The organism is Streptomyces sp. NPDC028305, assembly GCF_055569495.1.
The window spans coordinates 227,793-285,463 of sequence record NZ_JBVHTN010000008.1 but is presented as its reverse complement, the minus strand read 5'-3'; the positions used below and the strand labels follow the sequence as shown (position 1 = coordinate 285,463).

At 70.0% G+C, this 57,671-nt stretch carries 43 protein-coding genes and 3 pseudogenes (2 of these 46 cut by a window edge); 18 read left to right on the top strand and 28 right to left on the bottom strand.

From position 1 onward, the window contains the following. The 3 genes from ACZ4WQ_RS34620 to ACZ4WQ_RS34610 all read left to right on the top strand — a co-directional run. Positions 1-2,242 carry the final stretch of a putative T7SS-secreted protein gene (locus tag ACZ4WQ_RS34620; protein ID WP_468022691.1) on the top strand. Its footprint begins 2,486 nt before the window's first position, so 2,242 of the gene's 4,728 nt are visible here — the last part of the coding sequence; the start codon falls outside the window, past its left edge; it ends in the stop codon at positions 2,240-2,242. Positions 2,243-2,392: 150 nt separating this feature from the next. Next, positions 2,393-7,114 carry a putative T7SS-secreted protein gene (locus tag ACZ4WQ_RS34615; protein WP_398375617.1) on the top strand — a complete coding sequence of 1,574 codons (4,722 nt, stop codon included), beginning with the start codon at positions 2,393-2,395 and terminating at the stop codon, positions 7,112-7,114. Between the two features lie 19 nt (positions 7,115-7,133). Continuing rightward, complete coding sequence (locus ACZ4WQ_RS34610; protein ID WP_385345846.1) at positions 7,134-7,556, top strand: DUF7919 family protein; 423 nt, start codon at positions 7,134-7,136, stop codon at positions 7,554-7,556. 43 nt (positions 7,557-7,599) lie between these two features. Here the strand turns inward: ACZ4WQ_RS34610 and dacB are convergent, their stop codons facing one another. From dacB to ACZ4WQ_RS34595, 3 genes are all read right to left on the bottom strand, one after another. Then, the gene (gene dacB / locus ACZ4WQ_RS34605) at positions 7,600-9,201 is read right to left on the bottom strand and encodes a D-alanyl-D-alanine carboxypeptidase/D-alanyl-D-alanine endopeptidase (RefSeq protein ID WP_385345848.1); all 1,602 of its coding nucleotides are present in this window, start codon (positions 9,199-9,201) and stop codon (positions 7,600-7,602) included. A 78-nt stretch (positions 9,202-9,279) separates the two neighbouring features. Next, on the bottom strand, positions 9,280-10,299 hold the full coding sequence (locus ACZ4WQ_RS34600) for an extracellular catalytic domain type 1 short-chain-length polyhydroxyalkanoate depolymerase (protein ID WP_385345850.1): 1,020 nt from the start codon (positions 10,297-10,299) through the stop codon (positions 9,280-9,282). Between the two features lie 103 nt (positions 10,300-10,402). Continuing rightward, positions 10,403-11,233: a helix-turn-helix domain-containing protein gene (locus tag ACZ4WQ_RS34595; protein WP_385345852.1), complete on the bottom strand. Its 831-nt coding sequence runs from the start codon at positions 11,231-11,233 to the stop codon at positions 10,403-10,405. A 203-nt stretch (positions 11,234-11,436) separates the two neighbouring features. Between ACZ4WQ_RS34595 and ACZ4WQ_RS34590 the strand changes: the two genes are divergently transcribed. Continuing rightward, positions 11,437-12,279 (top strand): AraC family transcriptional regulator, encoded by an 843-nt coding sequence (locus ACZ4WQ_RS34590; RefSeq protein ID WP_385345854.1) that lies wholly within the window; start codon positions 11,437-11,439, stop codon positions 12,277-12,279. A gap of 205 nt (positions 12,280-12,484) precedes the next feature. Here the strand turns inward: ACZ4WQ_RS34590 and ACZ4WQ_RS34585 are convergent, their stop codons facing one another. From ACZ4WQ_RS34585 to ACZ4WQ_RS34570, 4 genes are all read right to left on the bottom strand, one after another. After that, complete coding sequence (locus tag ACZ4WQ_RS34585; RefSeq protein ID WP_398375614.1) at positions 12,485-13,708, bottom strand: cytochrome P450; 1,224 nt, start codon at positions 13,706-13,708, stop codon at positions 12,485-12,487. A 28-nt stretch (positions 13,709-13,736) separates the two neighbouring features. Beyond that, the gene (locus ACZ4WQ_RS34580; RefSeq protein WP_311730489.1) at positions 13,737-13,937 is read right to left on the bottom strand and encodes a ferredoxin; all 201 of its coding nucleotides are present in this window, start codon (positions 13,935-13,937) and stop codon (positions 13,737-13,739) included. Positions 13,938-13,995: 58 nt separating this feature from the next. Then, positions 13,996-15,210, bottom strand: coding sequence for a cytochrome P450 (locus ACZ4WQ_RS34575; protein ID WP_398375612.1), 1,215 nt, complete (start codon positions 15,208-15,210; stop codon positions 13,996-13,998). 121 nt (positions 15,211-15,331) lie between these two features. Continuing rightward, on the bottom strand, positions 15,332-16,228 hold the full coding sequence (locus ACZ4WQ_RS34570) for an MBL fold metallo-hydrolase (protein WP_398375611.1): 897 nt from the start codon (positions 16,226-16,228) through the stop codon (positions 15,332-15,334). 101 nt (positions 16,229-16,329) lie between these two features. On the opposite strand from ACZ4WQ_RS34570, the gene ACZ4WQ_RS34565 reads away from it, so the two are divergent. Continuing rightward, complete coding sequence (locus ACZ4WQ_RS34565; protein ID WP_398375609.1) at positions 16,330-17,235, top strand: LysR family transcriptional regulator; 906 nt, start codon at positions 16,330-16,332, stop codon at positions 17,233-17,235. On the opposite strand, the pseudogene ACZ4WQ_RS34560 reads toward ACZ4WQ_RS34565, so the two are convergent. The 7 genes and pseudogenes from ACZ4WQ_RS34560 to ACZ4WQ_RS34530 form a co-directional block, all read right to left on the bottom strand. Then, positions 17,213-17,395, bottom strand: a pseudogene (locus ACZ4WQ_RS34560) (amine oxidase); the annotation flags it as partial. The gene ACZ4WQ_RS34565 and the pseudogene ACZ4WQ_RS34560 sit on opposite strands and share 23 nt — an antisense overlap. Before the next feature lie 33 nt (positions 17,396-17,428). Continuing rightward, positions 17,429-18,699, bottom strand: a pseudogene (locus tag ACZ4WQ_RS34555) (RNA-guided endonuclease InsQ/TnpB family protein). Between the two features lie 317 nt (positions 18,700-19,016). Further along, positions 19,017-19,745, bottom strand: a complete 729-nt coding sequence (locus tag ACZ4WQ_RS34550; RefSeq protein WP_311730494.1) for a GntR family transcriptional regulator — start codon at positions 19,743-19,745, stop codon at positions 19,017-19,019. A 48-nt stretch (positions 19,746-19,793) separates the two neighbouring features. After that, entirely contained in the window at positions 19,794-20,795 is a 1,002-nt protein-coding gene (locus ACZ4WQ_RS34545) for a C-terminal binding protein (protein WP_398375608.1), read from the bottom strand. 8 nt (positions 20,796-20,803) lie between these two features. After that, entirely contained in the window at positions 20,804-21,664 is an 861-nt protein-coding gene (locus ACZ4WQ_RS34540) for an isocitrate lyase/PEP mutase family protein (RefSeq protein WP_311730496.1), read from the bottom strand. Positions 21,665-21,713: 49 nt separating this feature from the next. Next, on the bottom strand, positions 21,714-23,105 hold the full coding sequence (locus ACZ4WQ_RS34535) for an MFS transporter (protein ID WP_398375606.1): 1,392 nt from the start codon (positions 23,103-23,105) through the stop codon (positions 21,714-21,716). Between the two features lie 34 nt (positions 23,106-23,139). Continuing rightward, positions 23,140-23,949 carry an SDR family NAD(P)-dependent oxidoreductase gene (locus ACZ4WQ_RS34530; protein WP_398375605.1) on the bottom strand — a complete coding sequence of 270 codons (810 nt, stop codon included), beginning with the start codon at positions 23,947-23,949 and terminating at the stop codon, positions 23,140-23,142. A 365-nt stretch (positions 23,950-24,314) separates the two neighbouring features. On the opposite strand from ACZ4WQ_RS34530, the gene ACZ4WQ_RS34525 reads away from it, so the two are divergent. Continuing rightward, complete coding sequence (locus ACZ4WQ_RS34525; RefSeq protein WP_385345870.1) at positions 24,315-24,692, top strand: DUF2255 family protein; 378 nt, start codon at positions 24,315-24,317, stop codon at positions 24,690-24,692. A 21-nt stretch (positions 24,693-24,713) separates the two neighbouring features. On the opposite strand, the gene ACZ4WQ_RS34520 is transcribed toward ACZ4WQ_RS34525, so the two are convergent. Then, the gene (locus tag ACZ4WQ_RS34520; RefSeq protein ID WP_358847866.1) at positions 24,714-25,760 is read right to left on the bottom strand and encodes a LacI family DNA-binding transcriptional regulator; all 1,047 of its coding nucleotides are present in this window, start codon (positions 25,758-25,760) and stop codon (positions 24,714-24,716) included. 236 nt (positions 25,761-25,996) lie between these two features. Here ACZ4WQ_RS34520 and ACZ4WQ_RS34515 point away from each other — a divergent pair, with 236 nt between their 5' ends. After that, positions 25,997-26,212, top strand: a complete 216-nt coding sequence (locus ACZ4WQ_RS34515) for a hypothetical protein (RefSeq protein WP_385345872.1) — start codon at positions 25,997-25,999, stop codon at positions 26,210-26,212. A gap of 132 nt (positions 26,213-26,344) precedes the next feature. Beyond that, positions 26,345-29,143 (top strand): helix-turn-helix transcriptional regulator, encoded by a 2,799-nt coding sequence (locus tag ACZ4WQ_RS34510; RefSeq protein ID WP_398375602.1) that lies wholly within the window; start codon positions 26,345-26,347, stop codon positions 29,141-29,143. A 37-nt stretch (positions 29,144-29,180) separates the two neighbouring features. Here the strand turns inward: ACZ4WQ_RS34510 and ACZ4WQ_RS34505 are convergent, their stop codons facing one another. The 7 genes from ACZ4WQ_RS34505 to ACZ4WQ_RS34475 are packed head-to-tail and all read right to left on the bottom strand — an operon-like array spanning position 29,181 to position 41,439. Beyond that, positions 29,181-30,014: a class I SAM-dependent methyltransferase gene (locus ACZ4WQ_RS34505; RefSeq protein WP_385345876.1), complete on the bottom strand. Its 834-nt coding sequence runs from the start codon at positions 30,012-30,014 to the stop codon at positions 29,181-29,183. After that, positions 30,007-31,377: a cytochrome P450 gene (locus ACZ4WQ_RS34500; RefSeq protein ID WP_398375600.1), complete on the bottom strand. Its 1,371-nt coding sequence runs from the start codon at positions 31,375-31,377 to the stop codon at positions 30,007-30,009. The genes ACZ4WQ_RS34505 and ACZ4WQ_RS34500 overlap by 8 nt, the downstream gene beginning before the upstream one ends. A 44-nt stretch (positions 31,378-31,421) precedes the next feature. Beyond that, a complete protein-coding gene (locus ACZ4WQ_RS34495; RefSeq protein ID WP_398375598.1) occupies positions 31,422-34,541 on the bottom strand; it encodes an NHLP bacteriocin export ABC transporter permease/ATPase subunit in 3,120 nt (1,039 codons plus the stop codon). A gap of 4 nt (positions 34,542-34,545) precedes the next feature. Continuing rightward, positions 34,546-36,846, bottom strand: a complete 2,301-nt coding sequence (locus ACZ4WQ_RS34490; protein WP_385345882.1) for an NHLP family bacteriocin export ABC transporter peptidase/permease/ATPase subunit — start codon at positions 36,844-36,846, stop codon at positions 34,546-34,548. After that, positions 36,843-37,658 carry a biotin/lipoyl-containing protein gene (locus ACZ4WQ_RS34485; protein WP_311730507.1) on the bottom strand — a complete coding sequence of 272 codons (816 nt, stop codon included), beginning with the start codon at positions 37,656-37,658 and terminating at the stop codon, positions 36,843-36,845. Before ACZ4WQ_RS34485 ends, ACZ4WQ_RS34490 begins: the two co-directional genes overlap by 4 nt. Further along, the gene (locus ACZ4WQ_RS34480; RefSeq protein ID WP_361192310.1) at positions 37,642-39,108 is read right to left on the bottom strand and encodes a SagB family peptide dehydrogenase; all 1,467 of its coding nucleotides are present in this window, start codon (positions 39,106-39,108) and stop codon (positions 37,642-37,644) included. The genes ACZ4WQ_RS34485 and ACZ4WQ_RS34480 overlap by 17 nt, the downstream gene beginning before the upstream one ends. Positions 39,109-39,165: 57 nt before the next feature. Further along, entirely contained in the window at positions 39,166-41,439 is a 2,274-nt protein-coding gene (locus ACZ4WQ_RS34475) for a TOMM precursor leader peptide-binding protein (RefSeq protein ID WP_398375595.1), read from the bottom strand. A gap of 360 nt (positions 41,440-41,799) precedes the next feature. Here ACZ4WQ_RS34475 and ACZ4WQ_RS34470 point away from each other — a divergent pair, with 360 nt between their 5' ends. The 7 genes from ACZ4WQ_RS34470 (at position 41,800) to ACZ4WQ_RS34440 (ending at position 48,607) form a co-directional block, all read left to right on the top strand. Further along, entirely contained in the window at positions 41,800-42,162 is a 363-nt protein-coding gene (locus ACZ4WQ_RS34470) for a hypothetical protein (protein ID WP_311730510.1), read from the top strand. Positions 42,163-42,231: 69 nt separating this feature from the next. Next, the gene (locus tag ACZ4WQ_RS34465; RefSeq protein WP_385345889.1) at positions 42,232-43,200 is read left to right on the top strand and encodes an ABC transporter ATP-binding protein; all 969 of its coding nucleotides are present in this window, start codon (positions 42,232-42,234) and stop codon (positions 43,198-43,200) included. Further along, positions 43,197-44,057, top strand: coding sequence for an ABC transporter permease (locus ACZ4WQ_RS34460; RefSeq protein WP_385345891.1), 861 nt, complete (start codon positions 43,197-43,199; stop codon positions 44,055-44,057). Before ACZ4WQ_RS34465 ends, ACZ4WQ_RS34460 begins: the two co-directional genes overlap by 4 nt. Before the next feature lie 55 nt (positions 44,058-44,112). Further along, the gene (locus ACZ4WQ_RS34455; protein ID WP_398375593.1) at positions 44,113-44,472 is read left to right on the top strand and encodes a hypothetical protein; all 360 of its coding nucleotides are present in this window, start codon (positions 44,113-44,115) and stop codon (positions 44,470-44,472) included. A gap of 115 nt (positions 44,473-44,587) precedes the next feature. After that, positions 44,588-46,651, top strand: a complete 2,064-nt coding sequence (locus ACZ4WQ_RS34450; RefSeq protein WP_398375592.1) for a radical SAM protein — start codon at positions 44,588-44,590, stop codon at positions 46,649-46,651. Between the two features lie 54 nt (positions 46,652-46,705). After that, positions 46,706-46,906, top strand: coding sequence for a hypothetical protein (locus tag ACZ4WQ_RS34445; RefSeq protein ID WP_311730515.1), 201 nt, complete (start codon positions 46,706-46,708; stop codon positions 46,904-46,906). 75 nt (positions 46,907-46,981) lie between these two features. Next, a complete protein-coding gene (locus ACZ4WQ_RS34440) occupies positions 46,982-48,607 on the top strand; it encodes a nucleotide-binding protein (RefSeq protein WP_385345896.1) in 1,626 nt (541 codons plus the stop codon). Between the two features lie 48 nt (positions 48,608-48,655). On the opposite strand, the gene ACZ4WQ_RS34435 is transcribed toward ACZ4WQ_RS34440, so the two are convergent. Next, a complete protein-coding gene (locus ACZ4WQ_RS34435; protein WP_311730517.1) occupies positions 48,656-49,768 on the bottom strand; it encodes a LacI family DNA-binding transcriptional regulator in 1,113 nt (370 codons plus the stop codon). 97 nt (positions 49,769-49,865) lie between these two features. On the opposite strand from ACZ4WQ_RS34435, the gene ACZ4WQ_RS34430 reads away from it, so the two are divergent. Continuing rightward, the gene (locus ACZ4WQ_RS34430) at positions 49,866-52,064 is read left to right on the top strand and encodes a glycoside hydrolase family 36 protein (protein WP_398375589.1); all 2,199 of its coding nucleotides are present in this window, start codon (positions 49,866-49,868) and stop codon (positions 52,062-52,064) included. A gap of 72 nt (positions 52,065-52,136) precedes the next feature. Here ACZ4WQ_RS34430 and ACZ4WQ_RS34425 read toward each other — a convergent pair. Continuing rightward, a pseudogene (locus ACZ4WQ_RS34425) lies at positions 52,137-53,072 on the bottom strand (beta-L-arabinofuranosidase domain-containing protein); the annotation flags it as partial. On the opposite strand from ACZ4WQ_RS34425, the gene ACZ4WQ_RS34420 reads away from it, so the two are divergent. Further along, positions 52,969-53,607 carry a beta-xylosidase family glycoside hydrolase gene (locus ACZ4WQ_RS34420; RefSeq protein ID WP_398375587.1) on the top strand — a complete coding sequence of 213 codons (639 nt, stop codon included), beginning with the start codon at positions 52,969-52,971 and terminating at the stop codon, positions 53,605-53,607. The pseudogene ACZ4WQ_RS34425 and the gene ACZ4WQ_RS34420 sit on opposite strands and share 104 nt — an antisense overlap. Before the next feature lie 102 nt (positions 53,608-53,709). Here ACZ4WQ_RS34420 and ACZ4WQ_RS34415 read toward each other — a convergent pair whose 3' ends face one another. The 4 genes from ACZ4WQ_RS34415 to ACZ4WQ_RS34400 form a co-directional block, all read right to left on the bottom strand. Beyond that, a complete protein-coding gene (locus ACZ4WQ_RS34415; RefSeq protein ID WP_398375585.1) occupies positions 53,710-55,098 on the bottom strand; it encodes a PTS ascorbate transporter subunit IIC in 1,389 nt (462 codons plus the stop codon). A gap of 244 nt (positions 55,099-55,342) precedes the next feature. Beyond that, positions 55,343-55,624: a PTS sugar transporter subunit IIB gene (locus ACZ4WQ_RS34410; protein ID WP_311730520.1), complete on the bottom strand. Its 282-nt coding sequence runs from the start codon at positions 55,622-55,624 to the stop codon at positions 55,343-55,345. Then, the gene (locus ACZ4WQ_RS34405; RefSeq protein ID WP_358848738.1) at positions 55,621-56,076 is read right to left on the bottom strand and encodes a PTS sugar transporter subunit IIA; all 456 of its coding nucleotides are present in this window, start codon (positions 56,074-56,076) and stop codon (positions 55,621-55,623) included. Before ACZ4WQ_RS34405 ends, ACZ4WQ_RS34410 begins: the two co-directional genes overlap by 4 nt. A gap of 39 nt (positions 56,077-56,115) precedes the next feature. After that, the gene (locus tag ACZ4WQ_RS34400; RefSeq protein WP_311730522.1) at positions 56,116-56,844 is read right to left on the bottom strand and encodes a GntR family transcriptional regulator; all 729 of its coding nucleotides are present in this window, start codon (positions 56,842-56,844) and stop codon (positions 56,116-56,118) included. 274 nt (positions 56,845-57,118) lie between these two features. On the opposite strand from ACZ4WQ_RS34400, the gene ACZ4WQ_RS34395 reads away from it, so the two are divergent. After that, positions 57,119-57,671, top strand: partial view of a transketolase family protein gene (locus ACZ4WQ_RS34395; protein WP_468022709.1) — the beginning only. It continues 1,529 nt past the right edge of the window; only the first 553 of its 2,082 coding nucleotides appear in the window; it begins with the start codon at positions 57,119-57,121; the stop codon falls past the right edge of the window.

Genomic DNA, 57,671 nt, shown 5'->3' with positions numbered 1-57,671 from the left:
CCGCGACGCCTTCGGCCGCCCCACCACCATCACCGACCCCCTCGGCGCCACCACCCACGTGGCGTGGACCGTCGAGGGCAAGCTGGCCCGGCGTATCGCCCCGGACGGCGCCGAGCAGCGTTGGACCTACGACGGCGAGGGCAACCTCACCGTGTACAGGGACGCGAGCGGCGGCGTGACCACGTACGAGTACACCGACTTCGACCTGCCGGCCGCCCGGACCGACCCGGACGGCACCCGCCACGAGTTCACGCACGACACCCAACTGCGTCTCACCGAGGTAACCAATCCACAGGGGCTGACCTGGAGTTACACCTATGACCCGGTCGGCCGACTGCTCGCCGAGACGGACTTCGACGGCCGCACCCTCACCTACGCCTACGACGCAGCGGGCCAACTGATCTCCCGCACCAACCCGCTGGGCCAGACCATCTCCCTCGAACGGGACGCTAGCGGCCGGGTCGTGCGCAAAGACGCCGACGGCCAGGTCACCACCTTCACCTACGACCTGGCCGGGCAGCTGACGGAGGCCGTTGGCCCCGAGGTGTCGGCGGTGTTCGGGCGGGACCGGATGGGCCGGGTGACGACCGAGATGGTCAACGGCCGGGTGCTGACCCATGCGTACGACGCCCTGGGCCGTACCGTGCGCCGGACCACCCCGTCCGGCGCCAAGTCCACGTTCTCGTATGACGCGGCGGGCCGCCGCACCGCGCTGACCACCTGCGGCCACACCCTCGACTTCACCTATGACGCGCTAGGCCGGGAAATCACCCGCCAACTTGGGCCCACCGCCACTCTCGAACAGATCTGGGACCCAGCCGGACGGCTGGCCGAACAGACCCTGACCACCGGACCGGCGGGCGACATCGCCCAGCGCCGCGCGTACACCTACCGCCCCGACGGCCACCTCACCGCCATCGCCGACCAGCTCCTCGGCCCCCGCTCCTTCGACCTCGACGACGCAGGCCGGGTCACCACCGTCCGCGCCGAAGGCTGGACCGAGACCTACGCCTACGACGAGGCGGGCAACCAGACCCACGCCACCTGGCCCACCGACCACCCGGCCACCACCGGTCCCCGCGCCTACACCGGCACCCGCATCACCCGCGCCGGACGGGTCCGCTACGAACACGACACCGCCGGCCGCCTCACCCTCCGCCAGAAAACCCGCCTGTCGAAGAAACCCGACACCTGGCGCTACACCTGGGACACCGAAAACCACCTCACCACCCTCACCACCCCCGACGGCACGATCTGGCGCTACCTCTACGACCCCCTCGGCCGCCGCACCACCAAACAACGCCTCGCCCACGACAGCGAAACCGTCCTCGAACAGGCCGACTTCACCTGGGACGGCCACACCCTCATCGAACAGACCACCACCACACCCGACCTCCCATACCCGACCACCCTCACCTGGCACCACGACGGCTTCCGCCCCCTGACCCAGACCGAACGCACCACCGTCGCCACGACCCAGCGCGAGATCGACCGCCGCTTCTACGCCGTCGTCACCGACCACATCGGCACCCCCGCCGAACTCATCGACGAAACCGGCGACATCGCCTGGCGCCCCCGCACCACCCTCTGGGGCACCACGACGGAAGAACGTACGGGGCAGACCCACACCCCCCTGCGCTTCCCGGGCCAGTACTTCGACCCCGAAAGCGGCCTCCACTACAACCACCACCGCTACTACGACCCCACCACCGCCCGCTACCTCACCCCCGACCCCCTCGGCCTCACCCCCGCCCCCAACCCCGTCGCCTACGTCCCCAACCCCCACCTCTTCATCGACCCGCTGGGGCTCTCCCCCTACGACGATTACGAAGGTATCGACTTTTACGCCGACGATGTGGGCCAGTCCGCATCGTTCTGGTACGTGAACGGCCGTCCGGACGGGGAGATGGTGTTCTTCGGCCATGGCAGCATCCGAGCGGGCGACACCAGCATGGTCACGGTCCCCGAAGGCACGAGCGTTGGCATCTACCACCTGCATGGTGAGCTGATCTACTCGGATGAAATGCATATGATTGCAAACAGCAACACCACTCCCCTGAACGTCATCGAGTCGGGCCAGCAGATGCCGGACTATTCGCTGTACCCACCCACTGGTCTGGGGACCCCCGCCGGGAAAAGCGTGGTCTCCGGGAGGACCGTGACCCAAGAGACCCGTCTCTCCCAACTGCTGCTGCCGAACATGGGCCGAGTGCACTGGGTCGCTTGCCGCGCGATCATCTGAGAACCAGGAGTCCACTGCGGTGACCCACTACACGTGACGCGCTGGTCCGTGCGGTGCGTCCCCGAAACCGGACGAGACGGAGCCCTCGCTGAGCAGGGTCGGTACGCTCATCCGGAATACGGTGGGGTCGCGGTACGGGGGTGAGGACGCGTGGGGATTGGTGACTTCATACCGGACGGCGTCGAGGACTGGGTCGATGACCGGGTCGAGGACGTCGGCGGGGCGATCGACGAGGCGGGGGACTGGACCGCGGACCGGCTGGATGACGTCGGCTGGCAGAGCGGTGCGGACTGGGTCCGGGACAAGTCGGATTCGGCGGCGAACGCCCTGGGCGCGGCCGTCGATGAGATGCAGCTCGGGGAGAGCGAGGATGCCAAGAAGCTGATCCACGGCAGCCCGTCCAAGCTGCGCTCAACGGCTGGCCATCTCACCGACTTCAAGACCGCGTTCAACAACGTGGGCAAGGGGCTGCGGGGGCTGAGCTCACAGTCGTTGAAGGGGAAGGCGGCGGATGCCTTCCGGGAGAGTGTGTCGGTCGAGCCGAAGAAGTGGTTCGCAGCGGCGGACGCGTGTGAGAAGGCGTCGGGGGCGCTGGACCGGTTCGCGGGGACGGTGGAGTGGGCACAGGGCCAGGCCGAGGAGGCGATCCGCCGCTACAAGAAGGGCAAGAAAGCATCCGACGACGCCCGCTCGGCGCACAACGACAAGGTGACCGCGTACAACAAGGCAGTGGACACCTACAACGGCCTGCCTGCGGACAAGCGGGATCCGTCGAGCCTGCCGGACAAGCCGGGTGCGTTCCACGACCCGGGGGCCGCTGACATCAAGGCCGCGCAGGAGTTGTTGGCGGAGGCGCGGCGGCAGCGCGATGAGGCGCATGGGGTGGCGAAGACAGCGGTGGAGGGCGCGCGGGACGCCGCGCCCAAGAAGCCCTCCTACGCCAAGCAGCTGGGCGACGGGCTGGAAGGGCTGAACCTGGACGCGAGCCATTTCCTGGGTGGCGTGGTCAAGGGGACGGCGGGGCTGCTGAACTTCGTGCGGCAGGTGAACCCGCTGGATCTGTACAACATCACTCACCCCGCCGAGTACGCGACGAACCTGAACAACACTGCCGCCGGCCTGCTGCGGATGGCCAATGACCCGGGCACGGCTCTCAAGGGCATGTGGGATGCGTTCCAGAAGGACCCGTCGGAGGGTCTTGGCCGGCTGGTGCCGGAGCTGATCGGAACCAAGGGCCTGGGCGGGGCGAAGGCGGCGGTGACGGCTGCGGAGCGGCTGCCGGGGACTGTGGCGCGGGCTGAGCGGTCGGGGTTGCAGACGCTGGCCAAGGACGGTCCGGCACCGCACGCCACGCCCGACGGGGCGCGGACCGCCGGGGGCACCGACCCGGTGGACCTGGCGTCGGGCCGGATGTATCTGCCGCAGCGGGACGTGGTGCTGCCGGGGGCGTTGCCGCTGGTGTTCGTGCGCCGGGCGGAGTCGGGGTACCGGGCGGGCCGGTGGTTCGGCCCGTCATGGTCGAGCACCGCCGATCAGCGGCTGGAAATCGGCGCACGGGGCGTGGCGTTCGTCGCCGAGGACGGACTGCTGCTCTCGTACCCCCACCCGGCCCCCGGCCTGCCGACCCTGCCCGAACTCGGCCCCAGGTGGCCGCTCGAGCGCACAGCAGAGGGCGACTACACACTCACCGACCCGGACACCGGCCACACCCGCTACTTCACCGGCCCGCAGGGCGGAGGCGACGGCGAGGCCCTGCTGGCGGAGATCAGCGACCGCAACGGCCACCGCCTGACCTTCGAATACGACACCGACGGCGCCCCGACCGGCATCGTCCACAGCGGCGGCTACCACCTCAACATCACCACCGAAGACGGCCGCATCACCGCCCTCCACCTCGCGGGCGCCGACCAGCAGCTCATCCGCTACGCCTACACAGACGGCAACCTCACCGAAGTCACCAACTCCTCCGGGCTGCCGCTGCGCTTCGAGTACGACGCCGAGCGCCGGATCATCGCGTGGATCGACACCAACGACCGCCGCTACGACTACGTCTACGACAACCGGGACCGCTGCATCGCCGAGGGCGGCACCGCGGGCCACATAGCGCTGCGCATCGACTACGGACGCACGGATGAACGGACCGGTCACCGGGTCACCACGGTCACCACCGCCGAGGGCCACGCGACCCGTTATCTGGTGAACGACCGCTGCCAGGTCATCGCCGTCACCGACCCCCTAGGCCACACCACCCGCACCCATCGCGACCGCCACGGCCGCATCCTGACCCACACCGATGCCCTCGGCCGGACCACCAGCTATCGCTACGACGCGGCCAACCGGCCGGTCTCGGTCACCGCCCCCGACGGTTCCGAACGGACCGCCTCGTACAACGACCTCGGCCTTCCGGTGGAAACCAACGAAGCCGACGGGACCACCTGGCGGTACGCGTATGACGACCGGGGCAACCCCACCGCCGCTGTCGACCCGTTGGGCAACGCCACCCAGTACACCTACGACGACCACGGCCACCTGGCGTCCGTCACCAACCCTCTCGGCGACACCACCCACATCCGCTGTGACCCGGCCGGACTCCCCGTCGAGATCACCGATCCCCTTGGCGCGGCCACCACCTACCACCGCGACGCCTTCGGCCGCCCCACCACCATCACCGACCCCCTCGGCGCACCCACCCACCTCGAATGGACCATCGAGGGCAAACTGTCCCGCCGCACCGCCCCCGACGGTACCCAGCAGACCTGGACCTACGACGGCGAAGGCAACCTCACCGCCCACACAGACGCCGGCGGCGGCCTGACCACCTACGAGTACACCCACTTCGACCTGCTGGCCGCCCAGACCGGCCCCGACGGCGTCCGCCACGAGTTCACACACGACACCCAGCTGCGTCTCACCCAGGTCACCAATCCCCAGGGCCTGACCTGGACCTACACCTACGACCCGACCGGCCGCACGCTCAGCGAGACGGACTTCGACGGCCGCACCCTCACCTACGCGTACGACCCGGCGGGTCAACTCATCTCCCGCACCAACCCCCTGGGCCAGACCGTCTCCTTCGACCGCGACGCCCGCGGCCGGATCGTACGCAAGGACGCCGACGGCCAGGTCACCACCTTCGTCTACGACCCGGCCGGGCGGCTGACGGGGGCCATCGGCCCGGACGCGGCGCTGACCTACCGCCGGGACCGGATCGGCCGGGTGACGGCCGAGATGGTCGACGGCCGGGTGACGACCCATGTCTACGACGTCCTGGGCCGCCCCGTGCGCCGCACCACCCCCTCCGGCGCGAGATCCACGTTCGCCTACGACGCGGCGGGCCACCGCACCACGCTCACCACCTGTGGCCACACCCTCGACTTCACGTATGACGCGCTAGGCCGGGAAACCACCCGCCGGCTTGGGCCTACCGCCACTCTCGCGCAGATCTGGGACCCGGCCGGCCGACTGGCCGAACAGACCCTGACCCACGCAGAAGGCTCAACCCTCCAACACCGCGCCTACACCTACCGCCCCGACGGCCACCTGACCGCCATCGACGACCAGCTGCGCGGCCCCCGCACCTTCGACCTGGACGACGCGGGCCGGGTCACCACCGTCCGCGCCGAAAGCTGGACCGAGACCTACGCCTACGACGAGGCGGGCAACCAGACCCACGCCACCTGGCCGGACAAGCACCCCGGGGCCGACACCACCGGCCCTCGCTCGTACACCGGCACCCGCATCACCCGCGCCGGACGCGTCCGCTACGAACACGACACCGCCGGCCGCCTCACCCTCCGCCAGAAAACCCGCCTCTCCCACAAGCCCGACACCTGGCACTACACCTGGGACGTGGAGAACCACCTCACCGCCCTCACCACCCCCGACGGCACGATCTGGCGCTACCTCTACGACCCTCTCGGCCGCCGCACCGCCAAACAACGCCTCGCCGACGACGGCGAAACCGTCGTGGAACGAGTGGACTTCACCTGGAGTGGCCGCACCCTCGTCGAGCAGACCACCATCGCACCTGACCTCCCTGATCCGGTGACCCTGACCTGGCACCACGACGGTGTACGGCCGGTGGCACAGACCGAGCGCATCGCCGAGGCCACCAGCCAGCGCGAGATCGACCGTCGCTTCTTCGCCATCGTCACCGACGTCGTGGGCACCCCCACCGAACTCATCGACGAGACCGGCGACATCGCCTGGCGCATCCGTACCACCCTCTGGGGCACCACCACGTGGAGCCGCGGCAGCACCACGTACACGCCGCTGCGCTTCCCCGGGCAGTACTACGACCCCGAAAGCGGCCTCCACTACAACCATTATCGCTACTACGACCCCGAAACCGCCCGCTACACCACCCCCGACCCCCTCGGCCTGGCCCCAGCCCCCAACCCCGCCGCCTACGTCCCCAACCCTCATCTCTTCATCGACCCGCTGGGGCTCTCTCCGTACAACTCCAGTTCCGGGTGGAATGACGTGAGTTCGGCTGACGACGTGGGCGATATCCCCCAGGACTTCAATGTCTTCGGCCGCCCCGACAACGAAACAGTCTTCGCCGGTCATGGCGGCATCCGAGAGGGCGACACCAGCATGGTCAAGGTCCCCGAAGGTACAGAGGTCGCCGTATACACCGAGCACGGTGGATATATCACGGGCCCCAAGGCGTACGATATTGAAGCAGCAAATCCCACGCCAACGACCACCTTCAAGCCGGGCCAGTACATCGAGGACTATTCGCTTTTCCCGCCGGACGGCATTTCTCCCTCCGGCAGTGCCATAGTGGTCGCCGAGGAGACCCGTCTCAGTGACCTGCTGAAACCCCACATGGGCCGGGTACACTGGGCCGCTTGTCGCTCGGTCCTCTGAGATCCAGGAGCGCACTGCGATGACCCACTACGCGGACCTTTCCCCCTACGCCTACACAACAGGATCGGTCCCCGACGGAACCCCGGCGGTCAATATCGGGTGGCTGGAACCAGGCGAGGAATTCCCCCGGGGCGCGGTTCCGGAGGAATTCGTCCAGGCTCTCGCGCTGTTGTGCCGCGACGACCGCCACATGGTGATGCGCGGATGGCACCGCTGCCGCCTCCCGCACCCAGGTGGAGAGGTCCCGTACCCGGCGGTCATTCACGTCGGCCAGGACCGCGTTTCCCTCGGCAGCGCCGAGGTCCGGGTGGTGGGCCGCGACGGCGGGTGGCTGGTCGCGCCCAATCTCGTCCACCACTACATCACCGCGCACTCCTACCTCCCGCCGGAGAGGTTCATCGAGGCGGTCATGGCACGGAGGACCGCCGTACCGCGGGCGTGACGCGCCGGGGCGGACAACGGCCCGCCCCGGCTCCCGGCGCGGTTCAGCAGCGCCGGGGCTTGGTCCAGGAGCATTCGAGTTCGGCCGCCCCGGCACGGCCCGGTACCGCGCTCGGGCGGACGGCGGTGGTGGCCCGATCCGCGCCGGACTTGGCGAGGGTCACCACGATCGCGTCCTCCACGCTCTTCACGGACGACGCGAGGTAGTTGTTGAGGACCACGCTGTAGGCCAGCTCCCGGCCGTCCGCGTCGGTGACATATCCGGAGAGCGCGGAGGCGCCGGTCAACGAGCCGGTCTTGCCGCGCGCGTTGCGCGCCGCCGGGGTGCCGCACATCCGCGAGCGCAGGGTGCCGCCCACGAACCGGTCCGGGGCGCAGGCCACGGGCAGCGAGGCGTACCAGTCGGCGTACCAGGGCTCGTCGCGGACCGACAGCAGCAGTTCGACGAGGCGGCCGGCCGCGATGTTGTCCACCCGGGACAGCCCGGAGCCGTCGACCTGGCGCACCGCGCCGACATCCACGCCCTGCTTCTTCAGCCAGTCGGAGATTACGGCGAGGCCCGCGCTCCAGGTGCCGCGGCCCGCCGTCTCGTAGCCGATGGTCTTGGTGAGCACCTCGGCGTGGATGTTGTTGGACAGCTTCATGAACGGGATCAGCAGTCGTTTGAGCGGCATCGACTGGTGTGAGGCGAGCTGCCGCGCGTCGGCCGGGGTGGCCCGGCCGAGGCGGGTGGCCCCGGCGACCTTGACGCCGTGGTCGGCGAGCGCGCCGGCGAACACCGAGGCGGCGTAGCCGGTGGGCTCCCAGACGCTGACCCACTCCTTGGCCGGGCCGCTTCCCGCGGGGATGGCGCCGCTGACGGTGATGGTGTTGGAGCCGTGCTGCCGTTCCACGGAGAGGGTGGAACCACTTCCGGTGGCGGCGGTGGTGGCGCGGTTGTCGATCCGGAGGTAACCGGTCTTCGGGTTGAGCGTGACCCTCGGGCGGTCTCCCGGCGCCGCGCCGGGGGTGGTCTCGACGATGACGCTGCCCGCGTCGTAGTCGGTGTCGGGGGCGAGGTTCAGCGGGGAGATCTGGGCCGCGTAGTAGGAGGACTCGTCGTCGGCGGCCCAGGAGCGGCCGACGCGCTGGGTGTCGAACCGGGTGTCGTCGGCGATCAGCCGCCCGGTGACCCGCTTGATGCCCGACTCGGCGAGCCGCGCGGCGAGTTGTTGGTAGTCCGCGGCGAGCATCGTCGGGTCGCCGGTGCCTCGCAGGTACAGGTCGCCCTTGAGCACCTGCCCCCGGCGGCTGCCGTCGGTCAGCACCTCGGTCCGGTAGGTGTAGTCGGGGCCGAGCAGCCCCATGGCGGCGGCCGAGGTGAGGAGCTTGGTGTTGGAGGCGGGCATCAGCCGGTCGTCCGGCCGGTGCCGGTAGAGGGTGGCGCCGGAGTCGGCGTCGGCGACCACCACCCCCGCCGCGCCGCCCTTCAGCAGGGGGTCGGCGAGGATGGTGTCGAGGGCGGTCCCGAGGTCGGCTCCCAGGTCGGCGCGGGAGGTGTCCGCGCCGGCCGGTGAGCTCCAGGTGAGGGTGGCGACGAGGCCGATGACGAGGGGCCGGATCCAGCCTCTCGTACGGCGGTTCAGGTGATCCGCGGGTCTGCTCATGCCACCGGAGCATCCCCTACGGCGGCGCGTCGCGACAGGGCGCGCGCACGGGACGCCGCCGCCGGGCGCGCCCGCGGTTCAGCCGAGTCCCCAGGCTCGTCCCATCCGGTAGGCGGCGCAGAGATCGACGTCCAGGACGTACGCGGCGGCCGTGCCGCACTGGGCGGCGCCGGTGCCGGGGTCGACCGGCTGGCCGTGGCCCATGCCGGTGATGCTGTACGTCTCGGCCACCGTCGCCCCGGAGGCGTCGGTGTACACCTGGTGCGGATAGCCGCCGACCGTGTCCTCGGCGTCGGGGGTCCGGTCGGTGCCTTGGACGTTCGTCCACTGCGCCACCAGGTCGGTCATGTTGACGGGCTTCACGGTGTAGTCGGCGGTGCCCTGGAACACGGTCAGCCGGGGCCACGGCCCGGCGTATCCGGCGGGCGCCGCCGCGCGCACCCGGTCGCCCCACTGCCCGGCGGTCTGGCTCGCGCCCACGTACATGCAGAGGTACGGCGATCCGGCGGCCTGCGCGCAGCCGTACGGCAGCCCGGCGACGACCCCGCCCGCGGCGAACCGGTCCGGGTAGCCGGCCATCATCACCGAGGTCATTCCGCCCCCGGCGGACAGCCCGGTGACGTACACCCGCGCGCGGTCGGCGCCGGTGTCGGCGAGCTGCCGGTCGACCATCTGCCTGATCGACTCGGCTTCTCCCTGGCCGCGGGTGATGTCCCCGGTCTGGAACCAGTTGAAGCAGGAGCTGATGTTGTTGGCGGTGGTCTGTCCGGGCAGCACGACGGAGAAGCCCCAGCGGTCGGCCAGTTCGGTCCAGCCGCTCTGCGTTCCGTAGCCGGGCGCGGTCTGCGTGCAGCCGTGCAGCGCGACGACCACGGGGCGCCCGGCGGGCAGCCCGTCCGGCACATAGCGGTACATCCTCAGCGCGCCCGGGTTGGATCCGAAGCCGGTGACCTCCTGGACGGCGGCCTGGACGGACCGGGCGGAGGCCGCCTGCGCGGCGGGGGCGGGCAGCAGGACGGCGGCGAGGGCGGCCAGAAGGGTCAGTAGCCTCAGTGGCGTTGCGGCCGTCACGGCCATGGCGACTCTTGTCTTGGTCATGTCAGCGGACGGTAGAAGCGGGGCCGCCACCCCGATATGGCGCGGGACCCCACAACGGCAATGGCCCCGCCGGTTCGCGACCCCAGGGCAGCCGGTTCCGGGCCTACCCGCCCGCGGCCCCGTCCAGGCGCCGCATGGCGGCCTCCAGGGCCGAGCCGGGCTCGACGATGTACGCCACGAGCAGCTGGTCCGGCTCCTCGGGCAGGCGTAACGCGCGGAAGTCCATGGAGAAGGGGCCGATGCTCTCGTGGTACAGGCGGTAGCCGCCGTGGGTCTTGTCCACCACGTCCTGGTCCTCCCATAACCGGCGGAAGTCGGGGCTCTCGTCCGACAGTTCGGTCACGAGCGCGGTCAGTTCCGTGTCGTCGGGACGCAGACCGATCTCCAGCCGCAGCCGCGCGATGACGTCGCGGGCCTTCGCCTCCCAGTCGCGGTACAGCCCGCGGGAGGCCGGGTCGAGGAAGACCAGCCGGGCCATGCTGCGGTCCCGTACCGGCACCGCTCCGAAGTCGCCGAACACCGAGGCGGCCAGCCGGTTCCACGCCAGCACGCGTGTCCTGCGGCCGACGACGTACGCCGGGGCCTGTGTCATGGAGTCCAGCAGCCGCTGGAGACCGGGCGCGGCCCGCTCGTCGCAGCGGTGTCCGTTGCGCCGGGCGGGGCGGGCGAGGTTGTGCAGATGGGCGCGTTCCACCTCGTCCAGGCGCAGCGCGCGGGCGATGGCGTCCAGGAGTTCGCCGGAGATCTTCTCATTGCGCCCCTGCTCCAGCCGTACGTAGTAGTCGACCCCGATGCCGGCGAGCCGCGCCAGTTCCTCGCGCCGCAGCCCGGGCACCCGGCGCCGGTCCCCGAAGGTCGGCAGGCCGACGTCCGAGGGGCGTATCCGCGCACGACGAGAACGGAGGAATGCCTTCAGCTCTGCCTGTCGGTCCACCTTCTCAGTGTCGGTCAAGGCGCCCTAGCACGGGAAGACGGCGACAACAAGGGGTCCACGGGCGTCCTCCCACCGGGGCGCCGCCGCGGGTGACGCTCACGTGGACCGCGACAAGAACGGGGGACACGGTGTTCAAGCCCGTATTCCGGAGTCGGCACACCACGGACTTCGCCTTGTACGAGCGTGCACTCAGGCTTGGATCCGTGCTGGTGAGGACGGTGGAGCTGCCGCCCCACCGGACGTGGCGGCTCCCCGGGAGGGAGGGCCTGCCGCGCCCCGACATGCACCAGTTGCTGGTGCCCCTGCGCGGGACGCGGCTGCGGGCGGCGTGGGACGGCTCGGCGAGCGTGTCGGTGGCGGGTGATCTGTATGTTCACGGCGTGTCGCCACCGCAGTCGGCCGCCTTCGAGGCGGTCGACGGGCGGGACCGGTGCGAGGCGGTGTCCGTCGCCTTCCCCGGCACCCTGCCACGGCTGCCCGTCGGCGGGATCGACCGGTTTCCGGGGCGGCGGATCGCGGGCGACAGGGGCGTCGGGCCACTGCTGACGGGGTTCCTCACCCAGGTCGTCGGGCATGCCGAGGAACTCCGGCCGTCCGATGCCCCCCGGCTGGGGAACGTACTGCTGGATCTGTTGTCGGCGTTCTTCGCGCAACTGCTGGAGTCCGAAGCGGCCCCCGAACCGGAGAGCGCCCGCCGATCCCTGACGCTGCGCATCGGCGCCTTCATCCAACAGCATCTGCACGACCCGGGCCTGAGCCCGGCCACCATCGCGGCCGGACACCACATCTCCGTCAGCCACCTGCACCGGCTCTTCCAGGAACACGGCTCCACGACCGTCTCCTCCTGGATCCGCCGGCAACGTCTGGAGGCCGCCCGCCGCGACCTCACCGACCCCCTGCTGCACACCACCCCCATCCATCGCATCGCCGCCCGCCGGGGATTCACCCATGCCGCCGTGTTCAGCCGCGCCTTCCGCGGCGCGTACGGGCTGCCGCCCAGGGACTACCGGCACCAGTCGCTCGCCGCGCCGGCCCCGGCGTCCTAGGCCCTGTCTCCCCGATCTCTGTGACGGTGACATCAGCGGCTGACGCCGCGGGGGCCGCGGCGTCAGGGGGCACCGCCCAGCGGTAGCTGGGAGGGGGCACCGCCCAGCGGTAGCTGGGAGGGGGCACCGCCCAGCGGTAGCTGGGGGAGCGTGCCAGGCGTCGCGGGCCCGCAGAGATCGGGGAGACAGGGCCTGGTCCCGGCAATTACCAGGTGACGGGCAGTTCGTGGACGCCGTAGATGAAGCCGTCGTGTTTGAAGGGGATGCGGTCCACGTCGGTCGCGAGCCGCAGGGTGGGGATGCGCCGGTAGAGGGTGCCGTAGACGACCTGGAGTTCGAGGCGGGCGAGCGGCTGGCCCAGGCAGTGGTGGACTCCGGTACCGAAGGCCACATGGCGCCGGGCGTCGCGGGCGATGTCCAGCTGGTCGGGGTCCGGGAAGACGGTGGCGTCGCGGTTGCCGAGATCGCTGGCGATGATCACGCCCTCGCCGGCCCGGATGACCTGGCCGCCGATCTCGATGTCGGCCAGCGCCACGCGCCGTCGGCCATTGTGCGCGATGGTGAGGTAGCGCAGCAGTTCCTCGACCGAGGAGGCGATCAGCTTGGGGTCGTCGGTCTCGCGGAGGCGTGCCAGCTGTTCGGGGTGCTGGAGCAGGGTGAAGGTGCCGAGGGCGATCATGTTGGCGGTGGTCTCGTGGCCACCGAGCAGCAGGAGCACGCCCATCAGGGCGGCGTCCTCGCGGGACAGCTCGCCCGCCTTGACGCGTGCGGCCACGGCGGACAGCAGGTCGTCCCCCGCGGATTCCATCTTCCTGCCCACCAGGTCGTCCAGATACCGGAAGAGCCTCTGGTGGGCCTCCAGGCGCTCATCGGGGGTGGCCGCCCGGCTGATCAGGGTCTTGCTGTTGGACTGGAAGAACGCGTGGTCCTCGTACGGCACGTCCAGCAGCTTGCAGATCACCAGGGAGGGCACCGGCAGCGCGAAGGCCTCGACCAGGTCGACGGGGTTGGGGCCGGCCAGCAGATCGTCGATGAAGCCGTCCACCATGTCCTGGACGAGGGGGCGCATCGCCTCGATTCGCTTGACGGTGAAGGCGCCGCTGACCATCCGGCGCAGCCGGGCGTGTTCGGGGTCGTCCATCGTGACGAAGCTGAGCTTGCCGCCCTTGCTCTCGGTGGCGTGCGGGAAGCCGGGGCTGTTCGGGTCGGCGCTGAGCCGGGGGTCGGTGGACAGCGCCTTCTGTTCGGCGTGGCGCGTCACCAGCCACGGTGTGCTGCCGTTCCACAGCCGCACCCTCGTCAGCGGGCCGTCGTCCTGGAGGGCGCGCAGCCCCTCCGGGGGGTCGAGGGGGCAGCGGGGCGGCCTGGCCATGGGGAACTCGGGGAGGTCGGCCGAGGCGTCTTGGGCCGTGTTCACCGGGGTGGACATGTCTCTCCGTCCTGAGAAGTCATCGTGTTCACTCGGTGTCGCTGAGCGAGATCGCGGCGGCGGGGCACACACTGGCCGCTTCCTTTACGGCGGTGTGCAGTTCGGCCGGGGGCTCCGCGTCGAGGAGGACGACGATGCCGTCCTCGTCGCGCTGGTCGAACACCTCCGGCGCGAGCAGCACGCACTGGCCCGCGCCGCAGCACTTCACATCGTCAACAGTGATCTTCATTGCCGTGTCTCCTCGGCCTGGCGGTGGTGGTGGGGGGATCAGAGGGCGGGCGGTCGCGTCACCAGCGCACCGGGACCTCGCGCAGCCGGCCGACGACCAGCCCCTCGACCCGGCGCAGCTCATCCGCGCCGGACGCCAGGTTGAGGGTGGGCAGGCGGCGCAGCAGTACGTCGAGCACGGCCTGGAGTTCGGTGCGGGCCAGGGGCTGCCCAAGGCAGGAGTGGGCGCCGGCGCCGAAGGCGAGGTGGGGGTTGGGGCTGCGGCCGGGGTCGAGCTCGCCGGCGCCCGCGAACGCGCTCTCGTCGCGGTTGGCCGCGGCCATGCTACAGATCACGGTGGTGCCGGAGGGGACCACTCCGCCGGCGATCTCGGCGTCCTCGTGGAGGTATCGGGGGATCCCGAAGCCGCCGTTGGGGTCGTAGCGGAGCACCTCCTCCACGGCCGTGCGGACCAGCGACCGGTCGGCGAGCAGCCGCTCCCAGTGGCGCCGGTCGGCCAGCAGCATGGCCACCATCTTCGCGATCATGCTTGCGGTGGTCTCGTGTCCGGCGACCAGCAGCGCCTGGGCGGTGGCCACGAGGGCGGCGTCGGACATCGGCGTGCCCTCGGCGTCGGTGGCGGCGATCAGCTCGCTGAGCAGGTCGTCACCGGGGTGTGCGCGCTTGCCGTCGACGAGCTGGGTGAGATACGCGGTGAACGCCGCCTGGGCGGCGTCGATCTCGGCCTCGGTGTACTCGGTGAGGCTGAGGGTGACATCGGACCAGTGGGCGAACGAGTCGCGCTCGCCCTCCGGGACGCCGAGCATGTCGCAGATCACCCACACCGGCAGCGGGAAGGCCAGGTGTGTGACGAGGTCCGCGGGTTGGCCGTGGGCCAGCATCTCGTCGATGAGCCGGTCGGCCATCGCCTCGATCGCGGGCCGCAGCGCGGCCATGCGCCTGGCGGTGAACCACTTGCCGACCGTCCGCCGCCACCGCTGGTGGCCCTCGGCGGCGAGGATGTTCGCCACCGGGCTGTTGAACAGCCCGCCCGACTCGGTGTCGATGATCCGGGCCGCGCCGGGCGCGTTCAGCTCCCGGGTGAACCTCGGGTCGGCCAGCACGCTTCTGACGTCCTCGTACCGCGTGACCAGCGAGGCCTCGTCCCCGCTTGGCAGGGTCACCGGCGCGACCGGGCACCGCTCCCGCAGCTCGGTCCACTCCGGGGGCGGCTCCAGGGCCGCGGGGGCGGGGATGGGGTAGTTCAGGGTCCGTTCGCCGCGCGCATCACTCACAACGGCCTCCTGCGTCAAGGGGCTTGGTGGCTCGGTACGTCCAGCCAACCGGAACGCCAACATTCAAGTCAAGCGCATGACTTAAAAACCGGCCGTCCCCGAGACCGCCCCGAACACACCGTCAGACGGCGGCGTGTTCGGAGCACAGGCAGCCGACGCCCTTGTCGATCCACTCCCGACCGGCCCACTCCGGGTGCCGCTCGATCATCAGCGCCCTGACCTCCTCGACGATCGTCTCCTCGCTCATGGCCGAGTCCCGGCGTACCCAGGTCTCGTCCCGCAGCAGTTCGAGGTAGTCGCGGACGTCGGCCAGCAGCCGCGGGCCGCCGATGTCACCATGGCCGGGAACCACCACCCGCGAGCCGGCGGCGGCCAGGCGTCGTATCACCTCGATCCAGTGGATGCCGGACACATCGGTGTCGTGAGGCGGGAACCAGGGGAAGATCGCGAACTGCCCGGTCTCCGCCAGGTCGCCGGTGAACATCACCTCCGCGTCCGGGACCGTGACCACCTGGTCGCCCTTGCTGTGCGCCCGGCCCGTGGCGCGCAGCCGGACCACCCGGCCGCCGAGATCGAGGTCGTACGAGGTGTCGTAGACGATGTCCGGGATGGCCAGTTCGACACCCTCCAGCTGCCGCGCCACCGGTTCACCGAGCCCCCGGAACATGCCGAGGTAGCCGGGGCCCTTGGTGGCCAGATCCTCGGCCTGCGCCTTGTTGACCAGGAATGTCGCCGCCCCGGTGAACGCCTGCGCGCCGAAGGCGTGCTCGGGGTGGAAGTGGGTCGTGGTCAGATACAGCGTGCGGCCGCCCGCGTAGTCGGCCGCGAATTTCAGCACGGTGCCGGCGTTGCCCGGGCCCATCCCGGTCTCGACGACCAGCACGGAGTGCGTACCGCCGATGACGCCGATGTTGGGCACCAGCTGTACGCCCCGGTTCGGGATCACCACCAGATCACGGGCGAGCTCCCGCGCGCCTTCGGTCTGCACCACGGGATCGGGCAGCGTGTATTCGGTCATGACACCGACTCCTTTCAGGTCCGTCCAGTCCAGCGCGGTGCGCCCGCGCGGTCCAAGACCCGTTCCGCACGCCCGATACCGTGCGGGTATCGTGGCCGGTGATGGACCTTCGCTCGCTGCGCTACTTCGTGGCCGTCGCCGAGGAACGCCACTTCGGGCGCGCCGCGGCCCGTCTGCACATGACCCAGCCGCCCCTGAGCCGGGCCGTCAAGCAGCTGGAGAGCGAGCTGGGCACACCGCTGCTGCACCGCTCCGCCACGGGGGTCACCCTCACCGCGGCCGGAAGCGCGCTCTACGACGAGGCGCGCACGCTGCTGGACCGGGCGGAGCAGGCGCGCGCCCGGGTCGCCGCCGCGGCGGGCGCCGCCACCATGACCATCGGCACGCTCGCCGACAGCGCCGAGCAGGCCGGAAACCGCTTGGTCGCGGCCTTCCGCCGGCGTCACCCCGATGTCCAGGTCGGCATCCGCGAAGCCGACTTCACCGACCCGACCACGGGCCTTCGGGCCGGTCTCGTCGATGTCGCGCTCACCCGGGCTCCGTTCGACGACACCGGGATCAGCACCCATGTGCTGCGCTCCGACCCGGTCGGGGTGGTGCTGCGCGCCGGGGACCCGCTCGCCCGCCACGCCACGGTGCGGCTGCGCGATCTCGCCGAGCGCCGGTGGTTCCGGCTGCCCGACGGCACCGATCCCCTCTGGTCCGCCTATTGGGCCGGCGCCACCTCCCCCGGTGAGCGCCGGGACGGGCCCGTGGTCCGCACGGCCCAGGAGTGTCTCCAGGCCGTCGCCTGGAACGGCACGGTCGGGGTGATGCCCCTCGGGCACACCCTGCCCGAGGGGCTCATCACCGTGCCGCTGGCCGACATGGCGCCCAGCCGTCTCGTGGTCGCCTGGAACACCGAGGGCGCCGATCCGCTCGTCCGCTCGTTCGTCCGCATCGCTGTGGCCCTCTACCGCTCGGCGGGCCCTACTGCCGGACGGTCTACGGCAGACGTATCGGCCTGAGCTCCTCGAAGCGGTCGCCCGGCCCCGGGTTGGCGGCGGTGGTCTTTCCGCCCAGCTGGCTCATCACGCCCCAGACGGCGTTCAGCCCGGTGGTCACCGCGCCGTCGGCCCAGCCGCCGGTCCAGAAGACATCGTCCCCGCACAGTTGAAGTGTTCTCCTCCCTTCGGCAAATCCCAGGAAGGAGATTCCCGCCTACCTTGCAGCGGCGGGCTTGACGCCGGGTGAGCGCCTGACGACTGCCCTCCCGGCAGCCGGGACGAGCGCGAGGCCCATCCGGTACAGGTGCAAGACGTTCCGGGCGGCGCTCCAGTCGGCGTTGCCCGACCAGCCGCAGCCGGGGTTCTTGCACACGAACACGGCCTGACTCTCCCGGCTGCCCGGCGTGAAGAAACCGCAGGCTGAGCAGCGCTGGGAGGTGCCAGGGGCGGGAACCTTGTGCAGGTGCCGCCGAAGCGGGCGGCCTTGTACGCCAGCATCGTCACCGTCCGGCCCCATGCCTCCTGGCTGATGGAGCGGTTCAGACCGGCCTTCTGCTTGACGTTCTTCCCCGGCTCCTCAATGGTGCCCCGGGCACTCTTGGTCATGTTCGCGATGTCCAGGTGTTCCACCACGATCACGCCGTACCTCCTGGCGATCTCGGTGGTGGTCCGGTGCTGCCAGTCGGTTGCCCGTCGCTTGGCTTTCGCTCGGAGCTTGCCGATCTGGTCGTATACCGCCCGCAGCCGGTTCGAGGACCGCTGTCCGGGCTCGCGGTGCTGCTTGAGACGGGCGGCCCACCGTTCCAGGCGGAGCAGCTTGACCTTCTCATCAGGGTTGAGCCACTTATCCCGGTCGGAGGTTCCGTCTGGAAGACGAGGCGGTCGCCCGTGGTCCTGGTGGTTGCCGTCCGAAAGGGCGAGGGGGATGTTCACCCCGGCATCAATGCCGACTTCCGGTCCCTGGTGGAAGGCGGGTGGGGACTCCCGAGTGGTGATACGGAAGGCGATGTGCCAGCCGAGCGCATCCTTCACGAGGCGGGCTCCGGTGATGCGGTTGTCGGTCTCCGCCTTCTTCCCTACGGGCAGGTCACGAGTCCAGCGGAAGCGGACACGGCCGACCTTGGGGATGTTGACCACGCCCCAGCGGCGGTGCACTCGGGTGATCTGCAAATCCCGCCCCTGCGGGATGTCCACGCTCATCACCGACCGGAAGCGGGCCTTGAAGTTCGGCTCCTGGGCTCGACCCTCCCAGCGGTTCTTCCATGCCTGGAAGTATGTCTTGAGTACCGCCTGCGCGGCCTGCGCAGGCAGGACACCGAGCCAGTCGATCTCCTTGCGAGCCTGCCGTATCGCCGCGTCGGCGGCGGCCAGTGTTCGCTTGTCCTTCGACAGCATGGTCCACCAGGCGTGCAGGCAGTTCCACATGGTGCGGGCCGCGTGCGCCTGGTCGTCGATGAGCCGGATCTCAGCAGAGCTAAGCACCAGCCGGGCACGGTGCCCGAACTGCCGTCTGTCCAGGCGGCGTTCCGAGGTCACGCAGTCACTATACCGTTCGACTTATGCCGTCATGTTGCGATGCAAATCCTGATATACACAAGCGCCGTCATGTTTGTCCCAGCTCGGCCGACACCGCCGCGCCGAACGCTCCCGCAACGGTCCCGTACAGCTGGCTGACGAACTTGCAAGCCACATCCAGGCAACGGGCCCTGACCTGAGGGCGCGCGGAGGGACCTTCCTGGTCGTTCGCCGATTCTCTGGCTCTTTCGGGACCACCCCGTCGCGCACTACCTGGCCGGAAAAGCTCAGGTGGACAGGCCCAGTTTGCGGCGCAGGCCCTGCGTCTTGGACTCGGCGCCGCGGGCGGCGCGGGCCCGCAGGGCCTTCAGATAGTTCTCGCGCGTCCGCATGATGTGTGACTTCAGGATCTCCTCGAGCTCGTCCGTCCGGCCCGCGGCGAAGATCTCGACGATCCGCTGGTGCTCGTCGAAGGAGCGCATGGGTTCCGTGGCGGCGAGAAAGGTGAGGTGGACGCGGAGGGCCGAGACACGGGCCAGGCTCATCTGGTAGGCGTCGCTCAGATAGCGGTTGCCGCACTGGGCGAAGAACGCCTCGTGGAAGGCCGTGTCGGCGGTGTTGTAGGCCTTGGTGTTGTTGTCCGCCAGGGCCTCGGTCATGGTGGCGACGGCCGTGCGCATGGTGGCGAGGGCGGCCCCGGGGTTGCGTTCGAGGGCCAGCTGGGCGGCGCGGACCTCCAGGGTGGTGCGGTATTCGCACAGCTCGAAGATCTCGTCCTCGGTGGGCTGGAAGACATACGTGCCCGACTTCGGCACGACCTCGACCAGCCCCTGGAGCTGGAGCATCCGCAGCGCCTCGCGCACCGGGGTGCGGCTCACTCCGAGGGCGGAGGCGAGTCCGTCCTCGGAGAGTGCCTCGCCCAGGTCGAAGTCGCCGTCCACGATCGCCGCGCGGAGACGCCGGGCCACGTCGGAGGCCAGCGACGAGGACTTTCTGCCGCTCGTCGTGTGTGCCATGCCCCTCCCAGCGCTCACCGCAACTCCGTCCCGCAGATCTCCCAAACGCTACCGTATCGCCGGATCCGGCCCGGCCAGTGGCGTGGCGGGGCTGACCTCGTGGTTGACGAGATAGGTGGGCAGCCGCCCCTGGGCGACGTCCACCACGTTGCGGGCCGTCTTCGTCCGGATCTCGATCTCGGAGTCCTCCGAGTACCAGGCGGTGTGCGGGGAGAGGACCACGTTCTCGCAGCGGGCCAACGGGTGGTCGGGGCCGATGGGTTCATCGGCGAACACGTCCAGCCCGGCGCCCGCGATCCGCCCGGTCTCCAGGACCTCGATGAGCGCGTCCTGGTCCACGACCGGTCCGCGTGCCGTGTTCACCAGGCAGGCGGTGGGCTTCATGGCGGCGAACTGCGCGCGCCCGATCATCCCTTCGGTCTCCGCGGTCAGTGGGGCGTGCACGGACACCACGTCGGACTCGCGGCAGAGGGTGTCCAGATCCACCAGCCGGACGCCGAGCGCCGCCGCGTGGGAGGGGTCGGCGAACGGGTCGTGGGCGAGGACCGCCATCCCGAAGCCGGCCAGCTTCTCGGCGAGCAGCCGCGGGATGCGGCCGAACCCGACCAGCCCGAGCGTGCGCCCGCGCAGCCGCCGCAGTGGCCCCGCCACGGTGTAGTCCCAGGTGCCCCGGCGGATCGCGGCGTCGTAGCGGTGCAGCCCCCGGGCGAGGGTGAGGATCTGGGCCGCGGCGTGGTCGGACACCTCCTCCAGGGAGCCGTCCGGCACATTGGCGACGGCGATGCCCGCCTTGGTGGCGGCCGGGACGTCGATGGTGTTGAGCCCGATGCCGTAGCGGGAGATCACCCGGCAGCGGGTGAGGCTCCTGATCACCTTGGCCGTGACGGGGGCGTACTGGTTGATGACGGCGTCGGCGTCGGCGCAGACCTCGATCAGCTCGTCCTCAGTGGTGGCCTGGGCCGGTACGAGGGTGAGCCCCGCCGCCTCCAGGACCTGCCGCTCGGGCTCGAGGTCGGCGAATTCGTAGTCGGTGACGACCACTGTGAACATGGCGGCGATCAGCTCCCGTAGCGATGGTCGAGGTCCTGGTGGAAGCCGAGATCGACGAGGTCGCTGAACTCGGCGTAGGTGTGCTGGGCCGGGCCGCCCGCGGGGGTCCCGGCCGCCCGCAGGTGGTCCAGGGCGTCGGCGACCGCGCGGGTGGCGGTGAACAGCGCCGTGACCGCGTAGAACACCATCGAGAAGCCCATGTCGGCCAGGTCGGAGGCGGTCAGCCGGGTGGTCTCGTTACCGTCCACGATGGACACCACCTTGGGGCCCTCGATGGCCTTGGCGACCGCCTCCACCTCCTCGATCCGCTTGATGCCGTCGACGAACACCAGGTCGGCGCCGGCGTCCTGGTAGCGGCGGGCGCGGCGTACCGCCTCCTCGACCCCGGCGGCGGGGAGCGCGTCGGTGCGTCCGATGACGAGCAGGTCGTCCGCGCCACGGGCATCGACGGCGCAGGCGAGCCGGGCGGCGCTCTCGTCCTCGGGCATCAGCCGGATGCCACTCATCTGGCCGCACCGCTTGGGGGCCACCTGGTCCTCGAGGTGGATGGCCGCCACCCCGGCCTGGATGTACTCCCGTACGGTGCGGTGGATGTTGGACGGGCCGCCGTATCCGGTGTCGGCGTCCGCGATGACCGGGATGGACACCGCGCGGGTCATGTTGCGGGCGTGTTCGGTCATCTCGGTCTGGCTGAGCAGCCCGATGTCGGGCGTGCCCAGGCGGCTGGCCGTGGCTCCGAAGCCCGTCATGTAGACGGCCGGGAACCCGGCGGCCTGGACGAGGCGGGCCGTGACGGAGTCGGGCGCGCCCGGGGCCAGGACGATGCCGGGGCCGTCCAGGAGGGACGCGAGCGACGTGGCGGCTGACAACGGTCGGCTCCTTGTGTTGCGGGACGTTGCGGGTGGGTGGCGGGGGGTGTCAGCGGGTGGTGGCGGGCGCTTCGGCCGCGGGCGCCGGCTCGGCTCCCGGTTCGGCTCCCGCCTCGGTTCCGGCGCCCGGCTGCCGGGCCGGGCTGCGCCACAGGAGGATTAGCACGGTCGAGACCACCAGGGACACGACGGGGATCAGCAGGCCCGCGGTGACGGTGGAGCCGTCGGTCTCCTTGCCGACGAGGTACGGGCCGATGAACCCGCCGAGGTTGCCGATGGAGTTGATGGTGGCGATGCCGACGGCGACATGGGTCTTGGAGATGCTGTCGGTGGTCAGCGACCAGAACGGCGGGAGCCAGGCGAAGGCCCCGACCCCGGTCACCGCGAGCGCGACCACCGCGGGCCCGGGGTGGTCGCGCAGCGCGATCACGCCGGCGAGGCCCACCGCCGCGAGGGCGAGCGGCACGGCGACCAGGTACTTGCGCTCGCGGACCCGCTTCGACAGCCGCGCGTTGATCAGCAGCGCGATCGCGGCGCAGATATAGGGGATGGCCGCGACGAAGCCGATGTTCGTGGCCGAGTAGTCGGGGTTGATCTGCTTGATGATCAGCGGCAGGAAGAGGTTGAACCCGTAGGTGCCGATGGCGAGCGCCAGATGGGTGGCGGCCAGGTGCAGCACCCGTCGGTTCTTCAGGGCGGTGAGCTGGGCCCGTACGCCCTCGTCGTGGCCGGTGCCCTGCTCGCTCTCCAGCGAGGTGTTCAGCCAGTCGCGGTCGGCGAGGTCGAGCCAGCGGGCGGTCGCCGGGGAGTTGGGGAGGAAGACGAAGGTCACGACGGCCATCAGGATCGCGGGCACGCCGGTCAGGATGAACAGCCAGCGCCAGCCGGGCAGCCCGAGCCAGCCGGTGTGGTCCAGGATCAGGCCGCCGAGGAGCCCGCCGAAGATGAACGAGATGGGCTGGGCCAGCACCAGCCAGCCGAGCGCGACGGCCCGGTCGCCGGAGCGGAACCAGGTGGTCAGGTAGACGATGATGCCGGGGAAGAAACCGGCCTCCGCGACGCCGAGCAGAAAGCGCATCACGTACAGCATCTGCACGTTGGTGGTGAACCCGGTGATCACCGTGATGATCCCCCAGGTCGCCATGATGCGGGCGAGCCAGGCGCGGGCGCCGAAGCGGCGCAGCAGCAGATTGCTGGGCACCTCGAAGAAGAAGTAGGCGATGAAGAAGATCGAGGCGGCGAAGCCGTATGCCGCGGCCTTGATGCCCAGATCCTCGCCCATGCCCAGCTGGGCGAAGCCGATGTTGGTGCGGTCGATGTACGCGATGACGTAGCCGACGGCGATGAGCGGAAGGATCCGCCACGAGATGCGCGAGACGGCTGCCCGTGCCCCGGCCTCGTCCAGCGTCGTGGTGGTGGTCCCGCTTGGTGCGTGTGTCATGTGCTTCCTCGATCTGGCGGGGATGAGGGGCGGCTCAGCTCATGATCAGGCCGCCGTCGATATTGACGGCCTGGCCGGTCATGTAGTCGGAATCGGGTGAGCAGAGGTAGAGGGCGAGGCCCGCGACGTCATCCGGCGTCTGCGGGCGGCCCAGGGGGACGGCGGCGGTACGGCGCTTCCACGCCTCGCCCTCGCTCCAGCCCTCGGCGGCGGCCCACTCCTGGTCGATCTGGCGCCACATGTCGGTCTCGACGAGGCCGGGGCAGATGGCGTTGACGGTGATGTCCGGGGCCAGCGCGTAGGCCGCGGTCTGGGTGAGGCTGATGACCGACGCCTTGCTGGCGCGGTAGTGGGGGGTGAGGGGGGCCATCGGGCCGGCGCCGTACCGTCCGGCGATCGACGACATGGTGATGATCTTGCCGCGGGGGCGGTTGGCGGCCAGGGGTTCCTGGGCGCGCATCCGTGCGGCGGCGGCCTGCATGGTCAGGAAGGTCCCCTTCACATTGACCGCGAAGGTGGCGTCCCAGTCCTCCTCGGTGATCTCCGGGAAGGGCTTGACCTGCACGATTCCCGCGTTGCAGACCATGACGTCGAGCCGCCCGAGCCCGCCGGCGGTGCGCCGGACCATCTCGGCGCAGTCGGCGGCGCGGGTCACATCGCCGGGTACGGCGAGCGCGGGCCGGCCGAGCGCGGCCACTTCGGCGCGTACGGCTTCGGCGCGGGCGGCGTCGCGGTCGATGACGGCCAGGTGCGCGCCCGCCGAGGCGAGCCGCAGTGCGATCGACCGTCCGATGCCGCGCCCGGCACCGGTGACCGCGATACAGAGACCACTGAGGTCTGCCACTCTCGTCCCTTTCGTCGAGGTGTCCGGCCGCGTCAGCCGGGCCGTTCGAGCTGGGACACTAGAGAAACGAGAACTGGGATACAAGACTTGTGTACTAGATAATTTCGGAGTCGTCCCCGGTCAGGCGGGGGGCCCAGCCGCCCATGGGGCGTCCGGAACGGCCCGGCGAAGGCTCAAACCCGTGGCACCGGGGGTGTTCTGACGTCCACTCAGCAAGCGGCGTCCGGGGCGGCCCGGCCCGATGAGCAACCCGGCGAGAAAGACACGACGAAAGAACGCATGATGGAACTGCCGAAGCAGCCGCCGACCACCACTGCCCGCCGCATCACTCGTACCGCGAAGCGCACCCCGAAGGAGACGAGCCGATGACGACATGGACGAACGACGAGCTCAGCAGGATCGAGACGTCGGACGAACTCCAGATGGCACCGCTCCGGGGCGACGGAACAGCGCGCCCGGCGGTGCCGATCTGGGTCGTCCGGGACGGTGACGACCTCTACGTCCGCTCCTACCGGGGCAGCGGCGGCACCTGGTACCGCGCTGCCCAGTCCAGCCACGCGGGCCACATCCGCTCCGGCGGCGTCGACAAGGACGTCACCCTCACCGAGGAGACCGACCCCGGCCTCAACGACCGGCTCGACGCCGCGTACCGCTCCAAGTACAGCCGCTACAGCGCCACCTATGTCACCCCCATGGTGGCGGACACGGCGCGCGCCACGACGCTCAAGCTCATGCCACGCTGATCACACCCCGCCGTCGGTGTGTCAGTGGCCGCGCGGCGCGGCGACGCTGTCGCGTACCACGATGTGGGTGCCGAGCAGATGGTGGGCGCCCGCGGCGTGTTCGGGGTCGCGCAGGGCGATGCGCACGGCGGCGCGGCCGAGTTCCTCGGCGGGGGTGCGGACGGTGGTCAGCGGGGGGTTGAAGTCCTCGGCGAGCGGGATGTCGTTGTAGCCGACGACGGAGATGTCGTCGGGGACCCGCAACCCCGCCTCGGCGATGGCGCGCAGCGCCCCTGCGGCCACCATGTCGTCCCCGGCGAACACGGCCGTGAACCCGGCCCCGTCGCGGAGGAGTTCGGCCATCGCGCGGTGCCCGGCGGCGCGGCCCAGGCCGCAGTCGACGACGTGTGCGGCCTCGGGCGGCAGCCCGTGCTGTGCGAGGGCGGCCCGGTAGCCGGCGACCCGTGCGTCGAGGGCCGTGTTGCCGGGCAGCCCGCCGAGGAACACGATCCGGCGGTGGCCCGCGGAGAGCAGATGTCCGGTGATGGCATGGGCGCCGGCCTCGTTGTCGAACTCCACGACGAGCGCGGGGATGTCCGGGCCGGGCGCGGGCCGCCCGCACAGCACCAGCCGGGCCCCCGCGGCGTCGAGGGCCTGCGCGTAGTGGGTCACCCGCTCGCGGTAGGCGTCGTCCTCGACCACCCCGCCCACCAGGATCACCAGCCGGGCGCCCTCCTCCCGCATCAGCTGGACGAACTCCAGCTCGCGCTCCGGGTCGCCGCCCGTGGTGCCCACCAGGCACAGCCACCCGCGCCCGGCCGCCTCCGCCTCCACGCCCTCGGCGACCTGTGCGTAGAAGGGGCTGGTGACCTGGCGCAGCACGACGGCCACCATCTTGCGGCCGCCGCCCACCAGGGCCCGGGCGTGGGCGTTGGCGACATAGTCCAGGGCCCGTGCCGCGCGCAGGACCCGGGTGCGGGTGGCCGGCGGGACCGGGTAGTTCCCGCTCAGCACGCGCGAGACCGTGGCCACGGACACGCCCGCCCGCTCCGCCACCTCGCGGATCGTGACCCGCCCCTTCGCCGCCATCCCGCTCCCCGCTCTCTTCGCCTCGTACGTGTCCGCGGCCATTCTGTCCCGCCGATCGGCCGGACGGCCCATCGGACGGCATCGGCCCAGGGTCCGGCTACGCATGGCGACGAGCCGGGGTGGACCGCCGGACACCGTCCTCCCACGAATCACTGGAAAAGACGACGATTACCCCATCCACCTCACAACCGAAATGGCCTATTTCGCGCTTCTTGACGTGAAGGGTCACCAATACGATGGCGCAGATCATCAATCGGGGGAGAAGTGTGTTGCGTGAGCGATCGCCATACCAGCTGCTCCATCCCGGTGAAACGACCGGTGATGATGAAGCCACCTGGAGCTGTTCTTCTGTTGCCCCGGGCACCCTGAACCGCTGGGCCACCTCGATCGGCCCCGGCCGGTGCAAGATCTATTCAGACCGGACCGTGACCGCGAATGGCTACCGCTGCTGAAGCGTGCCGCAGGAGACCGTGGTCAGGCAATTTCCCGCGACGTATGCGTGGGCTACCGGGCGGCCGTGGTGCGGGGCAAAGGCCGCGCCGGACATTTTCTTGACGTGAAAGGAACAGAGGCGAGGAGGGGGCGTGCAGCCTGAACGTGTGTCGGAACTCGCGGACCTGTTATCGCGCGCACGCAGTGCCAGAGCAGGCATGGGCAATGCCGTCCTGGTCCGGTCCGTCTCGGGAATGCACTGTTCCGCACTACTCGGCGAGGTGGCCGAACGCGTGCGGCGCTTGGGCAGCGTAATCCTGAGCCTGTCGTGTTCTCCTTCGGACGCTCACCGTCAGTTCGCCGTCGTCCGCCGGCTCAGGGCCGCCTCGCTCAAGGTCGCCGGCAGGGATGAAAGCATCGAGGGCGAGGAACCGCTCAACGGGATACCCGAAGGCACCGGCCCGTTCGACCATCAGCTCTTCGAAGCCCTGTGGGAAGGCTTCACGCAGGGCGCCCGCCGGCATCCGCTGGTCGTCATCGTCGATCACATCCAGTGGATGGACGAAACCTCGCTGCGCTGTTTCGGCTTTCTGATGCGCCACCTGAACAACCTGCCGGTCTTGCTGATCCTGGCTTACCGTACGGACGAAACCCCGGTCGACCGCACGCTGATCGACGACATGACCAAGTGCGACCGATGCCAGTCCCTCACCCTCAGCCCGCTCTCCTCGCACAGCGTGCGCGACGTGGTCGAGACCGCCTATTCCGGGCAGGGCTGCGATAACGAGTTCGTGCAGGCCTGTGCCGACGCCACCCACGGACATCCCTCCCGCCTGGAGAAGCTGCTGGCGTCCCTGACCGCCGAATTCGTGCCCCCTCGGGCGTCACAGGTCGAGCGGGTGCGGCGATGCGGTGAACGGCTCCAGGCCGAGGCCGCCGCCGACCGACTGCTGCGCCAGCCCGCCAACCTCCAAGAGGTCGCCGAGGTCGCCGCGGTGCTCGGCGAAGAAGGCGATTGCGCGGTGATCGCAGACATGCTCAACCTGTACGGGGACACGATCTGGGGACTCACCGCGGAGCTGACCCGGGTGGGGGTCTTTCGTGCGACGGGCACCCCCGAGCGGTACCGCTTCAGCAATGCCGAGCTCAGGAAGTTGATTCACCGGGACATGCCCGCCGATGCGCGGCGCGCGCTGCACATGCGGGCCGCCCGGCGGCTGAACGATCTGGGGGCGCCGCTGCCGCAGGTCGCCGAGCACCTGTTGCAGGCCGACGTAGCCGAGGACGCGTGGGCGTGCGGTGTCCTGAAGAATGCCGCGGATGACGCCCTGAAGGCAGGCGACCCCAAGACATGTGCCGAGTACGCGTGGCGTGTGCTCCGGGACTGGATTCCGGAGGAGGAACGCGCTGAGGTGCTCTGGCTGCTGGGCCGCGCCGAGGTGCTCTTCGCGCCCGCGGCCGCCGACCGCCATCTCGACGAAGCGGTCCGCCTCTTCTCCGATCCGGAGCGCCAGGCGGCGGCGATCGTGGAACGCGCCTACGCACGGGTCCTGCGGCAGGGCAGTGCCGAGTCGGCTCTGCGTCCTCCTCGCACCGTGCTCGCCCATGTCGACGAAAAGGCGTTCGCCGAGCTCGCCGATACGGAACTGAGTCTGAGCCTGCAGTCCCTGACCAGTACGGTCCCTGCCGAGGGAAGGGCGCCGGCCCTGGAGGCGCTCGACCGTCCCGCCCCGAGCCACACACTCGGCGTCACCCCCGGCGAGCGGGGGCTGCTGGCAGCCATCGCCGGCGATCTCGCCTGCAAGTCCGAGCCCCGCGACGTCCCGCTTGAGCTGGTGCAGCGGGCGCTGGCGGGCGAGCGGCCCGCTGACAGCGCTTCGATGGTGCTGCTGCTGCGATGTATCACCGTACTGACGTGGGCAGGGCATCTGCGTGAGGCCCAGCGCTGGGCCGATCACATGCTGACCAGAGCGCTGGACCAGGACGCCCTCTTCCCCCGGGTGATCGCTCATTGCCGGCGCGCCGAGATCGCGGTGCGGATGGGAGATCTGCCCCTGGCGCTCACCGAGGCCGAGTGGGCGCTGACCCTCACCACTGCCCATCATGAGGTGAAGAGCTGCCATGCCGTCGCGGTGACCGAGGTCGCCAGGGTGCGCGGGGCCATGGGGCACTACGAGGAGTCCGTCGGCCTCCTGCAAGGACTCCACGACCTGCCCGCAAGCGCCCTGGGCATTCGGGGTGTGTTCCGCCTGCACTCGGGTGACCTCCGGGGCGCACTCGCCGACCTGATGGAGTGCGGGCACCGGCTGGAGGCCCTGGAGATCGTCAACCCCGCTCTGAGCGCCTGGCGCAGCTTCGCCGCGCTGGCGTGGAAGCGGCTTGGAAACGACGCGGAGGCCCGTCGGCTTGCGGAGACGGAGGTTGAACTGGCCCGGCGCTGGGGCAATCCCGCGGTCATCGGCCAGTCGTTGCGCTCGCTGGGGGAAGTGAGCTCGGGGGCGGCGGCGGAGCGCGCGCTCACCGAGTCCGTGTGCCTGCTCGAGCAGACCGACGCCCGGCTCCAGCTGGCGCTTTCACTCGTCGCGGCGGGCCAGGCGCAGGGGCGCAACGGTTCTCTCGCACATGCCCGGCAAGCGCTGCACAGGGGAATGCTGCTCGCCGAGGAGTCGGGCGCGCAGTGGCTCACCGCCGAGGCGCACAAATCGCTGCTCGCCTCGGGGGGACGGCTTCGGCGCATCCCGGTGTCCGGGCTCCCGGCCCTCACCCCGGCCGAGCGTCGCATCGCCATACACGCTGCCCGGGGGAGAACCAACAAGAGCATCGCCGATCTGCTGCACATCACCCCGCGCACCGTTGAGGTCCATCTCACCCATATCTACAGCAAATTGTCCATACCTGGACGGGACGCCCTGCCCAACGCCCTGGGCGCGGTGTTGCGTCACGAGTGCTGAGGCCTGCACCCGGTCCTGACGGCATGCGGTTCCGGGCCTACCGGCGCCCCACCACGGCGAACCCCAGCAGCAGGACGAAGCCGTCACCGGCCACGAAGCTCTGCCAGGCGGTCATCGCCCGGAGATACGCCGTCATACTGACCGCGCCCCGCTCGACCAGCGGCAGCAGCCGCTCCGGGGACAATTGCGGCGCCAGGGCCGCAAGCCCCACTTCGTCGCTGGTGTAGGCGAACGGTCGCACGGTCACGTCCGCGTAGCCGGCGTCCCTGAGCACGCGGGGCAGTCGCCGGGCGATCAGCCGGTCCCCTCCGGCCGAGGACTGCGCCGCACCGAGTGCACGGTACGCCTCTTGGGACAAACCCGACAGGTCGGGCTCCGCCGCCCCCCACAACCCGGCATCGATGTCGATCACGGCAAGGTGCCCGCCCGGCCGCAGGACCCGGCGCAGCTCCCGTGCCGCGGCGACCGGCTCCCGCAGGTGCTGGAAGACGTACCGCGACAGCACCAGGTCGAACGTCGCATCCGCGAAAGGCGTGTCGCCGATGTCGCCCAGGAACAGCTCCGGTCCCGCTCCGGCTGCCCCGCGAGCGCGCGCCCGGTCCAGGAGTCCGGGGTGCACGTCAAGACCGACGACTCGGGATCCCGGCAGCGCGGCGCTCAGTTCGGCGGTCACCGCGCCGTTTCCGCAGCCTGCGTCCAGCACCGCCCCACCGCCGGGGGGCGCCAGGGGCTCGAGGATTCGCCACTCGTGATCCCAGGTCAGCGCGGCCTGGCGGTCCAAGCGCTCAACCTCCTGCTCGAATCCGCCCAGTTCCCTTTCGGGGCGGTAGCTGCGAGCGCCTGGCGTCACCGGCTGTCCCGCCTCACCCATGGCACCGCTCCACCTGCATCAGCAGACCGTCACGCGGACGCAAGGTGACCAGCGCCTCGGGGACGACCGTGGTGCCGGGTGCCCGGGTCAGCCGGAGCCGCTGCAGGACGACCGTGAGGACGAGCATCGCCTCCGTCGTGGCGAAGGCCTGCCCGATGCAGACCCGGGGGCCACCGCCGAATGGCAGGTACGAGTGGCCCGCTCGGCTGTGCCGGCGCTCGGGCCGGTACTCCTCGGGCGCCTCCCAGTACTCCGGATGCCGGTGCAGCGTCCAGGGGCTGATGCACACCAGCGTGCCGGCGGGGATTCGGAGCCCGCCGAGGAGGTCGTCGTGCACTGCGAGCCGGGAGATCAGCCACACCGGCGGGAACAGGCGGATGGCCTCGTCGAGACACTGCCTGGTGTAGACCAGATCGGGCAGGTCCGCGGCGGTCGGCAGCCGGGCACCCACGACCCGGTCGATCTCGGCACGAACCCGCCCTGCGTGCTCGGGGTAGCGGTCGAGCAGGTGGAGCGTCCAGCTGAGGGCCTTCGCGGTGGTCTCGTGACCCGCCATGACCATGGTCAGGACCTGGTCGTGCAACTCCTGGTCGGAGAGGGCGTCGCCGTGCTCGTCCCGGGCGCCCAGCATCGCGTCCAGCAGGTCCCCGGGGTGCCCATGGGGGCCGGTCAGCCGCCGGGCCCCGATCATGGTGCCGACCACCCTGTCCAGGAAGCTCTTCGCGCCCGAGTACGCCCGGAGCCGGGCCCGGAAGTCCTCGTCCTCGGGCGGGGTCCCGTCGAAGTGCCCGATGAACCGGTTGATGTCGTCGACCGCCTGCCCGAAACCGCGGCCGCCCGCCGTCAGTTCGGAGCCGAGCAGCGCGGAGGCCACCACCCGCAGGGTGAGTGCCGTGAAGTCGTGGTCCACCCGGACGGCATCGCCCCGGTCGGCCGCCCCGCCCCAGGCAGTGGCCAGGTCGAGAGCCGCCTCGACCATCAAGCCGTCGAACGACTCGACCGCCACGCGCCGGAAGGACGGCGCGCACAGCCGCCGCTGCCGTTCCCACTGCGCGCCGTTGCTGGTGAGCAGCCCCTTTCCGAGCAGAGGGGTCAGCATGAAGTCGTCCGGCGTCCCGGCCTTGGTGTAGTTGGTGTAGTTGTCCTTCAGGATGTGCCGGGCCAATTCCGGCGTATTGGCGAACCACACAGTCTGGCCGCGGGTGCGATGGCTACAGAGGTCGCCATATTCGTTGACCAGGTCCTGGAGAAAGGTGAGCGGATCCGCGCGTATGCCGGCCAGTTCCAGGTCCTCCGCCGGCCCTGGGGGGCGGTCGTCGGAGCCGGCCGTCGGGATGGCGTCGGACATGGAGGGGCGGGGCATGACGAGTCTCCTTCGGAACGGGCGGGCCGCGGGGCAGCAGTGGATCAGGACATCTGCCGCTGGACGAGGCGGTAGAACATGCCGCCCTTGTCCTTCAGCAGTTCGTCCGGGCTGCCGGCCTGCACGAGCCGGCCGGCGTCCAGAACCAGCACCCGGTCGGCCCGCATCACCGTCGACAGCCGGTGGGCGATCACGACGCGGCTCGCGTTCAGCCGCCGCATGCTCTGCGTGACGATCTCCTGGGTGCGGTTGTCCAGCGCGCTGGTGGCCTCGTCGAAGAAGAGGATGCGGGGCCGGCCGATCAGCGCCCGGGCGATCATGAGCCGCTGTCGCTGGCCGGCCGACAGCGTCGTCGCCCCTTCGGAAAGGACGGTATGCATGCCCATCGGCATCCGTCCGAGATCTTCGTCGAGTCCGGCCATCTCGGCGGCCTCCCACGCTTCGTCGAGCGAGTAGTTGCCCATGCCGCAGATGTTGGACAGGACGCTGCCGGCGAACAGGTTTCCGTTCTGGAGCACGACACCGCACTGTCGGCGGACGGCCGTCACGTCGAGCGACGACAGGTCCATGCCGTCGTACAGGACCGCTCCGGTGGTGGGCTCGTCGAAACCGATGAGCAGCCTGAGCAGCGTCGACTTCCCGCACCCCGTCGGACCCACGATGGCGACGAACTCTCCGGGCCGCGCCTGGAAGCTGACATCGTGCAGCACCGGCGGCTGGTCGTCGTGATAGCGGAAACTGACGTTGGTGACCTCGATCTCGCCGTACAGGTCGCCGGGCGACTCCTTGGCGGCCGACACCTCCGGCACCTCGGAGATCACCGGTTGCAGGCCGTCGAAGAGCGGTATCACGGCTGACGCCATGGTGACGCTCCCGGTGACCTGTACACAGGCCGCCAGCATCATGCCGTAGGCACTGTTGAACGTCAGGAAGTCGCTGACGGAGAGCTGGTGACTCGCCGGGCCGCCGACGAGCGCGAACAGCAGCAGCGAACACAAGAGCAGGTACCCGGAGTTGAAGACCGTGACCACGTTCTGCAAGCGGCGTGCGCGGGACGACAGCCTCCGGGACTGGGCGAATCCCAGGGCCCAGTGGGAGTACGCCCGGTCCTCCGCCACGGCGACGCGCAGCTTGGACAGACCGCCGAGCATCTGGAAGAGGGTTCCGGCCAGTTTGTGATCATGCTCGGTCAGCCGCTGCTGCCATTTGGTCTGTTTGATTCCCGCGGCCAGGCAGACCCCGCCGCCGGCGAGTGCCAGGGCCAGCGCCATCAAGGCCAGTGGGACGCTGTAGAAGAACAGCAGACTCAGGTTGGTGACGAACAGCAGGCAGCCCAGCACCACCTGGTTGGTGATGCCGGACAGCACATCCCGGATGGTGCTCACGCCCATCGCGGAATTGCTCAGCTCTCCGGTGGAGACCTTGGTGAAGAACGCGGTGGGAAGCCGCAGGAGCCGGTCCCACACCGCGGCTTGCGCCCGCCCCTCGAAGCGCCCTTCCAACCGCAGCAGCGACAGGTTCTGGACCGCCGACAAGACCGCCGAGAACAGGGCCGCGGTGAACAGAACCACGCACACCTGCGTCACGGGCCCCCGATCGGCACGGGGCACCAGGACGCCGAGCACTTTGCCGGTGAGCACCGGAACCAGCAGTCCCAGCAGTGCCGCGGCCAGCCCGAGTCCGACCATCACCCCCGCGTCCCGCGCGCTGCCGCGCAGACCGAAACGGACCAGGGCGCCCCGGCTCAGGGGTTCGTCCGGCAGCGGTGGGTAGAACATCCACGCGGTGTTCTCCAGCCGTGCGGCGTAGGCACGGCCGACCCTCACGCCATTGCCGCCGGGCTCCCGGGCCTCGTACCGGCCCCGCCGCCAGATCAGCGCCACCGGAGTGCGCTTGGTGACGGTGTCGTCCGACGGGCCCCCCGGTCCTTCGGTGGTATCCGGACCGAGGTGGGCGAACAGCGGCCCCAGGTCCGTTCGCCACCATCTGCCGTCCAGACGGATCTGCCGGGTTCGGAAACGTGAGGACACCGCGATCCGCTCCACGGGGCCCAGCCGCGCGTCGGATGCCTCCGAAGTGGAGGCGCGGGTGATTTCGACGCCCGAGGCCTGCCCGACGATGCGGGCCACCGCCAGATAGGCGTCCTGGTCGGACGGGTCGAAGTCGCCGTCCCCCGACGACCCGAACGGGTCGAGCACAGCTGCCAGAGCGCGTGAGGAGCGCTGCAGCGTATCGGCGTCCAGTTTCCGGCGCTGCCTCATCTCGTGGCGGGCCGTGGACCGCCGGCTGATCATCCGATCGGTCAGCCGTCGCATGAGAAGTCGCTGCTGGGACAGGACTTCGTGGGCGAAGCCCGGGTCGGCCATGACCTCCGCGGTGCGCAGTACGCCCACCACCGCGCCCTGCGGGGAGCGCACCCAGTCCGCCTCGGTGACCAGGAACCGTTTCGTGATGCCCCGGCCGGGCCAGCCCAATGTGGCGAACGGGTCGGAGGTGGACGGCGGGGACGGCGGGGATGGCACGGGCGGTGGGGGCGGTGGTGGCGGCGGTAGGGATGGCTTGGTGGAAGCGGGCCGGGAGCGTGCATCGGCCTCGTTGACGTCGGTCAGCGCCAGTCCGACGGAACCCTGGAGCACCTGGATCCAGACCGCGCCGTCGACCGAGCGTGCCATGGACCCGGCCGGCAGCCGGGTGCGGCGCGAAGGTCGGGACACTCCGTCGGCGCTGTCCGTTTCCAGCGGGACGAATTCCCGCGGCGGCAACTCGGTCCGCACGGCGTCGGCCAGTGCCACGAACCCGGCGTCCAGTCCGGCCGCCAGTTGCGCCGCCAGCCGGCTTCCCGGCCTGCGCGCGGCGGAGAGCGCGTCGACCAGCGTGCAGTCGCGCACGGCTCCGCCGGGCAGCGGTTTGCCGACCAGGATCGGCCCGTCCGACCGGCCGCCGCACAGTACGGTGCCGGTCCCGACGCGGCACAAGAAGGTCCAGCGTCCGCTGTCCTCCTCGCTGACGGCGAAGAGGTCCAGCATGCCCTCGGTGACGAACGACAGCCGCCCGGGGTCGTCCAGCGCGAAGACGCCTTCTCTCCGAGCACCGAGGATCCCGGCGAGCTCGGAGAAATCCATCGCTTCCGAGCCGGACCAGATCGGGAAGTGGGATGTGGTCACTGCCTCACTGCTCCCGGATCAAGTCGGCGTACAGTCCCTCTGCCCCGACAAGGGTGTGGTGTGTGCCGCGCTGTACGACCCGGCCGTGATCCAGTACGAGGATCTCGTCGCTGTCCCGGATCGTCGACAGCCGGTGGGCGATGATCACGCAAGCGCAGCCGAGCCGGCGGAGGTTGTCGTCGATGCGCTTCTCGGTCTCCGCGTCCAGGGCGCTCGTGGCCTCGTCGAGCACCATGACGCTGGGCCCGCGAACCAGCGCGCGGGCGATCTCCAGACGCTGCCGCTGGCCTCCCGAGAAGTTGGAGCCGCCCTCGGCGACGAAGCTGCCGAGGGTCCCCGGCCGGGAGGCCACGACGTCGTAGACGGCCGCGGCACGCAGAGCGGCGACGATCCTGTCGTCGGGGATGGAGGTGTCCCACAAGGTGACGTTCTCCCGGACCGTTCCCTCGAAGAGGAAGATGTCCTGGTCGACGAAGGACACCGCGCCGCCAAGGGTGTCGCGGGCGTAGTCCCGGCGTTCCCGGCCGTCGAAGAGGATCTGACCGGACCATGGCTCGTACAGGCCGGCGATGAGCCGGCTCACCGTGGACTTTCCGCTCCCCGAGCCGCCCACCAGCGCCACGCGCTGTCCGGGCCTCACGGTCAGGTCGAAGTCGCGCAGCAGCGGATCCCCCAACGGGCTGTATCCGAAGGTGACACCGCGCAGTTCCACGCTCGCCACGCTGGTGGGCCGACGTGAGGCCGGAGACGGCGGGTTGGGGGTGGGTGGCGCCGGGTCGCCGAAGGCGGTGGCCAGCGGGAACCGTTCGATGTCCTTGAGCCGGTTGATGTCGGCGGCCACGTCCTGCACCCGCGGCCCCAGGTTGGTCAACTGGGAGACCGGACGGGTGAAGTTCGTCACCAGCGTCTGGAAGGCGACCAGCAGACCGATGGAGATGGCCCCGTCGATCGCCTTGAGACCGCCGATCAGCAGAATGCAGCCGCTGTCCACCGCCGCCAGGAGCGGTGGTACGACGGCGAGCAGCGCGGTGGGAGCGCCGAGGACCTGCGATCCCGACACCACCTTGGCCTGGAAGCCCGCCCAGCGCCCGAAGTAGTCGTTCTCGGTACCTGACGCCTTCATCGTCTCGATGAGCTGGAGGCCGTTGAACGACGCCGCTGTCAGCCGCGCCCGGTCCGCCCGTAGTTTGGTCACCGCGTCGCTGCGGAGCCGTGACACCAGGCGCAGCACCACGATGTTCAGCAGGGCCACACCGACGCCGATCACGGTCAACTCGGGATCGTAGGTCCACAGCAGGATCGCGTAGAAGACCACGAGCAGCGCGCTGACCGCCGCGGTCGCCACGTCCCGGGAAAGGATCTCGGCGACTCTGTCGTTGGAGGTGACCCGCTGGGAGATCTCCGCCGGGTTGCGCTGGGTGAAGAAGACCACCGGCAGGCGCAGCAGGTGCCGGACGACGCGGGCCGAACTTCGGATCGCCGTCGACGACTCCACCCGTAGGAGATGTGCCTGCTGGAGCAGGGTCAGCACTAGGGTCAGCCCTGCGACCACGCCCATCGCCCCGAGCAGCGGTGTGATGAAGGAGTGATCGCCGTTGTTCAGTACCCGGTCGATGAAGGCCCGGGTGAACGCGGGAACCGCCACGCCGGGGACGATCAGCAGGATGCTGGCCAGGAGCGCGAGCAGCAGTGCCCCACCGTTGCTGCTGTAGCGGGCGTACAAGTCCGAGAGGACGCGCGGGGGGCGTCCGCCGCGCTCGAAGTCCGGCCCGCGCTCGAAGGTGAGTACGACGCCGGTGAAGCTGTTGTCGAACTCCTCCATGGTGACCGTGCGCTTCCCGGAGGCCGGGTCGTTGAGGTGGACCACCGGCCGTCCGAGCCGTGTGCCCATGCCCTCGTAGACCACGAAGTGGTTGAAGTTCCAGAACAGGATCGTCGGCGGCCGCAGCTTGCGGAGTTTTTCCACCTCCATCTGCCGTCCGCCGGCCAGCAGACCGTAACTTCTGGCCGCTCGCAGCAGGTTTGAGGCCTTGGCCCCGTCACGGGAGACGCCGCAGGCGGTCCGCAGCTCTTCCAGCGGGACGAAACGCCCGAAGTGACCCAGCACCATGCTCAGTGAGGCCGCGCCGCACTCGACCGCCTCCAGTTGGATCACGGTCGGGGTATTGACGCGCATCCGCTTTCTGGAGCGACCCTCGCGCCGGCGCCGGCCGCTTCGGTTCCCGCGGCGCGGCTGTCCGCTCGCCGCCTTCGGGTCGGCCTTCCGGCCCGGCGTGTGCGGTGGGGGAACGGATCGAGTCGTCATCGCGGCAGCAGCCAATCAATAGGACGCTCACCGGGCAGTCGGCCGATGCCTTTGACCTGGGTCCACGAGTTGATGCGGAACGGCGGTCCGGAATCTGTGGTCCAGCGGTAACCGCTGGGCCTGTGGGTGTCGCGATCCGGGTCGACGGTGATCCGGATGGGACCGCCTTGGTCCAGGAGTTGCGTGGCCAGCAGTTTGTTCCCACCCAGGAAGTCCTGCACCTGCTGCTCGGTCTGGGGAAACTGGTCCATGGCGGTGACCCGACCGCGCATCAGGCCGAACGCCTGCGCGGGAGCCGACGCCACGTCCATGTCCACCCTGTCGCCGATCTTCAGCATGCCCGCCTTGTCCGCGGGGGCGAACAGGACAGCCACCAGGCGGTCGTTCTCACCGTCGGTGCGCTCCACCGTCATGAACGTCGCGCCCGCGGTGACGTACTGCCCGTTGCCGACCAGCAAGGCGATCGCGCGGCCGGAGAAGGGGGCCCGGACGGTCTTGGTGGCTCCTTCGGCGTCGACCACGGTCAGCACCCGATCGCCCTTGGTCACCACCTTCCCGGTCTCGACGAGGACGTTCGACACCGTCCCGCTCTGCGGACTTTCGACCTTGGAAACCCCCAGAGGATGGGTGAGGATGCCCGGCACGTCTACGCTGCGGGCCAGTTCGCCCTGGAAAGACCACACCAGGCCGCCCGCGATGATCGCCCCCACGACTGCCAGCACCGCCCAGGCACGCGGCCGGGTCAGGCGCACGGGGCTGTCCAGGTCATCGGGTTGGCGCAGGTTCTCCAGTGCCTTACGCCGGAACTCCATCGCTGCCCTCCTTTCCACGGCTTCCGAGCAGGAACTCGCCGACGGTCGACTCGCTCTCCCAGGGCACCCCGGAGGCGACGGCGAAGGCGTCGGAGTCACCGCCGCCGAGCCCGCAGCCCGCGAGCCCCATTGCGGTGGCGACGCTGTACATCACCTGGTAGAGCACCCCCACGTGTTTGAGCACCAGGGCGTAACCCATCGAGGAGTACTTCCACATCACCCTCCCGAAGCGCGCCGTGATCAGCAGCGTCACCTGCGGCGGTGAGGACATCTGCGCGGTCGCGCGGGACATGTCGGCAAGGCGGGTCAGCGCCGGCCCGGGCTCGGCGACCAGTTCCAGCCGGTGTTCCTCGGGGTCGTAGTGGTAGAGGCCCGGTGCCACACCGTCCACCTGGTGGATCAGCGGATAGATCTCCAGTTCGTACGCCCGGCCGCCGGACGGGTAGGGCCGGTCGCCCAGTTCCTGCGATCCGTCGTCGTACGTGCCCCGGTTTCGTGCGCTCCGGTACAGGAACTCGCCCAGCTGCTCGGCCGTGAGCGGCGCCGAGCTGTCGTGCAGCCGGAGCGACTGCCGGTCCTCCAGTACCTCGGTGAGGGTCCGGTCGCTCGCGCGCAGCGCCTCCAGGTCCGCCCGGGGCAGCTCCACCGAGCGGCCGTCGAAGGGCGGCCGGACCGAGGGCAGCGGCTCGGCGAAGCCCTTGGCCCAGTACGTGCCGCCGTACGGCAGGTCATGGCGTCCGACGCGAGTACGGCTGTGGAACCACAGCTCGTGCGGCGACCACTGCGCGAAGCGGAAGCCTTCCTCGGCGGCGCCGGTCCGCGGAACCAGAAAGCCGTGCCGGGCCAGGGCGCTCAGCAGCGCGGGGACCGCAGGGTCACGGGGAGCCGGCCCCGGACCCTGCTGTGTGGGCAGCGAGGCCAGCAGGCCGACGAGCGCCGGATCGTGCAGTTCGGCGGCGACGTGCGCCAGCGGCGACTCCAGCACCATGCCCGTGCCGTCGGCGCGCAGCACGGCGAAGCGGGACATCCGCAGCTCGGCCGGGTCGCCGTCATGCCTGAGAACGGGCGGAACGGCGGGGCCGAGCGGACGGAAAGTCAGCACGGGCGATCCCGCGACCTCCAGGGTGGCGGAGAGCCAGCCGCCCGCCCTCAGCCTCCGCAGCAGCTTGGGTATCTTGAGCATGCCGAGCTCGCCCTCGTGGCTCTGGACGACGTCCAGCAGCTCGTCACTGCCGGCCTGTCCGGCGGCGAGCAGTTCCATGACCGCCGCCAGTCCGGGTGTCAGAGCACCCAGCGAGGTACCGCGCTGCCCGATGAAGATCTGGGTCGCGCCGCTGGGGACGGTGACGATCCGAGCGCCTGGGTGAAGCCGCAGGAGTTCACCGACACGCACCGGACCGGGAGCGGGTGGGGGGTTGCTGATGGCGCCGTAGGGATCGGGACCAGTCATGTCATCTCCTGGGAGACTGCGGTGGGGAAAGCCCTGTCACGGGGCAAGGGCGGACGATCAGAAGAAGACGCTTCGCGGGTTCATCCGGTCCTCGGCGGTTGCCGCGGACAGCCAGCCCAGTTCCACCGGTACGGCGTAGAGTCGGCCCGGACCCAGCCGGCGCCAGAAGTGGCGCATGCCCGGGACCATGACCTTGGCGACCTTCAGCTCCAGGTCGGGCAGGCTCTGGTCGAGGACGATCACTTCGAGGCCCGCCTTGCCCACCCGCTCGACACCGTTACGGATGTCCTTGGCCAGGTCACCGGAGAACAGGCCGGAGTAGCTGCCGGCCGAGGTGGTGGGGAGGTTCGCGGACGGAACGACCCAGGGGTCCTGGGCAACCGTCACCTGCTGTAGCCACGCGAGCGTGTCCGGGTCGTCCTCCCAGTAGTCGGTGGACCCGTCCGCCTTGCGGTTGATCACTGCCGGCAGGAACTGGTTGACCTCGGTCAGGGCCCGCAGGACGGCGATCCGCACGTCAAGGTGCGCCCCGAATCCCAGCAACACGTCCTCCACCGGGTGGTCGACCCGGCGCGAGACCGCGGCGAAGGTGGGGATGCCCAGGTCGGTGGTGATGTCCACCACCTCCAGGCTGCGGTTCATGCCGGCGTAGAACTCGCGAAGGGTGTCGATGTACGGCTCGTGCAGGCTGTCGAGATCGAAGCCGGGCCGGAGCGCGCGGTTGTACCACCACAGACCGACCGCGTCGCGCTCGCAGAGTTCACAGAACGCCTGGAGGATCGCCTCTTCGAGGGTGTTCCCGGCTGCGTTGCCGTTGCCGTCGCTGAAACAGTAGAAGTTGTCCTCCAGGTCGGGGTGGCCGAACCAGGCGTATGCCGCCGGCACCAGTCGCTCCCGGTCGTGCGTCAGCGACCACGCCGCCGTCCAGTCGATCTCGCGGCCACTGTCGAACGGATCCGGCACGATGTGCAGCCGGCCCGCGCCGTTGTGGTTCCATTCCTCCCGGCCGGCGTACTGGGCCTCGGAGTACAGCAGCAGCTCGTTGGCGTGAACCGCCAGGTCGGAACCGAGCGCGTCGAAGCTGGCCCGGCGGGTGGGGCGGTCGTTGCGCCATACTCCCGAGTACCGTTCGATGGCCTCGCACATTCCGCTGACCCGGGCCTGGATGTCGGTGCGGCCCTTGCCACCGCTCTGGCCGCGCAGGTTGCGGCGCAGCATGGCGAGATTGTCGCCGGGCATCGCGAAGTTGTGACCGGCCGAGTAGCTGTAGGTGACGCCGTTGTCGACGTCATTGAGCGGCCGCAGCGAGCTGACGGCGCCGGTCAGCCGGCTGACGTGCTTCTCCAGCCGCTTGTAGGTGTCGTCGGGGCGCATCGTCCGGTGCCCGCCGTCCGCGCTGAACCGCACGGCCTGCTCGGTCAGTTCGATCCGGGGGGCGACGTGCAGGACCGAGGGGTCTCCACAGCCGGGACACTGCGGCCGCCGGATCAGCTGGTGGCGTTCGGTCCGCATGGTCGGAACATGCACCGAGGTCAGGACTCCCCGGTAGTCGGCCGCCTCCGCCCCGATGATGCCGGCCACGGCACCGACGACCATCTGTGCCGAAAGCCCCCCCGACCAGGGGGATGCCGCCAGAGAGGTGAGGAGCGGAGCTTCGTCGCCCCGCTTGCGCTTGAGGTACGCCTCCACCTGCCGATTGCCTTCCAGCCGTTGGGCCAGGCACTGCCAGCATCCGGTGACGTCCGGCACCAGGTAGGGGCCGGTCCAGACATCGGCGCCGTTGGGCTTGGCCAGCAGCCAGGGAATGCCGGCACCGCGCAGGCGGGCGTCGACGGCGGCGAGTTCGGGGTTGCAGTAGTCGTCGGCGAGCACGACGGCCAGGGTCGGAGCGGAGGCACCGGCTGCGGCGGCGGTGACCGGCCGCACCTCGATGCCGGTCGTCCGCAGCGCGGCCACCACCTCCGCCTCGTCCACCGCACCCACCGAAGTGATCTCCACCTGGGCCTCGTCCAGCCGCCGGGTGGCCTCGGCGGCGTCCACGCCCTGGGCCTCCCAGAAGGCCACCGAGGCACGGTCGGTCCCGACAGGACCCTCGGCGAGGTGGTTGAAGCGCTGGAACTTGCTGATGGCGAAGACGACTTCACCCAGCGTGAACCGGTCGGAGAGCTTCTGGGCTATCTCGGCGATCGCGTGGGTCCCGTCCAGGAAGGGCACCACCTCGGCGACCGCCTTTCCCTGGACCAGATAGTGGCCTTCCTCCGACACCAGGAAGACCCGGTCCGGGCTGACGACCTGCGGGACAAGGTGTGCCTTGAAGCGAGGCAGATCCACTGCGCCCTCCGAAAACATCTCGACGTGGTCCGACACTTTATTACCCGCCGGGATAGGTAAAGCAAGGAATTCAGAGCCACCGTCGGCTATTCTTTCGGCGCTCCTCGACTGCACCTGCCGGGTGGCCTTCTTATCCATAAGGGGGCCTCCCCCTACCCCTACGGGCCACACACTTCCGACCGCCCTGAGCTGCAACAACGGCATGGGGATGCAGGTTCTGCGGATACGGGCGAGGTCCCAAAAAAGATGGGACCACAATCGAAAGGATCGCAGTTGACTTATAGGTGGTCGGCTCTGAATGATTTCCGCATCCACCCGAAGCCGACTTGACTCGGAATCGACAAGCAATAAGGGGGACCCATGGAGCCCAGGGAGAGGTCGGCATTCGTCAGCTCCTACACCAAGGTGCTGACGGCCGCCTGGTCGAACGATGACTACGTGACGCAGCTGGAGGGGAACCCGCGCGCCGCGCTGGCCGAGCAGGGCCTGGAACTGCCGGCGAACGCAACCGTGCGCATCATCCGGGACATCGGGGGCGACCCCGATCTGGAGGCTCAGGTGGCCCTCTGGGAAACCGGCAGGACGACCGGTGTCTACGAGCTGAGGGTGCCCAGCTCACCCCAGATCGAGGACCGTGAGCTGTCCGAGGCCGACCTGGAGGCCGTAGCAGGCGGCGACAACACCTACTGCTGCTGCTGTTCCCCCTGCTGCTGCTGCACCTGACGGGTATGGCGTCGCGGCGCCCCCCAGCCTTCAGCCATCGATCACGCTCAGGACCCCAAGGTGGTACAGATGCCCGGACCGGAAGTCATCGGGGTGTCCGGACTGCGCAAGTCCTACGGAGCCGTACCCGTGCTGCACGGGGTCGACCTCCATGTGCAACGCGGCGAGATCTTCGCTCTGCTCGGCCCGAACGGCGCGGGGAAGACCACCACGCAGGAGATCCTCACGGGCTTCAGCAGCCGCAGCGCCGGGTCGGTCAGCGTCTTCGGCCAGGACCCCGTCGGCGCCGGGCCCCAGTGGCGCGCCCGCATCGGCATCGTCCCTCAGGACATGGGGTCTTTCGACGAGCTCACGGTCAGGGAGGTCGTCTCCCACTTCGCCTCCCTGTACCCCGACCCCTTGCCCGTCGACAGCGTGATCGAGCGGACGGGGCTCGGCGAGAAGGCGAACGAACGCACTGTGCGGCTCTCCGGTGGCCAACAGCGCCGCCTGGACATCGCACTCGGCATCGTCGGACGCCCCGAACTGGTCTTTCTCGACGAACCCACCACGGGCCTCGATCCGCAGGCCCGGCGCGTCACCTGGGACCTGATTCGGGCGCTGGCTACGGACGGCACCACAGTGATGCTCACCACCCACTACCTCGACGAAGTCGAGGTGCTCTGCGACCGGGTCGCCATCCTGCTGCGCGGGAAGGTCGCCGCAGAGGGCGTGCCCAAGGACATCGGGGGGCGCGCCGACGGTGAGGCCGTCATCGAGTTCCACGCTGTCGGCGCGCTGCGCGGGGCGGAACTGCCGCCCGTCCAGCAGGCCGGGGCGCCTCCGCTCGGATGGGCGGATGGCCAGGTCCGGATCGGCACGAACGCACCGGCCGCGACGCTGCGCGTCCTGCTCGACTGGGCGGCCCGGCTCGGGAGCGGCGACCTCCCGGGACTGACCGTCACCAGACCCACGCTGGAGGACGTCTACCTCCGGATGATCGCATCGGCCGATGCCACGACCACGGCGCCCGAGTCCCGTCCGGAGGACGTCGCATGACTGGTGGCATGGAAACCACGGCCGTGGGGGATCAGTCCGGGCTCCGCCCGCGCAGACAGCAGATGCCCTCGATCGGCAGGGTGGCGGTGGCCCGCGCCGGCATTGAGCTGAAGTGCTACTTCCGCAACCGGCAGGCGGTGATCTTCACCTTTGCCCTGCCGCTCGTGCTGCTGCTGATCTTCGGCGCGATCTACAGCGGCGACGCCCCCGGCACCCACACCCCCATGAAGCAGGTGCTGATCGCCGGAATCATCGCCTCCGGCATCATGAGCACCACCTTCTCCAGTCTCGCCGTCGCCATCGCGATCGAGCGCGACGACGGCACCCTGCGCCGGCTGGCCGCGACCCCCATGTCGCCGGCGTCGTACCTCCTGGCCAAAGTCGCACAGGCCTTCGTCACCGGAGTGCTCGAGACCGTGGTGCTGCTGACCGTCGGCGTCGGCCTGTTCGGCCTGCACCTCCCGAACACCGCGGCACGCTGGTTCACCTTCGCCTGGGTGGTCGCCCTGTCCATCGTCGCCTGCTCCTTCCTCGGCATCGCCTACAGCCGGGTGGCGCCCAACGCGCGCGCCGCGGCGCCAGTGGTGCAACTGCCGTACTTGACGCTACAGCTCGTCTCGGGCGTGTTTTTCGTGTTCACCTCCCTCCCCGGCTTCATGCAGGTGGTGGCGGGATGCTTCCCGCTCAAATGGATGGCTCAGGGGCTGCGGTCGGCGTTCTTGTCCGACTCCTTCCAGCAATCCGAGGCGGCCGGCAGCTGGGAGCACGGGCGTACGGCTCTGATCCTCGGCGGGTGGTGTGTGGCCGGGCTCCTGCTGAGCCTGGCGACCTTCACATGGGGGCGAGCCAAGAAATGAACACGCTTTCCGGGCGTCGGCCGTGACGCCCGGAATACTTTCACAAAGGAGATCCATGGAACCCAGGGAAAGGTCGGCATTCGTCAGCTCCTACACCAAGGTGCTGACGGCCGCCTGGTCGAACGATGACTACGTGACGCAACTGGAGGGGAACCCGCGCGCCGCGCTGGCCGAGCAGGGCCTGGAACTGCCGGCGAACGCAACCGTGCGCATCATCCGGGACATCGGGGGCGACCCCGATCTGGAGGCTCAGGTGGCCCTCTGGGAAGCCGGCAGGACAACTGGCGTCTACGAGCTGAGGGTGCCCAGCTCACCCCAGATCGAGGACCGCGAGCTGTCCGAGGCCGACCTGGAGGCCGTAGCAGGCGGCGACACCTACTGCTGCTGCTGCTCACCGTGCTGCTGCTGCACCTGATCCGATGGTGGACCGCCTGAACCCGCTGGCCGTAACGGACGAGGAACTCGTTCGTTACGGCCAGCGGGCCCGGCAGAGCCGGACAACGCGACCGAGACTGGGAAGAGTTCGAGAAATGACGTCAGCCGACCTGTCGGCCGGGCTCGGCCCGCCCTCTGCCGTGGCTGGACGGCGCCAAGTACACCTGGTCGAGATGACCGTGATGCCCGGCGTCCGCTACAGCACCGTGCTGGGCTACTTACAGGCCGCCGCCGAGGCGGCCCCGGACCTCGCCGAAGCCTGTTCCTTCACCAAACACGTGTACATGCAGGGCGGGGACTCATTCGAGGCAGCCTGTGCCAAAGTGCTGGGCGCGCTGGAGGATCCCCTGGCGGTGGCCTTCACCGTCTACTTCTGGAACCGGCCCAGCACCCTTGAACTGGCCCGGCGGGTCAAGGAGCGCTGGCCCCGCTGCCGCATCGTGATCGGCGGAAACGATGTGACGCACCAGCAGGTGGTGTTCACCGAAGCACCCTGGGTCGACGTCCTCGTCCACGGCGAGGGAGAGTTGCGCTTCCGCGACCTGCTGCGCGTATTCCTGCGCCATGAGGAGCCGACCACCGCCGACGGCGAGTTGGCGGCCCTGCCCGGCATCAGCTACCTCTCCGCCAGTGGCGAGGTGGTCACCACCCCCGAAGCCCCCCGGATCGCGGACCTTGGCGAGCTGCCCTCGCCGCTGCTCGGGAACACCTGGACCGACGAGGACATCGCGCGGTCCCGGATGCTGGTGTACGAAACCAACCGGGGCTGCCCCTACTCCTGCGCCTTCTGCTACTGGGGCGGGGCCACCAACTCCAAGATCCGCCAGTTCCCCATGGACCGCATCCAGGAGGAGCTGGAGCGCATCGTCCGGATCGCCGCCAACGGCACCCAACTGTTCATAGCCGACGCCAACTTCGGCATCGTCGCACGCGACGTGGACATCGCACGCCACATCGTGGAACTGTGCCGGCGCCACAACAAGCGGCTGCTGGTGATGACGAACTGGGCGAAGAACACCAACGGCCGTGTGGTGGAGATCGCGGGAATCCTGTACCGGGCCGGGCTGACCGGGGCCATCACTCTCTCGGCACAGTCCTTCGACGCCGAGGTGCTCCAGATCGCCAACCGCCGCAACATCCGGGTCGACAACTACCGTCGTATGCAGACCCAGTTCCGGGCCCAGAACATCCCCACCTACACCGACCTCATCTGGGGCCTGCCCGGCGAATCCCGCGCCACCCACCTGACCGGGATCGAGGAGGCAATCGCCTCGGGGGGCTCGCCCGTCATCTACCCTCTGCTGCTGCTCAACAACACCGACTACACACACGACCGCTTCCGGGACGATCACGGTCTGCGCACCGGGTACCTGCCCTGCGACCCCGGGAACACGGACCTGATGGCCGACGTCGTGATCGAGCACTCCCGGATGACGTTCGAGGACTGGCTGAGCGGGATGGCTTTCCGGATCCCGCTGACGCTCTTCCACAAGTGCCTGCTCCGCTCGACGCTGAGAGTCCTCGCCGAGATCTCTGGCGTGCGCACGGTGGATCTGGTGGAACTGCTCGGCCCGTTCCTGCGCGAGGGGGGCGGGGACGACCCGTTGATCTCCTTCCTGATGGCCGACTACGCCCGTGCCTGGCGGGAGCCCGCCAGCTTCAACCGTGACCTGTTGTACGGATACGTCGGGCGCCCCGTGATCCACGAGGAAGTCCACTACCAAGCGATTCTTCGGCGCATCGTGGGCAATGAGGGCCGTGCCGCCCACTACGCCCGGGCGGCCGTGGACTTCCTGTACGAAGCGCTCACGTCCCAAGGGCGCCCCCTGCCGGACCGCGCCGACCTCGACATGGTCACCGACTTGGACCTGGCGGCGGCAGCCGTGTTCCGTGCGGGGATCCACGGGAAGGCGGAGCAACACGACCTCGCCCTACCGGAAGCGCTGTTCGACCTGCTGAGGTGTTACGGCGACGTGCCGGGCGGAGCGCCCTCGTCCGTTTCTGGCGAAAATCTGGTGCATGTCCGGATCGAGGTACCCGAGTCGAGAACGCGGTACCCTTTCAGCGCGTACGCGCTCTCGGTCTGGCACGGCAGCGGACGACCACTCCACGATGTCGGCATGCGCCTCAATGTTCACGTCCGCCGGACCTCAGCCTAGGAAGCCCCCGGCGGCTCCGGCCGCCGAACCCACCCTTCGGGAAGGATCCCCGCCGTGAACCGAAACCTGCGCAATACCATCCCAGCCGTCTACGCGGCGCTCATCCTCTTAGGCTTTCTCATCAACACCACCGTCGGAATCGCCGTGATCATCGTCGGCGGCGTACTGATGAGCGTACTTTACACCGCCACCAGGGGCGGCCGTGCCGCGGACGCCACACCGCGCCGGGCCCGTCGGCAGCGCAACCGCCGTTGAGGCGGCACGGCCGGAGCCGATGCCGCCCAGTGCCCCGGAGCACTGGCAGGCGGCGCCCACGCAGCAGGAGGCATTGTGAGCAGCGATCGGGACTACAACCGCGCGGGCGGGGCCGGTCCTGACGACGACCGGTCAGCGGCCGACCTCACCGATGAGGGCACGTACGAGTTCACGTACGTCGGGCCGCGGCTGCAAACCTGGTACATGGTGGCCGCGGTGGACACCGACGAGCCGGAGAGCGGGGAGCCTCAGGAAGAGGTGCCCGAGGCGTCGGTACCCGGTGCCGTACCGCAGTCGCAGGAGCCGCAGGCCCAACACGAGCCCGGTCAAAGCGGTTACGGCTCCCCTCAGCCGAACCACCCCGGTCAGCCCGTAGCGCCCGTCTGGCCCGTGCCGCCTGGTCAGCCGGTACCGCCTGGTCGGCCGGTACCGCCGATGGCCGCCCCGCAGCCGGACGCCGTGCCGGGCGACCCGCGGGCCCATCAGCCCGGAGTGCCGCAGGGCTATGGCGCTCCCGCGGACCCGCGGGTCGGCGACTCGCCGGCGGTCATGCCGGACCAGCGGCAGCGAACCGGTCCGGGCGGCACTCCGCTCGGCCACACCGCGGCGGTCGAGCTGAGTTCCGATCGCCTGCTGCGCAACCAGCCCAAGGCGAAGAAGCCGGGGGCCAACGCGCGGCCGAGCCGCTTCAAGCCCGGCGCCAAGAAGGAGGAGGCGGAGCGACAGCGCAAGCTGGATCTGATCCGCACCCCCGTCCTGTCCTGCTACCGCATGGCGGTGATCAGCCTCAAGGGCGGTGTCGGCAAGACCACGACGACCACTGCCCTGGGGGCGACACTCGCCAGCGAGCGGACGGACAAGATCCTGGCGATCGACGCCAACCCGGACGCGGGCACGCTGGGCCGCCGGGTACGCCGTGAGACCGGTGCGACGATCCGCGAACTCGTGCAGGCGATCCCTTACCTGCGCAACTACATGGACATCCGCCGGTTCACCTCTCAGGCGCCCTCCGGTCTGGAGATCATCGCCAACGACGTGGACCCGGCGGTCTCGACGACGTTCAACGACGAGGACTACCGGCGCGTCATCGATGTCCTGGGCCGTCAGTACCCGGTGATCCTCACCGACTCGGGCACCGGCCTGCTCTACAGCGCCATGCGCGGAGTGCTGGACCTGGCCGACCAGTTGATCATCGTGTCGACGCCGTCGGTGGACGGCGCGTCGAGCGCGAGCACCACCCTGGACTGGCTGAACGCGAACGGCTACGCCGAGCTGGTCTCACGCAGCATCACCGTGATCTCCGGGGTGCGCGAGACCGGCAAGATGATCAAGATCGAGGACATCGCGGCGCACTTCCGGACCCGTTGCCGCGGGGTGCAGGTGGTGCCGTTCGACGAGCACCTGGCGGTCGGCGCCGAGGTGGACCTGGACATGATGCGGCCCAAGACACGGGAGGCGTACTTCAACCTCTCGGCGATGGTCGCCGAGGACTTCGCGCGGGCGCAGCAGGCGCAGGGCCTGTGGCCCGGCGCCGGCGGCAACCAGCCGTCGGCGCAGCCCCCGCCGATGCCGGGCCGGTACGCGGCACCCGGTCCCTACGGGGACGCGGCGGCCGGTTACCCGCAGCCGTACGGGCCCCGGCCGCAACAGGGCTACGGCTACCCGCCGCCCCCACCACCTCGGCCCGAATCCAACGGCTGATCTCGGAGTGGGGCTTCGCGGTCACGACGCACGGCACCTCGCCCTCCGTCACCGCATCAGGCGTACCGACTGACGGATCACCAGTTGCGTACTGAGGATCACGTAGTCGTCGCCGGCGATGCGTTCCTCCCGGTCCAGGGCCAGGCGGACCGCGGTGCGGCCGAGATCCTCGTACGGCACACGGACCGTGGTGAGCGACGGGGCGAGGTCGGCGGCGAAGGGCACGTCGTCGAAGCCGACGAGCGAGACGTCCCGGGGAACGTCGAGGCCGGCGTCGCGCAGAGCGGCCAGGGCGCCGAGGGCCACCATGTCGGTGCCCGCGACGATCGCCGTGAAGTCCAGGCCGGCGTCGAGTGCGTCCCGGGTGCGCTGGTAGCCCGAGACACGGGTGTACGCACCGGGCTTGTCGAGTTCCTCGTCGTACTCCACGCCGTGGGCCCGCAGGGCCCGCACATAGGCGTCGCGGCGCTGGTCGCTGGTGCTCAGCCCGGGGATTCCGCCCAGGAAGAGAAGGCGTCGGTGTCCGGAGGTGAGGAGATGGTCGGCGGCCTGGAAGGCGCCGCCGCGGTTGTCGTACTCCACGACCGTGACCGGCAGGTCGCCGGGCAGCGGGGGGCGGCCCACCAGCACCAGCCGGGAGCCGGCCGCGTCCAGCGCCCGGGCGTACTCGGCCATGCGCTGGTGGTAGGCCTCGTCCTGTGACGAGCCGCCGACGAGGACGACGGCCGCCGCGTGCTGCTCGCGCATCATCTGCACGAGGTCGTCCTCGCGCTGCTCGTCGCCGTGCGTGGCGCAGACCAGGCTCAGCCGGCCGCGGGTCGCGGCCTCCTGCTCCACTCCGGCGGCGACATGGGCCAGGGACGGGCCGGTGATGTCCTTCAGGACGAGGGCGATGGGCCCGGCGACGCGGCCGGAGAGCGCTTTGGCGTGGACGTTCACGACGTAGTGCAGGGACTCGACCGCTGCCATGACCCGGTCCCGGGTGGCCGCTGAGACCGGGTAGTTGCCGGCGAGCGTGCGGGAAACGGTTGCTACGGAGACTCCGGCCCGCTCGGCGACATCACGAATCGTGCTCGGCCGGTCGTCGTTGTTGCGGCCCCGGCGACGCCTTGCCGTCTTGGGGCCGGGGCCCGCTCCGGAGCCGTTTCCATTCACCGTCACGCTTCGACGTTACTGCATCAGAGGCCTCTTGCAGGTGGCGAGAAGCAGAAACTACTGTCCTTCGAGTAGTAATCGTTTACCATCGGAGTCTGCCATCGTGTCCGTCACCCATCTGCGCTGGGGCACCGACGAGCTGTCCCTGCTCCTTTCATACGCCCCGGAGGGACCGGTGAGACTGCTGGCGGCCGGGGAGGCCGCCGGTCTGCCGGATCCCGCCCTCCAGCCCGAACTGTGCGACCGGCTCGCGCACCGGGCCCTGCCCCTGGTCGAGATCCAGACCGCCGGCAGCGGACGCCTCGGCACCTCCGGCAAGCGTCACGTGGACGGCGCCGCCTCCCGGGCCCTGCGCCATGTCGGCCACGAGGAGGGCGAGGAGGGCGAAGAAGGCGAAGAAGGCGAGAGCCTTCGGGTGCTTCGGGTCCGGATGGCCGACGAGGTCACCGGCCTGACGGTCACCGCCGTCTACCGGCTGCGCGCCGGCATCCCCGCCCTCACCGCCGAGGCGTACGTCGAGAACGCCGGCGAGCAGCCCGTCACCCTGGAGTACGTCTCCTCCTTCGCCCTCTCCAACCTCGCGCGCGGCCTCGCCGACGGCAGCCGCTGGGAGGACGGACTGTCGCTCTGGCTGGCGGCCAATCCCTGGAGCGGCGAGTTCCGGTGGTCCCGGGCCACCCTGGCCCAGCGCGGTCTCCACGACGTCGGCATGGTGCCGTTCGGGCAGACCGGCTCCAAGAACCGTATCGCCGTCACCAGCACGGGTTCCTGGTCCTCCTCCGAGCACCTGCCTCTTGGCTGCGTCGAGGAGACCGCGACCGGCGCCGCCCTGATGTGGCAGATCGAGCACAACGGCTCCTGGCACGCCGAGTTCGGCGACCGGTTCGAAGACGTGTACCTCGCGCTGTCCGGGCCGACCGACCGCGAACACCAGTGGCGCCATCGCCTGGAACCGGGCGAGTCGTTCCGCACGGTGCCCGTCTCCGTCGCCGTCGTCCCTTCCGGCGGATTCGAGGCCGCGGTGGACGCCATGACCCGGCACCGTCGCGCCACTCGGCGGCCGCACCCCGACCACCAGGGGCTGCCGGTGGTCTTCAACGACTTCATGAACAGCCTGATGGGCGAGGTGAGCACCCGGGCACTGCTGCCGCTCGTGGACGCGGCGGCCACGGCCGGAGCCGAGGTGTTCTGCATCGACGCCGGCTGGTACGACGCGGAGCCGCCCGGCGCGGTGGGGCCCGGTGGGGTGCCGGGCTGGTGGGACGCCGTCGGCGAGTGGGTGGAGTCCGCCCCGCGGTTCCCCGGCGGGCTCGGCGAGGTCATCGAACGCATCCGGGCGCAGGGCATGGTCCCGGGGCTGTGGCTGGAGCCGGAGGTCGTGGGCGTCCGCAGCCCGATCGCCGCCGCCCTGCCCGACGAGGCGTTCTTCCGCCGGGACGGCGTACGGCTCGTGGAGTGGGGCCGCCATCAGCTGGACCTGCGTCATCCGGCCGCCCGCGGCCATCTGGACGCGGTCGTGGACCGGCTGGTGCGTGACTACGGCATCGGCTATCTCAAGCTCGACTACAACATCGACATCGGACCCGGCACCGACGGCCCCCGCCCCGCCGACGGCCCCGGCCATGGTCTCCTCGGCCACAACCGCGCCTACCTGGACTGGCTGGACGGTGTGCTCGACCGCCATCCCGGCCTGGTGCTGGAGAGCTGCGCGGCCGGAGGCAGCCGCACCGACCACGCGATCCTCTCCCGGCTGCCCATCCACTCCGTCAGCGACCAGCAGGACTTCCGCCTCCTGCCGGCCATCGCGGCCGCCGCGCCCAGCGCGGTCACCCCCGAGCAGGGCGCCATCTGGGCGTATCCGCTGCCGGAGCACAGCGAGGCGGAGCTCGGCATGGTGATGGTCTCGGCGCTGCTCGGCCGCGTCCACCTGAGCGGGCGCCCTGATCTGCTCACCCCCGAACAGGCGGCGCTGGTGCGCCGGGCCGTCGACACGTACACGACCTACCGGCATCTGCTGCCGGGCGCCCGGCCCCGCTGGCCCCTGGGACTCCCCCACTGGCGCGACGGGTGGACGGCCCTGGCCCTCACGGCCGAGGACGACACCACCCTGCTGGCGCTCTGGCGCCGCGACGGCGCCCCGCAGACGCTGAACGTCCCCCTGCCCTGGGTCCGCGAGGACTCCCGGCCCCGGGTGCTGTTCGAGGCGGGGCCGAGCCCGGCGTACGAGTGGAACGGCCGGGATCTCAGGGTGACCCTCCCCGTCGAACGGTCCGCGGTGCTGCTGGGGTTCGGCACCGGCTGACAGAGGAGGGCGGTTGGGCACGATGCCCAACCGCCCTTCTCGCTGGTTCCGGCCCGCCACCGGGATCCAGACCCGCATCGCGCCAGGCTCACGGTTGGCCCAGGCGTAGTACGGAATCGCCGTCAGCTCGACCGAGCCGTCCGGCCGCCGCGGGCGCGTCCCGTGCGGCGCATACGGCCATCCGCCGGCGTCCGGCGCCGGAAGCCGATCGCCGGAGGCGGCCACGGCGACGATCCCGCCCAGCAGGTCGGGACGGTCCTGCTCGGTCAGCGGCGCAAAGGGGTCGAGGGCGATGCCGTCGGGGTCCAGGCCATCGGGCTGGTCGGTCTGCTCCAGGCAGTACACCAGCGGTCCGCGCTCGATGGCGACGCAGCCGCGGACGGCGTCGACGCGAGGGGACGGGGCCGTCGGCCGGGGCGGCATCGCGAGGGCGAGCCGGACGGTGTCGCCGGGGGCGAAGGCGCGCGTGAGGCGCAGCCAGCCGTCCTCCACCCGGGCCTCTGCCGGGGTGCCGTCGACCGTGAGCGTGTGGTCCGTGCACCAGGCCGGCAGGCGCAGGGAGAGCGTGCGCTCGGCCTCGGGAGCCTCCTGGACGGTCACCGTCACGGTGCCGTGCCACGGGTACTCGGTGCAAACGCCCACGGTCAGGTCGCCGCCGCCGTAGGTGCCGGTGGCGTACTGGTGCAGCTGGAGGCCGTTCGCGTCGGTGCTGGCCACGTAGTGCGGCAGGCTCGCGAGCAGGCGCATGACGTTGGGCGGGCAGCAGGCGCACCGGAACCACGGGGTGCGGTGGGCGGTCTGGTCGCCGGGGCGCTCGTGCGGGCGGGCCCGCAGATGGAGCGGGTTGATGTAGAGCCAGGTGTGGCCGTCGAGGCCGACGCCGCCGAGGAAGCCGTTGAAGAGGGTGCGTTCGACCAGGTCGGATCCCGACCTCGGCCCCGACTGGTCCACCCTGCGCCGCCCGGCCACCGGCGACTGGCTCGAACCGGCACCGGGACGGCTGCGCATCCGGGGCGGCCAGTCACCGGTGGGCCGCCGCTCCCCCAGCCTGCTCGCCCGGCGGGTGACCGCACGGCGCTGTTCCTTCGAGACGAGCCTGACCTTCGCCCCGCGTACCCCCGACCACCTGGCGGGACTGACCGCTTACTACAACACCCGCAACTGGCACTACCTGTACGTCATGGCGCGGGACGACGGTTCGCCCGTCCTGCGGGCCCTGAGCTGCGAGGCAGGACAACTCACCGCGCACGACCCGGCGATCCCGCTCGAACCGGGCCGCCCGGTCGTGCTGCACGCCGCGCTCGACGTGCCGGTCCTGCGTTTCTCGTACGACACCGGCGAAGGGCTGCGAACGCTGCCACTCGAACTCGACGCCACTGTCCTCTCTGACGAGCACGCGGACGAGTTCCATGACGGACAACTCCGGGTCCTCGGCTTCACCGGAGCCATGCTGGGACTGTGGGCGCAGGACCTCGACGGCGCCGGTGTGCACGCGGATTTCGCCTACGCCACGTACCTGACCACCCCGGACGGCCGCGCCTGACGATCGTGGACCTGGAGCGCGTCCGTCTCTTCTGCGTTCTGCAACCTTGCGGACACGCACACGCGGCCCGGTGGTGCCCCGGGCCGCGTCGCGGTGAGTGGGTCAGGCAGTGGGCAGTTTCTCCGACGTGGTGGAGGCTTCCTTGGCGGCCTGTCGACGGGTGGTCAGGGCGCTGCCGACGAAGACGGCGACCAGCGCGCAGATGATCAGGCCGATGACGGCCGCATGGCTGACATGGACCGCGCCACCGAGGAGGAGACCGGAGACTCCGAAGTCGGCATCGGAGAAGGTGGAGTTCTGCAGCCCGACGTCGCCGAGGTAGGGCAGGACGAGCAGCGGAAGGAATGTGATCATGAGGCCGTTGACCATGGCACCGAGCACCGCGCCGCGTCGTCCTCCCGTCGCGTTGCCGAGGACACCGGATGCGGCGCCGGTCATGAAGTGGGCGACGATGCCGGGGATGATGATCGTTCCACCGACGGCCACGAGGATTCCCATGCCGATGAGTCCACCGACGAAGCTGGACAGGAAGCCGATCAGTACGGCGTTCGGGGCGAAGGTGAAGACGATCGGGACGTCGAGGGCGGGCCGGGCGTTGGGGACCAGCTTCTCGGAGATGCCCTTGAAGGCGGGGATGATCTCGGCGAGCACCACGCGGACGCCGGCCAGGATGATGAACACGCCGGCGGCGAACTTGCCGGCCTGCATGACGGCCCACAGCAGGTACCACTGGCCGCCGCTCAGCTTGTCCTCGACATAGCCGGGCCCGGCCACCAGGGTGACGAGCAGATAGATGACACCCATCGAGCTGGCGATGACGACGGTGGTGTCGCGCAGGAAGCCGAGCCCCTTGGGGATCTTCAGGTCTTCCGTGGACTTCTCGGGGTTGCCGAAGAGCTTGCCGACCAGACCGCTGGTGGCTATGCCGAAGTTGCCGGTGTGGCCGAGCGCGACATTGTCGTTCTTGGTCGCCTTGCGCATCCACGGCTGGACGAGTGCGGGAGAAAGCGTGGTGATCAGGCCCTGGGCGATGGCGCCCCAGAGAACGGCCTGCCAGGAGCTGAAGCCGTTGGCGATGAGGATCACGGCGATCATGGCCGCCAGGTACAGGGCGACATGCCCGGACATGTAGATGAACTTGAACCGCGTGAACCGCGCCAGGAGCACGTTCACGACCATGCCGAAGAAGAAGATCAGCGCGGCCTGGGATCCGTAGTCGGTGAGTACCTTGCCGACGATCGCCTCGTTGTTGGGCACGACGCCCTGCACACCGAAGGCGTGCTGGAACATCTCGCCGAACGGGGTCAGGGCGTCGGAAACCACTCCGGCGCCCGCCGCCAGGACGAGGAAGCCGACGAACGCCTTGGTCGTCCCCTTGATGGTGTCGGAGAGTGACTTGCGTTGCAGGAGGAGGCCCAGGAGGGCGATCAAGCCGACGATGACGGAGGGTTCACGGAAGACATCGAGAAGGTTCTGCAGAACGCTGTTCACTGACAACACCTCTCTTCGGGCACGACGAGGCCGTGACTGCGGGGATGGGTGGGTGCCGGACGGGGCGGCGAGGGGGCGCACGGCCGGACTGGCTGGTGGTACGGCCCGTTGATCGACGCGGAGAAGAGGGGGGCGCCGAGTGCTGTGGGCTGGAGGCGCGCGGGGCGGCGGCCGGCCGCTGTCTGCTGCGGGCGTTGCCGCCGCGTCGGGATGCGCTGTGTGGGGACGAACGAGTGGGTCCGGGTCAGAGGAGCCCGTGCCGGGTGGCGGCAGCCTTCACCGCGTCGCGCAGTTCGTCCATGTCGATGATGCTGTTCAACACGACCACGTCGCCCAGTCCCTGGGTGGCGTCCTCCAGGTCCTTCGCGACGAAGAACACGTCGGCGCTGTCCGGTCCGGCGGAGCTGATGTCGGAGTGCTCGACGGTGACGTCCGAGAGCCCCAGCTCACCGACGATGGTCTCGATGTTCATGCGCACCATGAAACTGCTGCCGAGTCCGGTGCTGCACATGGCCAGGAACTTCATTGGGACTCCTCGAACTGAGTGATCAACTTGGCGACATCGGGCGCGGTAGGCGCGTCTCGCAGAGCTTGACGCGTGGGTGCGTCCGACAGGATGCGGGCGAGGGACGCCATGGCGCTCATATGCGCCTCGGCGTCGACCGCCGCGAAGCAGAAATAGAGGTCGACCGCGTGCTCCGGTTGGTCGAGCAACGGGGCGGGCTCGCGCAGCCGGAGCATGGAGATGGCGGTGCGTACGGCCCCGCTCTCGGGCCGCGCGTGGGCCAGGGCGATGCCGTGGCCCAGATCGATGTACGTTCCGCCGGCTTCGATCGACTCCAGCATGGCCTGGACATAGCCGGGGGTGATGTCACCCGCGTCGAGGAGCGGCCGGGCGACCTGGGTCACGGCCTCTCGCCAGGTCAGCCTGTCCTGGGAGAAACGTATCTTCTCCTCGGTCAAAAGATCACTCAGCATGTGCACCTACGTGGTTGTTCTCAAGGCCGCTGGGGACGACTACTCGACATCGGCGACGATGTCGAAGGAGAGTTCCGCGGTCTCGGGGAGGAATTTCGACGTGCCGTGGATGACCGGTCTGCCGCCCGGCTCGAAGACACATGAGGTGGCCAGCAGCAGCGGAGACTCCTCGGCCACGCCCAGCAGGGCCGCCTCGCGCCCGTCGCAGATGTGCAGGCCCACGACGATCTCGTTGCGGGCGAGCAGCACATCATGGTGCGCGCGCAGATAGGCGTAGAGCGATGTGGAGGTGAAGTCGGTCGTCAGGACATCCGGGAACCGCTCCTCCTCCACATACGACTCGGCCAGATGGTGCACCACTCCGTTGACCCGGCGCACCCGCTCCAGCCGGATGACCGACGCGGCCCGGCTGATGTCGAGCGCGTCCGCCAGCCGCGCCCCGGCCCGCATACGCTCCTGCGCGACCACCTCGGAGGTGACGGTGTGACCCTGGCGGGCCAGCTGCGTGTGGAAGCCGGTCACCTCGTTCACGAACCGCTCGCGGTGCTTCAGGTTGTAGCGCGGGTGGGTCACGAAGGTGCCACGGCCGTGCTCCCGCACGAGGTATCCGTCCTGGACCAGCTCGTCCACGGCGCGACGCAGTGTGATGCGGCTCACTTCATACTCCGCGCACAGCACACTCTCGGCGGGCAGCTGTCCACCCACGGGCAGGTCACGGACGCGGCGCAGGAGGTGGTCACGTACTTGCGCGTACTTGTGCCCCGCCATCCCTGATCTCCTCATCGAGTTCATGTGTCATCGAGACGTCATGATGACTACAGGTTGCTGAACGCGTCAATAGTCGCAACCGAAGCGAAATACGGGCACCGGCCGGCGCCCATGCACCGGCGCACCTCCCCGTGACCTTCCGCTGAGCTGTGAGGTTCCCCTCCCGGCGGATCCCTGGCGCTTACACGGAGATATCGACTACGTTTCCGAAGTCATCATGACGTCATGACCTCTCCAAGGAGTCTCCGTGACTTTCGCAACAGAGCAGACGGCCATGCCCTCGCAAGGCCGGGCGGGGCGCGTGCTCGACGAGGCGGACGAGCGGGCCATCGCCGCGGCGCGAGCCCTGGCGGTGGACGCGGTCGAGGCAGCCGGCTCCGGCCATCCGGGCACCGCGCTGGCTCTGGCCCCCGTTGCCCACCTGCTGTTCCAGCGCCACATACGGCACGATCCCGCGAACGCCTCATGGGAGGGGCGCGACCGCTTCGTGCTCTCGTGCGGGCACGCGAGCATCCTGCAGTACACGCAGCTCTACCTCACCGGCTACGGGCTGGAACTGGACGACCTGCGGCGCTTCCGACAGCTCGGATCCCTCACGCCGGGCCACCCCGAGTACGGGCACACCACCGGGGTGGAAACCACAACCGGGCCGCTGGGCCAGGGGGTTGCCACCGCCGTCGGTATGGCCATGGCCCTGAAACGGGACCAGGCCCGGCTGACGGGGGCCGACGCGACCGCGGACGGCGTTCCCGTCCGCACCGTGTGGGTGCTGTGCTCCGACGGCGATCTCCAGGAAGGCATCTCCTACGAAGCCGGGGCTCTGGCCG

What these genes read in the sequence shown, in the direction of transcription:
- ACZ4WQ_RS34610 (WP_385345846.1), top strand. Translation starts at nt 7,134, where the DNA reads ATGACCCACTACGCGGACCTTTCCCCCTACGCCTACACAACAGGATCG.
- dacB (WP_385345848.1), bottom strand. Translation starts at nt 9,201, where the DNA reads ATGAGCAGACCCGCGGATCACCTGAACCGCCGTACGAGAGGCTGGATC.
- ACZ4WQ_RS34600 (WP_385345850.1), bottom strand. Translation starts at nt 10,299, where the DNA reads ATGACCAAGACAAGAGTCGCCATGGCCGTGACGGCCGCAACGCCACTG.
- ACZ4WQ_RS34585 (WP_398375614.1), bottom strand. Translation starts at nt 13,708, where the DNA reads ATGTCCACCCCGGTGAACACGGCCCAAGACGCCTCGGCCGACCTCCCC.
- ACZ4WQ_RS34580 (WP_311730489.1), bottom strand. Translation starts at nt 13,937, where the DNA reads ATGAAGATCACTGTTGACGATGTGAAGTGCTGCGGCGCGGGCCAGTGC.
- ACZ4WQ_RS34570 (WP_398375611.1), bottom strand. Translation starts at nt 16,228, where the DNA reads ATGACCGAATACACGCTGCCCGATCCCGTGGTGCAGACCGAAGGCGCG.
- ACZ4WQ_RS34565 (WP_398375609.1), top strand. Translation starts at nt 16,330, where the DNA reads ATGGACCTTCGCTCGCTGCGCTACTTCGTGGCCGTCGCCGAGGAACGC.
- ACZ4WQ_RS34550 (WP_311730494.1), bottom strand. Translation starts at nt 19,745, where the DNA reads ATGGCACACACGACGAGCGGCAGAAAGTCCTCGTCGCTGGCCTCCGAC.
- ACZ4WQ_RS34545 (WP_398375608.1), bottom strand. Translation starts at nt 20,795, where the DNA reads ATGTTCACAGTGGTCGTCACCGACTACGAATTCGCCGACCTCGAGCCC.
- ACZ4WQ_RS34535 (WP_398375606.1), bottom strand. Translation starts at nt 23,105, where the DNA reads ATGACACACGCACCAAGCGGGACCACCACCACGACGCTGGACGAGGCC.
- ACZ4WQ_RS34525 (WP_385345870.1), top strand. Translation starts at nt 24,315, where the DNA reads ATGACGACATGGACGAACGACGAGCTCAGCAGGATCGAGACGTCGGAC.
- ACZ4WQ_RS34520 (WP_358847866.1), bottom strand. Translation starts at nt 25,760, where the DNA reads ATGGCGGCGAAGGGGCGGGTCACGATCCGCGAGGTGGCGGAGCGGGCG.
- ACZ4WQ_RS34515 (WP_385345872.1), top strand. Translation starts at nt 25,997, where the DNA reads ATGGCGCAGATCATCAATCGGGGGAGAAGTGTGTTGCGTGAGCGATCG.
- ACZ4WQ_RS34505 (WP_385345876.1), bottom strand. Translation starts at nt 30,014, where the DNA reads ATGGGTGAGGCGGGACAGCCGGTGACGCCAGGCGCTCGCAGCTACCGC.
- ACZ4WQ_RS34500 (WP_398375600.1), bottom strand. Translation starts at nt 31,377, where the DNA reads ATGCCCCGCCCCTCCATGTCCGACGCCATCCCGACGGCCGGCTCCGAC.
- ACZ4WQ_RS34490 (WP_385345882.1), bottom strand. Translation starts at nt 36,846, where the DNA reads ATGACGACTCGATCCGTTCCCCCACCGCACACGCCGGGCCGGAAGGCC.
- ACZ4WQ_RS34485 (WP_311730507.1), bottom strand. Translation starts at nt 37,658, where the DNA reads ATGGAGTTCCGGCGTAAGGCACTGGAGAACCTGCGCCAACCCGATGAC.
- ACZ4WQ_RS34480 (WP_361192310.1), bottom strand. Translation starts at nt 39,108, where the DNA reads ATGACTGGTCCCGATCCCTACGGCGCCATCAGCAACCCCCCACCCGCT.
- ACZ4WQ_RS34470 (WP_311730510.1), top strand. Translation starts at nt 41,800, where the DNA reads ATGGAGCCCAGGGAGAGGTCGGCATTCGTCAGCTCCTACACCAAGGTG.
- ACZ4WQ_RS34465 (WP_385345889.1), top strand. Translation starts at nt 42,232, where the DNA reads ATGCCCGGACCGGAAGTCATCGGGGTGTCCGGACTGCGCAAGTCCTAC.
- ACZ4WQ_RS34460 (WP_385345891.1), top strand. Translation starts at nt 43,197, where the DNA reads ATGACTGGTGGCATGGAAACCACGGCCGTGGGGGATCAGTCCGGGCTC.
- ACZ4WQ_RS34455 (WP_398375593.1), top strand. Translation starts at nt 44,113, where the DNA reads ATGGAACCCAGGGAAAGGTCGGCATTCGTCAGCTCCTACACCAAGGTG.
- ACZ4WQ_RS34450 (WP_398375592.1), top strand. Translation starts at nt 44,588, where the DNA reads ATGACGTCAGCCGACCTGTCGGCCGGGCTCGGCCCGCCCTCTGCCGTG.
- ACZ4WQ_RS34410 (WP_311730520.1), bottom strand. Translation starts at nt 55,624, where the DNA reads ATGAAGTTCCTGGCCATGTGCAGCACCGGACTCGGCAGCAGTTTCATG.
- ACZ4WQ_RS34405 (WP_358848738.1), bottom strand. Translation starts at nt 56,076, where the DNA reads ATGCTGAGTGATCTTTTGACCGAGGAGAAGATACGTTTCTCCCAGGAC.
- ACZ4WQ_RS34400 (WP_311730522.1), bottom strand. Translation starts at nt 56,844, where the DNA reads ATGGCGGGGCACAAGTACGCGCAAGTACGTGACCACCTCCTGCGCCGC.